This window comes from Mesorhizobium sp. M0166 (assembly GCF_040322255.1).
In the GTDB taxonomy this organism is placed as follows: Bacteria; Pseudomonadota; Alphaproteobacteria; order Rhizobiales; family Rhizobiaceae; genus Mesorhizobium.
Genome location: NZ_JAMYTD010000011.1, coordinates 110476 through 161310, shown reverse-complemented (window position 1 = coordinate 161310; position 50835 = coordinate 110476). Strand labels below are relative to the sequence as shown.

Sequence of the window (50835 nt, the reverse complement as noted above, 5' to 3'; positions counted from 1 at the left end):
AAGCGTCATCTTTTTTGGTAAGCGAAGCCTAACCAGCCTCAAGGCGGGATCTTGTCCTGTGCCGATGGCGGTGAGCGCGCGGTTGCAAAGAAGAACCATAGAGGGGGAACGAACGACGGCATCTCTAGCGCCAACCATCGCGTCCTATCCGGAGAGGATAATGGGGACGCCACGTTTCCGCAGAAGCGAAAAAGTAACCACGACTGCACAGCAACCGTTCATGCGCAGTCCAGGAGCCTCAGTGCGCTGGCTCATAGGCGAGAGCCCCCCGCATTGCGGACCGCATTGACGAGCACCCAAAATCGAGCCCCAATCGGATTACATCATTTGTTTGGGGATTCACATGAACCGATTTCTCTTTGTAATGGCTGACTTTCTGTCCCGGCCGCCCGGCTTTTATGTGATCATCGTGGCCATGATAGCCTGCACTGCGATGGTCCCTTTCGGCCTAACAAGCGTAATCACCTATGCGCTTTCCGTAGCTGCGATTGTGATTACCGGCGTTGTTCTGATCCAGGGTTATCGCGACACTGCTGCCATCCATGCCAAGCTCGATGAAATTATCGTTGCATTGAAGGAAACGAGGAACAATGTGGTCGGGCTGGAGCACGCCGAGCCTGAGGAAATTAAGGCCCATTTGGCGCGGCTCGAAATGGAAGCGGCGGCGGCGGATCGAGAAACCAAGCACGGGGGAGTCTCTGGCCCGTGAGCCCTACTCAAAAGCCATCATGGGCAAGCTGAGTCCGGCACGAGGCGGTCGCTTCCGAGGGAGTGCATCTTTCGCAGAGCTGGCGAAAGCACTTCCAAGTTATGGGCAGGTTTGCCAGCTTTGCCCGCGCTATGTGGAAGCACACCGCCGTCGAGCGCTGCCGCATTTTCCCGGGAACGTCGACGCCGCGGAAGCCGTCGGCATAGCGATGCCGGCGAAGCCTGCCTGCGGTCCAGATGGCGAGAGCAATATGAGCTCACACCACGTCTCTAATAACGGCATCTAATTTCGGAGGCCAACGCTCGGAGGCCTTTGCGTAAAAAGTCCCTGTTCGATTGCGGCCGCCTTGAAGGCATCGATCGCAGCTTGTTGGTTGCAATGACCGGCCAAGCATTCCTTGATCATTCGGACGGCTTCGACCCGCCGCGGCTTGGCCGCGTATGGCCATGGTTGTTCAAGCGCTTTCGCAGCGTCGGAAATTGATGCAACCACCATCGGCTTGCAATTCAGGTAAATTGTAATCGGAATGAACGCCTGCATTTTTCTCGCTCACCAGGATTGAAGGCGGCTAAACGCGAAGAGAGGGCGGAAGTTGCATGACGCGCATCTTCGCGATTTTAAGCCCCGCTACACGATGCAATTGAGACTGAACAGGCTGTGCTCGGGGCATGCTAAACTCAAATGAACGCCCGTTCGCGGGTCGGCGAACAAATTCGCCGACAAACTCCACCGCGCGGTTTACGAACCATGGGCAAGATGATCGCCGTAGGAAGGCCGGTAAATTCGAATCACGGCGGCTCTGAAAGGTTCCACCGTGGTGCTGCCGGACGGTCCAATTCGGTGTCTAGCGCGGCGACTGCGACTTCTCGGCCGGCCGCTGGCGGGCATTCAGCATGCGCGCTTCGCGTAGCAATGACGGGGGGTCCGTGCCGAACATGTTTATCAGATCCAGGACCTGGGCCGCCGTTATGCCGGTTTCCTTCGCAACAGACTTCGCTACGAGACTTTTGAGGTCGTCATGATCGCTCTTGTCGTCGTCCATAGTAAACTCCCAGCCACGCTTGCGTGTGTCGGTCGCCGTGATACTCGTTTCTCGAGTTAGTTGCATCGCAACGCTCGGTAACAGCTTTCGTTGCATTCGGCGCCGGGAAGAACAGTATATCATTTCGGTCTAAGAAGTTCGAGGAGCTCGCCCTCGTGCTTTTGCCCTCCAACAAAGGTCAAAACGCGAGATGCGAGACGTCGCCGTCCAAGGGCGAGGTTCGACGTTTCGTCGACGCAGTGCCGTTGAAGTACGCGGTGGCACAAACCTAGGTCGGCGGGGTCAAGGCTGGTTTGAACGGCGCAACGTCCCTGACCCATGCTTGGTGAATAGCATTCGATCGATCATCAGTCCCGCCGTGCTTCATATGCGGCGGGCTTTTTATTCCACTAGCGGGAACAACCGAGCCACCCCGAAGGTTCGGTGCTGGCAGCAAGTTTACTCCTGATGGCTGCAGGATCGGTCAAGCCGGTCGAGGCCCGCGTCTTTCATCCCTCCGAAGACGCGGGCCTTACTGCATAGATTCCGTCACAGACGCGAAACTGGAAAGAAGTTGCTGATCGCCGGGAGCTGACTGTATCGTGTGAGGGACTTCGAGGCCGCACCTTTGCCGCTCTGGTCAACCTGCGTCGAGCCTGCCCGCCGCCGGAACCGAAGCTCTATGCGTCCTACACGACGCCGATCGATGAGTAACGGATGATCACCTCGTCCTGACGAAAGCGTCGCTCAAGGTCAGCACGGCGTATCCGCCAGGCTGGCAGATCATTGTCCTCCGCCATCACCTCGAAGATGACGATTTCATCGTTGCTGCACTGGTCGCCTTGCCGCCACAGACCTTCGGCAGGTGCCTGCAAAAAAGCCGTAACGCCGGCGAACTGCTGGGCCAGTTCCTCTTTCAGCCGGTCGAATTCCTGTTTGGGGAACGGTCTGCCGGAATTGTCCGCGGGAGGTAGGAGGATTTGAAAAAGATACATGCTGAATCCCGATGATCATGAACGGTCGCCGTGTCTCTTCGTTCCTCATGCTTTGTTCTCGGCGTCGGCGCCGGGCGCCGTGTGCTTGATGTCACCGTGGGCCGTGTTCGGCCTGGGACCAATGTTCGCTCTCGCCATTTGCAAGATAGTTGTGCATGTCGGTTGCTGCGACCGCTGCGTGGCCGAATGCTACGGCAAGCTGATTGATCTCGTCGACCACATCTCCGGCTGCATAAAGTCCGCGGACCGCAGTGCGCTGGCGCGAATCCACGACGAGATTGCCCGCTTTGTCACAGCATGCACCAAGGTCGACCGCAAGCTGCGAGCGGATCGTTGAGCCCATCGCAGGGTAGATGGTCTGGAACGAGAGCGTTGCGCCGTCGATGAGTTCCACTACCGCCTCCCGGCCCGTGGCGCAAACGGCATTGGGTCTGCATATGCCGATCTTGATTCCGGCGCTTTTGAGTTTGTTACGCTTGTCCGGGGAGAGCTCGGATGGATCGGTAATCAGCAGGGTGAGATCCTGAGTGAAAGTGCGCATGAACAACGCCTTTTTCATTGCGTGTTCGGTCGGTCCGATGATGGCCACCCGCTTGTCGATTGCTTCATAGCCGTCGCAGATAGGGCACAATCGCAAGACGCCAGCTTGGATCATGTCGGTAGCGCTAGGAAGATCCGGGAGGACGTCAACAACGCCGGTTGCAATGAGCACCGAGCGGGCACGAATGGGAGACGAAGCGGCCGCCAAAAACCCAGCCTTCGTTTTGCGAATGGATACGATCCTGTCGCGGACCAAGCTTGCGCCGTATCGAGGAGCCTGCAGTTCGAGGCGCTCAAGCAGGTCAGGGCCGGTAATGCCATCTGGGAAGCCCGGGCAGTTGCGTGTCAAGGGAATCCACTTTGCACGGCTTTCATCTGCGTCGACAACAATTACTCGCCTTCGAAATCTTCCAAGGTAAGTCGCAGCCGTTAGGCCCGCTGGCCCGCCACCTACGATCAGGCAGTCGAAGCTTCCTTCATGCCGGTTCGTGTCACGGTTGGCCATTCAGAAATCCTGAATCAAAAGGCTGGATCGCGAGGGCACAGCCGAACGCCGTTGAAGGAACGCGGAGCTGGCGATTTGGTTACAAATGTGGAGCTCCCAATTGGTCGGACAGTTCAGCTATTGAGACAATGCTTTGATACCTGCGGAGGGGAAGCCATCTTCAGCGCGGTATCCGGATGGATACCGACAGAATAGGTCGACGACGGGCTGGCGGAGTAAGCGTCCGCGGCACAAGCAGGATGAAGTAGGCGGGCGTTTCCCTCACTTGGCCTGGGCCAACATGACCGGCCTTCAGAGACGGCGGCAGCTGCTGTAGCGATTTCTTCAATCAGCTCCAATATCCGCCAACAAGACTGCTGCGCAGCCAGTGTTCGTCCATCACCATTTTGCCGGACTTCCGCAGCCCGGACCAGAGCGGATTTACACCGTTGCGGTCGATTCGCCGGTGCTCGCCAAGCCTCGACAATTGTTCTATGCTCTCTTTGGCACGGCATGGTCGTGATTGCGACACAGAAGGCTGTTGTCCTGTGGGGGGTTCCATGTTCGAAGTCGTCGGAGACTGGTGGAAGACGGGCTCGAGAAGCTGCTTCGCCCTAAACACCACCCTTGGCTTGATCGTTGCGCTATCGGTGCTGTTGGTACCTGGGCTGGAAAGCGCCAATGCACAGACGAACTGGACGCTCGACCCGACGGCGTCCGTGCTCACCTACCAGTCGGTCAAGAAGAACACGATCGTCGAAACCAACAAGATCAGGAACATAGCCGGCACTCTTTCTTCGGCGGGTGAGGCCAAGATCACCTTTGACCTCAACTCCGTCGACACCGGTGTCGACCTTCGCAATGTCCGCATGCGGTTCCTCTTCTTTGAGACATTCAAATATCCGTCCGCCGAACTGACCGCAAAAGTGGACCCTGCCGCATTTGCAGACCTGGCGACCAAGCGAAGGGTGAAGGCAGTACTGCCATTTCGCCTCAACCTGCACGGGGTCGATAAGGATCTCGAGGCCAATGTTGTGGTGACCATGATCAGCGACAGCATGGTCTCCGTCGCTTCGGAGGCGCCTGTTGCCGTGCATGTCGAGGACTTCGGACTGCTGCCGAATGTCGACAAACTGCAGCAGGCCGCCAATGTGACCAACATTGTTCCGACCGCTTCGGTATCGTTCGATTTCGTGTTCAACGCTGACGGCAGCAAGCCCGCGGCCGTGCAGACAGTCGCGGCAAGTACTGCCGACGTCGGACCCGTCTCCACCGATGCCGCGAAGGCGAACTTCAGCGACGAGGAGTGCCTCAACCGGTTCGCGGTGCTCTCCCGCACTGGTGCCATCTACTTTCGGTCGGCGAGCGCGCGCCTCGACAACCTAAGCCGCCCGCTGCTGGCGGAGGTGGTTGGCGTGGTCGGCAAGTGTCCCAGCCTGAAGGTAGAGGTTTCCGGCCATACCGATTCCGACGGTTCGCCTGAGGCCAACAAGCTGCTGTCGGAGCGCAGGGCTCAGGCTGTTGCCGACGCCATCGTTGCCGCGGGTATTGCACGAACGCAGATCACGGCGACCGGGTATGGCGAGGAGCGGCCTGTTGCGGCCAACGATACGCCGAAGGACAAGGCGCTCAACCGGCGGATCGAGTTTTCCGCCACCAAGCTCGTCAACTGAGGAAGGACCTCTTGTTCCGGCGGGGCTTCCAGCTGATTGCCTGTTTTGGCAGCACCCCGCGCATGATCGGGCTGGTGACGCTCTCTCTATTGTTGGCATTGACGGCGGCCAATGCGGAACGCCGTGTTGCTCTGGTCCTTGGCAACTCCCAGTACCAGCATGCGCCGGCGCTGACCAACCCGGTCCGCGACGCGCAGGCTGTTGCCGACCGCCTTGCGACGTTGGACTTTGAAGTCGTCTCCGGTTTCGATCTGACCAAATTGCAGACCCAGACGACCATTGCGCAGTTCGCAAAGCAGGTTCGCGGCGCCGACATTGCCCTTTTCTTTTACGCCGGCCATGGTTTGCAGGTTTCAGGCAGCAACTACCTCCTTCCGGTCGATGCCGCATTGGAAGACGAGACCTCGCTTGATTTCGAGGCCGTGCCTGTCGAGTTCGTTTTGCGGCAAATGTCGCGCGAGACCAGCATAAGACTGATTTTCCTCGATGCCTGTCGCGACAATCCCCTGGCCGAAGTGTTGGCAAAGGCGGCCGGCAAGGGAGCGAGAAGCGGGCTTGCCGAAATCCCGATCGAGAATGGCGGCGCCGGCACGCTGGTCGCGTTCTCCACCAGTCCCAATCAGGTCGCCTATGACGGATCGAGCGAACATTCGCCGTTCACGTCTGCGTTGCTTGCCCATATCGGAGCTTCGAACGTCTCCATCACCGATGCGATGAACATGGTCACCGCCGATGTCTTCAAAGCAACCGCCGGCAAGCAGCGCCCGTGGATCAATGTCTCGCTGACCACCGAGGTCGTATTGCACAGAGTCGATCTCAACGCGCCGCTGATCGTCGGCGAAGCGACCGGTCCGCAACCAGCGGAAGGCGGCTCGGATGGGCGCAACGCCACCGGAAATTCGTCAGGCGAGGATGAGGCACAGCTTGCACTTAATGTCCTGCGGCAGAAAATCCCGAAACTGGCTTCGGACGATCCGATCTTTTTCGACCGACCTGTCGATTTTGGAGATCCAAAGATCGACGGCAAGAGTATCGCCGAGCTGATCACGGGCAAGCCGCTCTTTGCTCCCGTGGAAGGGCTCGACAAAGCGGTGTGGCAGGGCAAGCACTGCAATGGCTGTCATGAGTGGAATGAGGTTCGGCTGTGCGAACAGGCGAAGAATTTCGCCGCCAACGATGTCTCCGTGCTGCGCCTGCAGCATCCGCTCGGGACGCGCTTCAAGGTGGCGCTGGCCAAGTGGGCGCAAGGCGGCTGCAAGTAAGATCTGGACCTTCGGTTCGAAAATTCTCGGTCAAACAGGCTATGGGGCCAATCCCCGCATAGACATTCGTCGTGTGCGGAAATCAGAAAACGGCCCGATTGAGAGCCACGGATGAGCTCCACAACAGCGTGTCGGCCCGCGCCATCCTGATCGAGATGAAAAGCATTCCTTGCTGCACGAAGCCCTCTAAGGGGACCCTATTAGTGGCGGATGTTGAAGGGTCCGCAACGCTCGACAGTCTGCACCGAAAGTGCCCGCGCGATACCCGCTCGCGGAACTGGAACGATCTAAACGATCTAATCGTGCCTGGTGTGCCTTTAGAACGGCCGTAGCGGCCCTCCGTGACCTGGGCCCACACGCAGACGAGACGAACCTCGAACTGTGTGAAATTCTGATCGATCTGGCGACATATGATGGAAGGGCCGTCCTGCTCGACACCGAAGAATAGCCAGAATAGCTAAGGAACAAATCGGATCACGGGATGGTTCGGACCTATTCGCATGTAGGCCGGCCATGGTTGAGTTCGACGAAAGAAACAGAAGGTTATCGCCGATCTCATACGACGGTGGATCACGTCAGAAGCCATCCGCGACTACCTCCGCAAGGCGCTAAATCTTCCGGTAGATCAGGGGCTTCCGGATGAGCACAAGTCTTTGCTTGATGAAATTGATAGGGTCGACAAAGAGTGATCGCATGACTGGTTTGCTCCGGTCCCGTCAATCTACGTCTGCAACTCACAGGGCAACAGCAAGTAACTCATGAAGTGGACCAAGCGTGGCCGTCAGTGGAGCGTGGGTCTAGCTGATGCCGCCACCACGAAGCACGAACAGCCTACCGACGTTTGATCAGTTCGGAAGGCAATCGTCAGGTTTGCGCAAGCGGCTAGGGTTGGAAGTCGATGCAGAAATGCCGAAGCACTTTGCCGGGTTGCTAACCGCGCTTGACCAGCGTGAGCAGGAACTGGCTGACGAGCCTTCAGTACGCTTTCGTACCTCGAATTGATTCAAATATGGCCGTCATGGCAACGTTGCCCAGAGAACACCTAGATCGCGGCGAGCAGGGACAGCAGCACATTGCTAGAACTCATCTTCCGGGGCTGAGACTGGTGGCCCGCAAAATCCACCCGACGTCGCCCTCTAGACCGAGGAAAGCACCGAGGCGAAGAGGCGGACGACGGTAGCCAACCCGCGGATGAGAATCTGATCAACGTCATCTCTGAGCCCCCCCTCGGCCCTGCGCAGTTCCAGCCAATCCCGACTCCTTTGGACACCCGCGCCAAGCAGTTGTTCCCTCTCGCCTTCAGCCCTGACAGAAAACATGCGAGGCTAGTATGCGTCCGCTGATTGGCGCAGCGCCTCGGTCTCGGCCATCTGTAAGCCCATTTCAACAAAGGCAGATAGGACGGCAAAACGGTCCGCAAGTGCAACACGCGCGAGTCCTGCCAGAACTCCGGCATTGACGGCATGGGCGGCAGGCAACGGCTGTAAGGCCGGTGGCACTGCTGTGCGGCCGGTGGATCCGCCAGTACCAAAGCCATTGCTACGCCGTACCGCAGCCAACGCAATCCAGGCGCCCGGGGTTGTAGGTGGCACTGCCGCTGCCTGGCCCAGCGCGGCGCGATGGTGGGCGCTGCCCGGTTCGCTGACCCAGTTGCTGACGAGTGCGAGCAGTTTTTGATCAGTTTCATCGAGCAGCTCGCTCAAATGCCCAAGGCATTCATGAGCCCACCAGACCGCAGCCCGATCCGGCAGCAGGTAGGCGCAAAAGGTGATTGCCTCTTCGGGAACGCGCCCGGCGAGGAGGCCGCGGCAAAACTCGATCGAACGCTGTTCGGTTGGAAGGGTTCGCATGTCCAGGGCAGCCGCAGGACAAGCCATGAAAAGATCTCGTGCCGTTTTGAATCGGAGCCCGTTGGCCATGACGCCACGCTTTCATCGAGAGCCTGCCGGCACTCAAGCCCGCAGCGCGGCGCGGGTCAAGTCTCAACTTGCGGCGGGGTGATGACCGGTGACACAGCCGCGGCTCGGTATTTCCCGCAGACAATTGCTTCGGAATTTGGTATGTTCACGGTTGGTTAATATCGGATGCTCAACAGGAGTAACCGCTATGCGGTGGGCCAGTTCACCCTTGGTGTTGGCGGTCTTGGTTTTCTCGACCCATGTTTACGCCGACCCGGTCCAGAAATCAGAAGATATCGTGAAGTTTTTTGCCGGCGTGGCCGATCTTGGCAAGTCGCGTGGAATTTGTGTCGGCACCGATGAGCAGTGCAAGAGCAGGACCAAGGCAAAAGACGGACCCGCCGACAAATCCAGTCTCGACATGCTGATCAATTTCGGACTCGATTCGGCCGAACTCGACGCGACCGCGCGCGCCGAGCTTGCGGAGTTTGCCAAGGCCCTGAAGGACAACCGGCTAAGCACTTTCCACTTTGTCGTCGAAGGCTATACCGACGCCTCCGGTCCGGCAAACTACAATGAGCGGCTCTCACAGCGGCGGGCGCAATCTGTGACGTCCTTCCTGACAGCAAGCGGCATTGAGGCTGCCCGCATTAACCCGATTGGCCTGGGCGAAGCGCATCCGCGCAGCCCCAATCCGTACGATGCTGTCAATCGCCGTGTGGAAATGCGCATAAAGACCGAGTAGCGAACGCTGGCGCATGCCGCCGGAAACTGTGCGGCAGTTTCGAGCCACAACGGCATTGCGGCGGGCAGGGCAGTCGTTTGAACGCCTGCTGACAGTTCCTCCAGCTCGCCGCCCACCACCACCCTGGCGCTGAGGTGCAGCGGCTTGGTCGGGAAATCGCGGACCCGGGAACTAATCGGGCTGCGTCTGCGAAGCGGTTGCGACTTGCCGACGCCGGCCCTGGTTCAAAGCGCATTCTGAACGGAGCTCAGCATCGCCGTGATCACCTGTTTGTACTTTGCGAACTCGGGCGATGTCTGCCGGACCTCAGTCGTGGTCGTGGACTGCTGGCTTGCGGCGGTCGTGGCTGGGCTGAGCTTTCGACCCATCTTCCTTTCGGCCCAGTCCACGACATAGCTGGCGGTCTTGCCGGTGAGAAAGGGATTGGCCTGAATGACGGCTGATCCGAGCACGGCGCTCAGTTGCGCCGAACCCGACGCCGACAGCACCTGATGCGCCCCCTCCATGCCGAGGAAATGGCACAGATAGAGCCGGCCGGCTGTGATCTGGTGGCCACGCGCCCGAAGATAGGCTTCGCCCTCTCGCGCCAGATTGCGAACCATCTCGCGCGAGATCGTGGCGTCGTAACGCAGGGCAAGCAGGTCGGCGGTCGAGAGCGTGCGTGCCAGTTCAGGGCGGTATGTATTCATCATCCGGATCCAGGTTTTGGTAATGAACTGGCCGGCGCCGGTCGCTGAAGAATTCGGGTTCTTGGCACGGGCACTGCCGCCACTTTCGACGTGGACGATGCGGTCGGTGAGCGTTTCCACGGCGGAAAGATCCGACGCGACCGCGGTAACTGTGCCCAGCGGGTCGATCGCCGCGCCATTCTGGTAAAGTTCGAAATGCAGGTGCGGTCCGGTCGACAGTCCGGTGGTGCCGATGTAGCCGATGATGTCGCCTGCCTTCACCTTGGTGCCGACACCTCCGACGATTGCGAATTTCTGCATGTGCGCATAGCGCGTCTCGCGCCCGCTGCCGTGCGAAATCTTGACCAGATTGCCATAGCCGCCCCCATCGCCCTGGAAGCTGATTTCGCCATCGAAGGCGGCTGCGATCGGCGTGCCGACCGGCGCCGCCCAGTCGACGCCCTTGTGGATGCGAACGGTGCCCAGAATTGGATGCTTGCGCGGCCCGAAGGTCGAGGTCAAGACCCCGTTGACCGGCGTGACCATGCCGTTGGTGACCGTCAGCGAGCGGACCTGATCGTCGCCTGTCACGCATGCAAACTGGCCATCGCCCTGCTGGAAGACGAAACAGTCGAGACTTTTTGTCGTGCCCTGGACACCAACATACAGCACGCGCCCGGCGCCTTCGTCCTTGCCGCGCGGCGTCTGCGAATAGATCAGCACAAGACGCTGGTCCTCGCTTGCGAAGGCGTCCAGATCCTGTCCTCTCGACAGATACATGATGGCTTCGCCGATCACGCCGGTCGGAACGCTATTGCGTGCCGCGGTCGAATAGATCGCGTCGAGCAGACGATACTGCCTTTTGTGGGCGCCTTCGGCGGGCGCGCCCGAGTAGTTGAACAGATCTTCACGTACCCAAGGATCAACGCCCGATACGAACACGCCCGCGGCATTGCGCGTCAGCGTACCGACAAAGACGTTCTTGGCGTAGATCGACACCTGCATGAGGGACATCGTTGTCGTCTCGCGGTTGGGCCGGTATCCACGCATGGCCACGACATAGCCCGGTTCCAGGCCGTCCCGGCCGAAGAGGGCCTTCAGCGCCTCGCCTGCCTGCTTGGCGTCGTCGGCGGAGAAATGTGCATCGAGCGCAACGCTGTCCAGACTGCGATCGTTGAGGATCTTCACGAACGTGTCTTGCGTCGTTTCGAACCGCTGATATTCGTTCGTGACGGTTACGACGCTGGTGTTGTTTTCGATCTGGGTCTTGTGGAACGCGGGAAGAGCTGCATCGCCTGCATCGATTGTTTCACCCCAGCCGGCCTCCGGGTCGTCGGCTTCGGCCAGTTGATCGGCAGCAGGCGCGGGTTCATCCGGGGCAGGAAATGGCTGAAGGTTGTTCTGCAGATCGCTGGAAGCGGCGGGAGCCGTCTTTCGTTGCGCCTGGAAGAATGCAAAATCCTCCTGCGTCGACGGTATGGTCGTCATGAATTTCTCGCTGGCGCTGAGCATGACGTCGGACAAAATCTCGATCTGTGGCGAAACCCCGGCCAGGTCGAGTTCGGCCGGACGTGGAACAACACGGCCTTTCGTTGCGGCGCCGGAATCGGGTGCGAGCGTGATCCACATCGGGTCCCCCGGCAGGCCGATGATGGCAGGTACATAAACAGAGGCATCAGCCGGCACATCGTCGGCTCCTTCGACCGCATGCAGCTCCTCGTCTTCGTCGCCAAACGACCAATAGTCCGCGGTGAGATAGAAGCCGGCGGCAATCGAACAAAGGAAAACCGTGGCGAAGCCGGCAAGAAGCCTGCGCCAAAACGTGCGCCGGCGAAGGGCAGCGCGTGCTTGCTTCTTCTCCTTGAAGGTGGTGTCGATAGCGTGCGTCACGGACTGTTTCCGGTCAGGAAAAACGTCCAACGCACCTGTTCAAGCGTATCGACTTCAACAAATCGCGCGGCAATATGGCCGCGCTGCCAGCATTCGTCGATGCCGCGTATCGAGAAACGTCGCCGCTCAATGCACATTTCGGTCGATCCGGTCAGGATGGCATGGCCGAAAACGTCAGTGGCGTAGAGGTAGATGTAGCGGTTCGCCAGTTCCTCGCGGATGACATTCACGCACTGATTTGCGCCGATGGTCCACCAGCCATCGGTCTGGTCGGCATTGTCGACCTCCTGGCCGACGGCGAGGTTGACAACGTCGAGCGTCTGATTGCACACCGTGAATTCGGCGCGCGCTTCGTTGCATGAGAGCACGGCCAGCAACGCGGCGGCCGAAACGACCGCAAGCCTCGTGCGGCCCCTCGAGGCAAGCAAGGTTCGAAGCCGACCACGCTGCTTCAAAGGCAGGTCGGAAGACGAGCGGGGCAGAATCGAGCTATGGAGTTCCATCGGACGCCCATGCTACCCGCCGAGCCGGAAATACTTGGCACTGGCCGAGAACTTGGATCCCTTGGCCTCGATTTCCTCGAGAATTTTGGGCAACAGCCGTGAGGCTGGCATTGGCGTGGAGAATGCAGCCGACTGGATATCCTGGGGCCCGGTAATCACCATGATGATCTGCGGCACGGCCTTGCCTGCTGCCCTGTCGGCGGCGCCGAGACCGATCGGGATGCTGAAGGTAGCCTTGTCCGATTGCACGACCATGCGGTCGTCGAGGTTGAACATCATGCCTTTGTGGTCGATCAGCAGCACGCTGGAAATGAGCCCGCCACGCGTCACCAGCGTACCGCTGATCGGCGTACCGTTCGGCACCGATGTTCGATCGAGGACAAGCTGCGGCTTTTCGCCAGCAGTCTGCCCCAGAAAGCGCAGGAAGTTGGTGACTTCGCACTGGCTCGGCTCAATGAGGCGCACGTTGATGTCCGGCTCAACGTGGAACTTTGCCTGGAAATCAGCCAACATCTGCTCGAAGGGCTGGACCGCGGTTCCAAATCCTTCGATGGCAGCGGTCTTATCGGTTATCGAGGTCACGGCGGCGTAGAAACAGTCGCCACCGCTGAAGTCGCGAACCCACGAGACGCGTTGCGCTATATCGTCGATTACCGGGGCAACTTCTGGCTTAGGCAAGTTCAGGGCGACCACGGCCTGGTCTGGTTCTTTGGCCGGCGGCAGGTCGGCCTGCTGCTCCTTTGCCCTCGTCGCATCCGGCTGGCGTTCAGCCGGCTTGGGAACGGGCGCTGCGGGTATCGCCTTCGCCGGCCGGCTCGCCTGGTGTTTGGGCGGCGGCAGGTCGGCCTGCTGCTCCTTTGCGCTCGTCGCATCTGCCTGACCTGCAGCCGGTTCGGGAGCTGGCGTGGCCGGTTTCGCCTCCGCCTGTTGGCTTGCCTGCTGTTCAGGCTTTTGGCTCGCCGCGGCGTCTGGTTCGGGCGGCGTCGGAGCCTTTTCGACCGGCGGGAGGGCAGGAACAAGCTTGGCAGGTGGCGAGGGCGTTTCGGGCTGAATTGACGGCGTTGCGTTTTCGGCCGGCGGTTGCGCCGCACTTGCTGACGGCGTCGACGTTTCCTCGGATTTCGGGAGTATCTTGGGCGACGCTGCCGGCGGCGGCATTCGATCTGCGGCCCCTGCCTGATTTTCGGCTGGTGCTAACGCAGTCTCCGTTTGCGGCTTTGGGGCTGGAACTTCCTGTGGCGGTTCAAGGGTGTCCGCAACATTGTCCGTCGCCAGCGGCTTCGATGCCTCTGCCTCTGGCATTGATGCTTCGGGGACAGGTATCGTTGCTCGTGGGGCAGGCTGTGGGGGCTCTGGCGCGGAAAGCGAGGTCTTGCTGGCGCTCGGCGCGGAGGGCGTTGTAAAGCCGCTGAAATAAACGCCGGCAACTGAGGCGAGAGCCAATGTCGCGAAGGCAGAGATTGCGATGGTTCGCGTCTTTGTGGATCGTCCAGGAACAGCGCCCACGACCGCACGTGGCGGCGCGGCGACCGGTGAGGCTCGCGGTTCGGACAACAGCGCCGGCCGGACATGCGGGACAAACCGCTGCCCAGTCGAGCCTGTTGCCAAAGGCGCTTCGTGGCCCAAGACATTGGATGGCGGGGACGAGGCCTTCGGATTGGGCGCAAGCGTTTGCCCCGCTCGTGGCAGACCCGGCCTGTCGCGGTTTGGGATGGACGTCGGTGGCGATGTCCCTTCGTCCTCGTCACGCGTCATCCTGGCGATCTCCGCCATGCTTACCGGGCGGTCTCGCGGATCCGGCTGCAGCATGGCTTCAACGATGCCGCGAAAATCGTCGTCGATGTCGGACAGGTCAGGCACGGTCCGACGCTTTTCGATGATCTCGAATTGGGACCCGCTCATGTCGATCGGCTTGCCGCGCAGGGCGGCAACCAGCACTAGCCCCAGGCTGTAGATGTCGGACTGCTCGCTGACATCGCCGCTGTATAGCCCAAGCTGTTCGGGGGAAACGTAGTTGTACTTTCCCGCGAATTTTCCGCCGATCAGGGTCTCACCGCCGACGGTCGCCGATCGCGCGATACCGAAATCGATGATCTTGGCGCGGTCAACCCGCCCGCCTGGCAAGATGATGTTGTCCGGAGAGAGGTCGCGGTGAATTGCTCCCGCCTCATGCACGGCGCTCAGACCCGACGTGAGGCGATGGCAGAGCTTGCGTACCTCTTCAGTCGGCATCGGGCCACGCCGGATGATGTCGTAAAGCGACTCGCCGTCGACAAATTCCATCGCAAGGTAAGGACGACCGATTCCGGGGTCGATGGTGAAGACGTGATATCTCACGACGGCATCATGCGAGAGGTGATTGAGGATCGACGCTTCCTTGCGGAACAAGGACAAGATCGTCGGGTCGCGGGCAAATTCGGGCAGGACGATCTTGATCGCGACATGGTCGCCAGTCTGAATGTTGTGCCCGCGGTAGACCTCACCCATGCCGCCGAATGCGATCCGCTCGTCAAGTTCGTAGATGCCGCTAAGCTGCGTACCGACGGCGGTGTTGGCCAGCTGCGGCGATATTCGCGTCTTGTCGTCGGCGCTCATCGGCCTCAACCCTCCGCTCTGGACAGATCAGGGTAGGGGGGGTGCCCATTGCTTCTGTTTGCGAATTTTACCAGCACAATCGTGACATTGTCTGTCCCGCCTCGCTCCAGCACCGTTTTCAGCAGAGCCTCACAGGCCGCCTGAGGTGTCGCAGTCACAACCGTGGCGCCGATCTCGGCATCGGTCAGATGCGCCGTCAGCCCATCGGTGCACAACACAAAGATGTCTCCGGGCATGATTTCGCCTTGCTGGAAATCGATGACGATTTCGTCGCTGACGCCTACCGCATGCGTGATGACATTGCGGCGCGGCCAGGTGAGCGCCTCGGCTGCGCTGATCATGCCGCGGTCGAGAAGTTCCTGAACTTCGGTGTGGTCCTTCGAGATCTGTGAGATCGCGCCGTTGCGGATCAGATAGACCCGGCTGTCGCCCGCCCACAGGCAGGCAAATCGCCCATCCATCGCCAACAGGGCGGCAACGGTGGAGCCGATGGTTATGCCGCGGGACTCGGAGATCCTGCGGATCTCGGCGTTGGCACGGCTCAGCCTGTCCTCGAAGCGTGCACGAAGATCCGGGGCGGAACTGGCAATGCCGATCGTGGCCAGATGATCGACGATGCTGGCTGAAGCAACCTCTCCGGCTTCATGCCCACCCATTCCGTCGGCCACCACCCACAGGCCGGTTCGCGGCTCGACCAGATAGTTGTCTTCATTGTGCTCACGGACACAGCCATTGTGGCTCACGCCGAAGCTTTCAAAGGAAAGGGCGACATCGCTCAACTTGCCACCAAGCGCTTCTCGAAGCGTCCTCTGCAGCGCACTCTCAGGCGCTCGCTGGCGCCACTTTGCCACAGGCTCGAATATTAAAATATCGAAATCTAGCTTTGAGCGCCTGACCGTTTTGGCGGGTCACCACGAGAAAGAGCTCAAGAGATGATTTGAGGGAGCGGCAGCGCTCAGTTGCCTGCTCAACTGCGCATGCTGCGATCTTCCCATCTGGCACGGCTTGCCGGTCCCTAAGCGTTCCAGCTCATCTCACAACCAACCAAGCAGCGGTCAGTACCCCGGAATGTGCGGAAAGACGTCGTAGGATCTCGCCATTATCGGCTCCCCAGAAGACCACCTGGATGCCACTGCCAGGAGCCCGACTTCTTCCAGGATCCGAGTGAGCAGCGTGCCCACCCAGCGCGCATTGCCGACGCAGTTCAAACAGGAGGGTAGATAATAGCCAACTATCGATCCTCGCCGTGACATCCGGCTGGTTAACGCAGGCAACATCGTTTCTATATATTCCTGATGTCAACCAGTGAGATCAGCATGGCTCGAACAGCGCCAAACACTAATATTATCGGGTCTGATAGTCTGCAGGCAGTGTTTCTTCGACGCGCCACATCGGCGCTTGAGCGCATTGCAGCCACTGCCTCACCAAAGGTTCTGGACGCATTGTCGGCCCCGACCGATGCCGGTTCGCTCGCCCGGCTTCTCAGCCAGTCGGACGTCATCGGGTCAGCCGTCATAGAACTCGATCCACTCGTCCCCGCCCTGGCAAGAAACGTCGAACACCGCAAAATTCTAATTGAGCGTGCGGGCGGCACGCTGTCGGCCGAGAATGCCGGACGGCTGCTCGGCATCTCGCGTCAGGCAGTGGACAAGCGCCGGCGGGCCGGGTCGTTGCTTGCGGTTCGGCAGGGGAGCGACTGGCACTATCCTGCTTGCCAATTTGACGAAACGGATATGGTCGCCGGCATCGCGGACGTTGTGCGGGCCTACACTTCAGCCGGATCGTGGATGGCGCTGGACTTCTTGCTCGCCCCCGACTCGGTGCTCGGAGGGCGCACGCCACTTGAGGCGTTGAGGGCCGGCGAGGCGGATTCAGTTCTGCGCATTCTACGCAGTGAGGCTGTGGATGGGTTTGCATGATTTCCGTGGATCGGGCCCCGCGCCGCGGTCCACCCGGCCTGGCGCCTCCTCCTCCCGATTGGCTTGACGATATCTCGCTTTCTATTGACAAAATAGAAGCCGGTCAGGTGCTGCACCGTGTTCACCGATCTTGGCTCGACCCGATTTTTTTCGGACCGGGACGGGGCGTGCCACCGACGAACCGTTTTGACAGCGCGGGCGGACGGTTCGTGGTCCTTTATGCCGGTCTGACGCTTCGCCGGGCGTTGGCCGAACCACAGCTGCGCAATCCGCAACGCCTCATGGTCGGCATGGCGGATATAGTGGAGCGTTCGGCATCGGGGTTGGTCGCGGACCGGCCCTTGCGCGTTGCGCGTCTGTATGGGCCGGGCCTTCAAACCATGGGCACTGACAATGCGATTTCGACGGGCCCCTATGAACCTTGCGGCCTTTGGTCTGATGCGCTGTGGGCGCATCGAGATCAGCCGGATGGATTGGCCTACCAATCGCGACACCATTCCAGCGAGATGTGCCTCGCTCTCTTTAAGAGAGCTGACTTTCAACTTAAGAGAGCTGACTTTCAACTTCTGCCAAAGGAGACCCGATCCTTATCGAGCATGTTCGACGAAGGTTGCAGCAGTGCTCGAGACTTATCGGAAATCCGTTTTGCTGCCCGCCAAGTAGCACGCCGCCAGTGCTGCCGGCGACGGTTCTCGATACGGTCCTTCGGACGAACGCCGCTCGTGGGGCCCTGGCGAGGCGGGTTCTTGCCCGGATGGGGAAGGCACCGTTTGGCAGGCGATGGTTTGGATACGCACATCAACCAGGCGTTCGCTGATGCCGCTCATTGATGCAAGACAAACCTCAGATCGACTAGATTTCGCGATCCCACTTGCCCTCGGCGAGGCTCAAATCCTCTCAGAAAGCCTTCGGACAGCTGAATACAGAAAGTGCGGGAAGGAAGAAGGGGCTGGGTCCGGGACCGGTCTGGATCGTATAACTGACGTCGCGTCCACCAACCACGAAGCGCGCCTCAACAGTGCCGTCTTTGCTGGTGATCGTCGCCTTGTCCAGCAACCGCTTCAGCGACCACGGCCCGTCGAAGCTGATAACGGATTCGCGGCCCGGCATTTCCGGTGTAAGTCTCAGACTGGCGGACGCCGAGGCCGCGCCGCTCGGCCAGGACACCGTGCTTGGCGTGTTACCCGCCTGGTTGCTCTGCACGATCTGGCCATCGATGTCGAGCACCGCAGAATCTGCATCGCCGTTCAGCGAGAACGGAGTAAACGTCAGGTTGACCGAGGGCATTGATCCGCCCGAGGGGAAAAAGGCGTTGCGGATTTCCGCAGCCACCTGAAAGTTTTTCAGCGTCGACTTCGACAGATCGCGCCCAAAGCGCGCATTCTGTTTCCAGCTCCAGTCCTGGCCGCTCATGTCGATCAAGGAAGCAAGGTTTAGTGCGAAAAACCGATCCATCAGGCCGCCCGGAGAGAACAGCTTGGCAAAGTCCGCCATCGCAATATCCTCGGTACCATCGCCGGCAAACGGGTAGCGGCCGTTGACCGCCTCCTCGCAGGGCTGCGTGACGGCCTGGTCGAGCATCTCGTTCAGATTCGTCAACGAAATTTCAGCCGCGTTGCCCTCAAATTCGTCTGCAGTTGCGTTGACCATTCTGCCGAGTTGCTTGGGCAGACGCGATGCATTGGCGCGAAGGGTGGCTATCTGCAGCTGAAGGTTGGCGTTGACACGTTCCGTCTGCGAAGGGACCTCGGTTGCCAGTTGCAGGCTCTGTTGGATATCGCGAAAATTCTGGGTCAGCGCATCGATCGGTCGGTGTCCAAAAGGCCCGCTTACCAGAGCCTGGAAGGACCTGAACTGCGCTTCGATGTTTGCCCCGGGGCTCTGGGTTTGAAATTTCGCCGACCCCATACCGGCACGGCTTTGCGACTTTGCGGAGCTAATTTGAATGCCGATGCGAGCCAGGCCCTTGGCCATGTCCGCAGCGTCCTGGGACTGGCGCATGACGGTGCCGGCTTGCGTCCCATTGCCTGAGTCTTCACCGGAGACAGGGTCGCGCGCCAAGGCTGTTTCCTCGGCAATCGCGGCAAAAAGCTGTTCGATCGGCGAGCTTGGTGAGGCAACGGCGGAAAGCGCGACATAGTGCGGCTTGTCGTTCAGCATGGCTTTGAATTTCAAACCATTGAGAACGCTGTTCCACGCGGCTGCGAACTCCTTGCCGTAGCGATCGAGAAGTTCGGGGCCGAGCTTGAGCAACTCCTGATCGATCCCGCCTTGCTCGCCGCCACCGCCCAGGACCCACTGGTCGTCGACGAGTGTCTGCGCAATGCGCGAAAGCTGTCCGAGATAAAAGTTGTTGAATCCGGCATGGGTGTAAAGACCGGGAACACGGAGCTTCGACAGATCGCCGCCATCGACGCGCTCGAACACAAGCTGCGCTTCCGGCCCGCCTTTTTGCGAAACAGAAAAATCGTCCAGCGCAGCCGCGTACACCGCCGACTTGATCAATGCGGACGCACGATCGGTAAGGCTCATGCGCCCGAGTGAACGTTGGGCGGCTTCCACAAGCGGCTGGTTGAGTTCGAAAGCCGGATCATAGGCATCGTCCAACGCAAGCATGGCGCGCAGGTGCTTTTCGAGCTGCGCGCGTCCTTCGCGGTTGCTCTCGCCTGGATACCGGTTCTGTTCCCAATCCTGCTTCATCCAGGAGATGATCAATGCGTCATCGACCTTGGGTGCTTTGCCGCCAAGCATCAGGTAGATCTTGAGCGGTTCGTAGAGCGCGGCGGGCTCAGCCATCGTCGCCTGGACGGTCCGCTCGGCCTGAACAAGCAGACGCGACCGCAACATTCGTTCCAGTGCTTGCCGGTAGGCTGTTGTCGATGCCGAAAGAAGCCTTTCCCGCTGGCTAAGGCCGACCGTTTCCTCGATCGGTATCGGTAAGTCACTGGTTTCGAAACCGGCCGGCATCTTGCGCAACTGGTCGAGCGGGCCGATGACGTTTTCAAGGTCGACATCGGTGACCGTGGTGCTTTTGAGCAGGGCGTCGGCTGTCTCGCGATATTGGCTCGTCGCCTGCGTGGTGGAGGCGATCAGCGAGCGGTTGGCCATGAAGCTCATCCCGAGCGCGCCAAGGGCCGCTGCAGTGATCAAGGCTATGATGCCAAAGCCGCCATATCTGAGGGCCGCTGCCCGCCTCTCGGTCGCTCGGTCATAGGAAACCCACCCGGATTCGGCGAAAATGACATCAGTCAGGAGATCGTGCAAAAAGAAGCTTTTGCCGGTCCCGGACAGGTGGGGGCGGGAATTGTTGCCGAAACTGCGGCCGATTGCGCCCAGCACCTGATCGATAGGCGTTCCCTCTTGGGTCCCCGACGAGAAGTAGAGCCCACGCAAGCTGACGTTCACCTGGCTGCGGACCGGATCGAACAGGCTGGTCACGAAATTGGCAATTCGGCCCTTCAGCGCGTAAAACTGGGCCGGAAAGCCAAAAATCGATATGCGCGAGACCGGATCAGGCTCTTCCTGCAGGCGATCAGGCATCTCGTCCGCCAAGCGGTTCGCCAGTGCATCGAATTCGGCCGAAGCCTCACCGGCCATGTTCTTATTGCGGTCTGTGGTCTGGAATGTCGCGCCCCAGACCTTGCGCCTGCGCGGCTCCTCGAAACTGCCGAAATAATCCATGAAGCCGACAACAAGATCGGCCTTGGTGAAAAGCAGGTACACCGGAAACTGGATTTTCAGCGTCTCGTGGATCTCCCTCAGGCGACTGCGTATTTCCACGACATGGGCGTCAAGCTGCTGGTCATCGAGGCTGATGAGATCGGCAAGGCTGATGGCCAGGATAACCCCATTGATCGGTTGTCTGGTGCGGTGTTTCTTGAGCAGTGACAAAAACGCAAGCCAGCTCTTGCTGTCGCTTCCAGCATTGGAATCCTGCGTGGTGTAGCGTCCCGCCGTGTCGATCAGCACAGCATTTTCGGTAAACCACCAGTCGCAGGAGCGGGTGCCGCCAACTCCGGCCACCGGCTGGGCGTCTCCTGAACCGGCAAGCGGAAAATTCAGACCCGAATTGACCAGTGCCGTCGTCTTGCCGGCGCCCGCCGGGCCAATGACGATGTACCAGGGAATATCGTAAAGGAAATTGCGCTTGCCGCTCGAGCGCTTGAGTGTTGCGATGGCCTCACTCATGCGCGCCTCGAGCACCGGTGAATCGTCATTTCCCCCGTCGTTGCGGGCAACGGCGGTCTCGAGCGCTTTTTCCGCCTTTCTCACCTGCCAGACGCGCACTCCGTAAACGAGGGCCGCGGCCGCCACGATCGTGCCGATGATTGTCGCGCGCAACCAGACAGGTCCCAGCGGCCGCATATCGGCGAAGCGGATCAAAGGTCCAGCAAACCAGATCGCCGCCGCAAAACCGCCCAACGCGGCCGTGCTGAATATCCGCGGCAGCCAACGCATCATTGGCGTTTCCCACCGGCGGTGTTCACAGCGTTTCCTCCTTGGGGATCATAACGTCGACACGGCGGTTCTTGGCGCGGCCCTCGGACGTCGCATTGTCGGCAATTGGCTCATCTTCGCCCTTGCCCTCGGGGGTTACTCGCGAGGGATCGCTAAGCTTCGCCGCGATCATTGTCTCAACAGCCTTCGCGCGGGCGACCGAAAGGTCAAAATTCGATTTGAACGTGCTCGATTTCCGTGGTTTCACATTATCCGTGTGGCCAACGATCGTGATTGACCCTGGCTCGTGCTCAAGGGCTGCGGCAATCTGTGCGGCCAGTGGCAGAAACTCGGGCTTCACTTCGGTCTTGCCGGGCGGAAACAACAATTGATTGTTGATCTCCACTACAATGAAGTCGCCTTTTGTGCCGATGGTCATCCCGCCGCGCTCGACTTGCGTGGACAGTGCTGAGCGGATGCGGTCAATCTGGCCGGTCACGGCAGGCGAGGTGGCTGTCACCGGTTTGGCAAGTGGGGGTATCACACTGGCGCGCTCGATCGTCACAGGCGTCGAGGGATTGAGCGCCAGCAATTGTCTGGCTGCAGCATCGCCTTCATCGGTCATGAACGCCCGCAGCGTGAAGAACGCGGCCGTCAGCAGGGCTGACGCCGCTGCAGCAACACCCCAGAGCGGCAGGCGGGTCGAAGACGGCACCATCGTAGCGGCCATGCCTTGCCAGCGGGGGGAGATGTCCTCTCCGGCACGGGCCCTGAAGTAGCGAAGCGTCTCGTAGACGTCGCGCCGCACACGTTCGAGACTGGTATCGTCGCGCGCCAGGCCACGATACTGGCCCTCAAATCCCAGGGACAGGCACACATGCATCAGTTCGAGCAGGTCTAAGTGTGGCTCAGGATTGGCCAGCACCTTGTTCAGTGCTTCATAAAAGCCGGCGCCGGTGGGCTCGATGTGAAAGAACCGCGACAGCATACTGTGCTGTGCCAAGGTGTCCTCGCCGGCCCAAGGCAGGTTGCCCACAAGATCATCGGCGGTTTCGCAAAGGGCAAACTTCGCGATCCGCGCATCCTCTTCGGGAACCCCTGACTTCTCCAGCGTCCAGTCGAACCTCTCGATTGCATCGGCGATATGTTCGGCCAATGGCGCCGCCTGTCTTTCGACCGGCACGAGCCTGAGATGCCCGAACAGGACGAGCAACGGCGCTGACGCAGCGAGGATCGGATTTGCCGTCGAATATTTTACCGTGTCTGCGGCGCCAAGCAGCACCTCCTGCTGAATGGTCGGCCTTGACCCGGCCGCCTCGGCTCTGGCCGCTGTACCGGACGATGCTCCCTGATAAAGAATGGTTCCGGATGTCCAGTCCGGCGGCATATGCCGACCTATGTCAGGATCGAAAACTGTCGATTCCTTGACATGCGGGGCCGCGACGGTCTTCGCAATCGGTCCGTTTGCGGCTGGTTTCGCATTCTGCCCGCGTCGTGGATTGGTGCGGATGACGGTCTTGCCGACCGGGCCGAAAGGATCGTCCTTCGAGCTCATCGCCGATATGCCGCTGCCGTGCAGTGTCCGCGCTCGCGTGCGAGAGGCGCCAGATCTTTCCTGGCTGGATAGGGCAGGCAATGGTCCTTCCGGCAAGGCGGTCCGGAGCTACAAGAAAGTATGGCGCCGCAATCTGACATTTGCCGCAGACCCCAGGTCAATCAGGCTTACCCGCTTGGCGAACTGTCGCATGTGATCGTAGTCTCAGATGTTATCGATTGGAACATGATGCGGCGCGCCGATGCGTTTTTTCTTCGTGAGCTAAAGCGCCGCAGTTTGTTTAGTCCGTCTATTTTTGTTTATCGGCTTTTGCATACGCCTCGCTAAAATAGGCCAAGAATATATCCAGCATGCCGTTTTCGTGTGCTTCTTCCATGCTCCGCCACGTCCCGACAAAAGCGTCCCATGCTTGGGCCTTCTTCGAGCTGAACGATGTCGGCGGGAGCTTTTTGCCGATCGCTTCCGGCGACAGGTCGTCAAGCAGTCGCGACAGCGCAGCTTGCATGGCGGCATAGGTGGCAAATTCGTGCGCCTTGAGATCGCGGAACGCGTCCTCGACGCTGCGCCTGGCATCGAGATAGCCGGCCCTGCGCCGTGCGAACATGATTTCGAGTATGTCGTCGGTCCCTGGGACAAATTTGAGGGGATTGTTTTCAGCGGAGCTTATCATCGTTCGGTGTGGGCTCTTGGCCAATGTCTTTGCAGCCGCACGTGCCTTCAGCAGCATGGCCAGTTGCTCGACCATCGTGCGAAGCACTGCGCCGATTTCGGCAGCGACTTCATGCGCATCACGCAATTGGAACAATTCCGGCGAGATGCCTGCGCCGATTGCCATTTCCCGCAGCACCTCGTCTGTCGTCGAGGGGAGAGCCGTAGGCAGCGACGATGTCGATGGCGGTGCTTGCTCGAGCCATCGCTCTGCCGAACGGAAGAGAGGCTCGCCTCCGGAATCAAGCAGCCGATCGGCCGCGGCCGGCATGTGTCGTTGCGTCGAACCTCGGTCGGCCTCCGGATGACTTGGCATTGCATGCTCGTCGTCAATCGATACCAAGATGACGTAGCGGCCGACCAGGAGCCTGTCGCCGTGGTCTAGCCGGCGCGGACCGGTGATACGTTGGCTCGATCCGTTGATGAAAGTGCCATTTCGCGAAATGTCGTGCAGCCAAAACGCGCCTGCTTCATATCGGATTTGGCAATGCCGGCCGGAGATGAATTTCTCAGGGTCGGGCAAGATCCAGTCGCAATGTTCGCGCCCGATTTTGAAGCTGCGATTACGCGATCTGTAGCCGGGCGACACGCCGGCGGGCATGGCATCGACGTTGCTGATCTGCAGACTGATTAACATGCGAAATCGCCTGTGTGATCGCTGGCGGCCTTGCCGACACGATACTCCATGTTTTTAGAGTGGCTAATCCCAAATTCGCATCACTTTGGCGCAACGTAGCGAGCGAATTCTTGGTAGCGCAGGGCCGGGCGGCGCTTCATGGTCCTCTTTGGCCAGCACAACAACATGTGTTACGCTCGACATGGACTGGCATTCATCGAGGTTAGATGTGATTTCGAGTTCCTGAATAGGATCTTCAAATCCGCCGCGCTGGCTGCTGGCCCAGGAGGGGCACGACCCATGCCGAGTGAACAACGCGCCACGGTGGTGCAAACGCCAGTTGGCGCTGAGCTGCTGACCTTCACACATCTCATCGGTCGAGATGAGATCAGCCGTTGTCTGGCCTACACGGTCGGGTTCGTAAGCCCCAGCCCCGATATCGATCCGCTGAAGATGCTGGGTGGCCCCGTCTCCATCGAAGGTGAAGCCGACCCCCAGCGCTGGTTCAGCGGCATCGTGTCGGACTTTCGCCTCACCCGGATCGAGGATCGGCTGGCCTATTACGAAGCAGTCGTCCGGCCATGGCTCTGGTTTCTCGGCAATACGACCGACTGCCGCATTTTCCAGAACATGAGCGTCATCGAAATCGTTGAACAGGTATTTTCGAAATACAGCACGGCAAGATTCGAGAAGCGCCTGCAAGGGTCCTATCCGCCGCGCGAGTACTGCGTCCAGTACGACGAGACGGATCTCGACTTCGTGCAGCGGCTGCTCGAGCACGAAGGCATCCTGTATTTCTTCGAGCATGGCGAGGGCAAGCACACCCTTGTGCTGGCCGATGCGATGAGCAAGCTGAAGCCAGCGCCGGGCTATGAAAAAGTGCCGTACCACTTTGAGGGGCAGGGCTCCCGGCGTGATGTCGAATATATCACCGAATGGATCCCGGGCAGCTCGGTGCGGCCGGGCTCCTATGTCCATACCGATTATGATTTCAAGAAACCGGGCGCCGACCTGATGGCCAAGTCGGCCCAGCCGTTCAGTCACAAGTTGGCTGCGGGGGAGAACTACCGGCAACCCGGCGCGCATCTGGAAGTGGGCCGCGGCGACAGCCTGGCGGCGATCCGGCGCGAGGAAATCCAGGCGGTGCACCAGCGCATCGCGGCGGTCGGAACCGTGCGGGGCCTGTACTCAGGCTGCACGTTCAAGCTGGACGGCTTTCCGCGCGAGGATCAGAACCAGGAGTATCTGGTGGTCAGCGCCGAATACAGGCTTTTTGACCCTGGCTACAGACCCCATGCCGACGTCGACAGCGAGAACTTCAAGGTGATCCTTGGTGTGGCACCTACGGCCTTGCCCTATCGTCCGCCGCGGGTCACGACACGGCCGATCATGCGCGGTCCCCAGACGGCGACGGTGGTCGGTCCGTCCGGCGAGGAGATATTCACCGACAAGTATGCGCGGGTGAAGGTCCAGTTTCATTGGGACCGGTTGGGCAAGAAGGACCAGAACAGTTCCTGCTTCGTGCGAGTTTCGCAGACCTGGGCCGGGAGCGGCTGGGGTTTCATCCAGATACCGCGCATCGGGCAAGAGGTCATCGTCGACTTTATCGAAGGCGATCCTGACCTGCCGATCATCACCGGCAGGGTCTACAATGCCGCGCAGATGCCGCCTTACGGGCTGCCCGGCAACGCCACGCAATCCGGCTGGAAATCCGATTCATCGAAAGGCGGCGGCGGCTACAACGAGCTGATGTTCGAGGACAAGGCCGGCTCTGAGCTGGTCAACTTCCAGGCTCAGAAGGACCATCACCTTCTGATCAAGCACGACCGCAAAAAGTTGGTTCAGCACGATCAGTCCGACCGCATCGACCACGACGCTAAGCACTCCGTCGGCCACAATCTCGACGAGGACGTCGGCAACAACAAGACGGTCAAAGTAGGCGTCGACCAGACAACCAATATTGGCAACAACGACACCGAGACGGTAGGTGTGAACCGCTCGCTAACGGTCGGATCGAACGAGACGATCAATATTGGATCCAACTCTACCGAAACGATTGGCGCCAATCACACGCAAACCGTCGCGATCGTCCAGACGGTCAGCGTCGGCGCGGCGCGCGTCGATTCAGTCGGAGCATCCGAGACCCGAACCGTGGGCGGCCCGCAAGCCAATACAATCGGCGCGACCCGGTCCGTCACTGTAGGTGCGGCGCAGAGCCATCACATTGGTGCTGACGACAGTTGGCAGATTGCATCGAACCAATCCGTCCAGACAGGTGCCGACCAAAGTTTCAAGATCGGTGGCGCTCACTCCTCGCAGATCGGCAAGGGACGAGACGCCAAGATTGCCGAGGACGATGCGACTGACATCGGCGGTGCGCGCGCGCTGAAGATAGCCAAGGGAAGCCTAGTTCAGATTGGCGAGGATGGTGCCATCAAGGTTGGCAAGGATTTGTTGATCGAAGCGGGCGACTCCATCGTGATCAAATGCGGATCGGCGGCGATCTCGATGAAAAAGGACGGCACCATCAACATCGAAGGCAAGGATATTTCCGTCAAAGGCTCGGGCAAGATCAACGTGAAGGCTTCAAGTGACATCACGATGAAGGGTTCGGAGATCAAGCAGAACTGAGGGGTGTGCGATGAGGATTACAACAGAGCGCATTGAAGGAGTTGTTATTGGCATCTTTTTGGGCTTTGGAGAGAGTTCACCCCTCGTGGTCTTTCCAGGCAATCCCCAGGAAGCTGCCGTTCCAGCGAGAAGCCTTGCTGAGCTGACGTCGGATATGATTGGCGCCGAAGTGGCGCTGCTGTTTCAGGACGGCGATCCTGGTCGGCCGCTTATTGTGGGACGAATAGTCGAGCCGGCACCCCGGGCTTCGGCACCGCAAATCCTCCGCGACGGGGAGCGGGTGCGGATCACCGGCAACGAGAGAATCGAGCTTCGCTGCGGCAAGGCTTCCATCATCATGGAGAAGGACGGCCACATTACTATCCGCGGCACCTATGTGACGAGCCACGCCAGCGCCACCAATCGTATCCGCGGCGGCTCGGTCAACTTGAACTGATGGCCGCTCCCGTTCTGCCCGAGATCGTACGCCAGCACGCCGAGATGGCGGCTTTTTTGTGGACGATCTACGACTACAACCTGCTGCATCCTGGCGAAAACCCAGACATGGACGAGGAGCGCCTCGCACGGCTCGTGGAACGGTTGGAAGCCCATCTCGATGGGCTACGTGTGGCGGGAGACGCCGGGCGCAGGATGGCCGTTGAACGCTATGCTGAGTACCCGGAACCGGGTGAATTATTTGTTGTGCAGATTTTGAAGTCCACCCGAACGACCCTGCTCATCTCCGACCTCGACATCGAATCCGTTCGTCGGTTCATCCAGCAGAATGGAAAAGCGCTCAAGTAGTTCAAAAGAGATCGTCGAAGGCTATTTCGTGTTTTTGCCCTTGATGGAATACATGGACCACATTCGCGCCGCAGCACACGATCGATTCGCCGCGAGCATCGCAATGGTAGGCGTAGACATCAGTGTCGAAGGGCCTGACCTCTCCATGCTCAAGATAAAATAGGCCTTTTTCGCCGCCGGAAAGATAGACCTTTTCGCCTACCCGAAGAGCATGATGGAAAGTCGCGTCCGGAGTGTCGATGCTTACCCACTCTTCTGCGCGGCCTTTGAATAATACGTGATCACCGCATACCACAATGTCACCATCTGCGCAGACGGCCAGGGCAAAGAAGTCGGCGCTGGTGGGCAAGTCGATGAAGCTCCAGTGACCGTCCTGCCATCGGGCCAACGTGGCCTCCGCTCCGCACACAAAAAACGCGTTCGGCCCGTCCGCCACCACATGGAAAAGGTCCACGTTGCGCTTCATGTCCAGCGATCTCCAGGCGTCGGCCTCAAGCATTTGGACAAGTCCCTCGTAACATGTTGCGAATACCCGCCCGTCAGGCGCACCGATCATCCGTGTGATAGCCTCGCAGGGCCGCTTCACCGCATCTGTTGCGCTGCCACGCACCAAATAAATCGTGTTGTCCCAACGCGACACATAGCTGGTTTGGGAATCCGGGGAATAGAAGTTCGTCAGCCACTCTTTGCGGTGCAGCAATATGTCCGACGCCCTCCGGTTTGTGCGATCTATGCGACGAAGCTCGGAGACGTAGTTTTCGCGAATGTCATTACTGCAGACGAGGACGTGCAGAAGCTCGTCCGAAACGAAGTCGACCCTTATTACAGTCGTTGTCACGCTGCTGTTGGGCATCTCGTCCTCCTTAGCCCGGAACCGCACAATCGACGGCATTCAAATCGGCTTTGGTACTGACCCCGGCTGCGTACATGAAGTAAATATCCATGATTTCCTCGAGGCATTCCAGCGCTGTCGGATTGGCTTTCAGGCGACTGCAGGCGCTCTTCATAGCGTCCATGTTGTTCTTCTTAACGGTCGCATATTTGACGGTGGTCTTGCCACCGCTCTGCCATCGCGCCGCGTAGACCTTCTGCTTCTGCGACTTGCGGCCATGCTCCGTGGTCGGCGTAGTCCCATCATTCAAACAGACGCAGGGGGCGGAATATTCCGTGTAGTTAGGCCAGTTTGCCGATTTGCCAGTTCGGCCACTCGACACGAAGCACCTGTTTTGAAGAACGTGGTCAGACTGCTTGTTGTCCGAGTTGCAGTGATCGCCCTTGTGTCCGTGCTTGTGGATATTGAGCCCGATTGACTGCAGCAGTGCAACGCAGTTCTGGTTGTTTATCTCCAGCGCGCCGATTTTCGGCCAGGGAGGCGTGTTGGCGTTCGGCGACGCATGGTTGTTGGTGGACAGGTCGGTCATGCGACTTACTGGCTCGCCGTCCGCCTTCACGTTGCCCGACCATGCGACGGCGTATTCCTTACCGGTGTTTACCGACGTTACGACACCCTTCTTCGCCGCACAGCCCGCTTCGGTGCCGCTGGTTTTGGTGTAGTACGACTTATTCTTCTGGGTAATGGTCTGCCCACCGATCTTCACCGTTCCCGTGCCGCTGTCGGTGTCGGAATCAAAACCGAAAGATGGATAGGGCACCGGCACACCTGGCGGTGTTGCTGGATTCTCCGGTGGAGTGAAGCAAACATCCGGAAACGCGGCGATGACTTTGTTTGCTTGCGCTTTGCAGGCGATCTCGAGACCATTTGCGAACACGGTCATTACGCTGCCATTCCAGACAGTACTGCGGCGCCACATGCACCGACGTCGTTCGAAGCTTCCACCAACACGGGATTACCGGGGGCGTAGCCTTTGACTGCCGCCGTGAATGCCATGCCGACCATGAGCGGCACCACCGCGGCGCCGACGTTGCCGAGGGATTCTCCGGGCGACCAAATATCTTGGAATTCGTGCCTGCCGCGCAGCAGGCGCAGACTCGCCAGCGCGCTCTGCTTGAACCAGTATTGCTCGCCAATCAGGTCGGCAATGCGATAGCCGAGCCGGTTCATCTCAATGCCCGTCTCTTCGAAGGCTGCACGATATGCGGCCGTCATCCCGTCTCCGCGCAGCGGCAGATCATTGAGGTTGTAAATCGACGCATTTTCGCGCGAAAGGCCGAGTCCGAGACAACGCAGCTTGCCGTCCCCCGAACGCCCGCACAGCACTGCCGCTGCTGCTTCGCCGGGAAGGAACCCGTTCGGGTTTTGCTCTGTTAGCAGCCGTCCCTCGCCAAGATAGTGGGCGACCGCTGGCGCCGTCAGGTAGCTGTCCACGCCGGCGATCATGACATAAGGTGCCTCGCCTGAGACGATCAGCTTGCGCGCGTGGTCGAGCGCAACGTGCCCCGAGGGGCGACCGTGCTCGACGACGCGGGAGCGCGCGTGAGGTGTTATCTCGACAATCTCAGCGATGCGGCGCAAAAGACGCGAGCTGTCGGCGGTCGCCCGGCCGGGCCGGTCCTTTTCGGACAAGCACAGGACGAGTGCTGTCTGGCCGCGCGCCTCTGGGACGGTTTCGAAAGCTTCGCAAATGGCGCCCGCGGCAAGATGCGCGATGCGTTTTTCACCAACCCAGTTGCGCGGCAGAGGAACCGGTGCCCCGATCAGCCACGTCCCGGCTGGGCCTTGGAATCGCGTCTCACGAAAGCCGTCGAGCCGCGCACGCATCGCGGCGCAGGCCGACGGCGCGTCGAGACCGACAGCGGTGACCATACCTATCGAGACAATGTCGAACGCACCCTTCATGCGTCCTCCTCCTCCTCATCCTGAACGATACCGTTAGCCCGGATAAAGGAGCGACCACTGGCCCGAGCCCGCAGCATGGATTCAGTCGGCGGACCGACCCAGCATTCGGTGAAATCGAGAATCGTGCGAACAATCCGCTGCGACACGCGCCAGACCAGCGAGAAGCGTCTGTTCTCGGGATCAAAGAGCACAGTGTCTGGAAGGATACTTGCGTCGAAAGACTTTTCTCGACCTTTGAATAGCGTCATCGGCAGTGTAGTCTGCGGCAGGCGAAAGCTCACCCGTCCTTCCGGCGTCAGATTGATCAGCGCGACTTCCTCGCCGCCTTTCGGGTGGTCGATCTGCTGGTCCGGTGGCGCCATCTGGAAATAGCGCTCGTCAAAGTCCGGCGGCAAGAATGGAAAAATGTTCGTAGTCCAATTGTCGTCATACGTGCCGCCATATTCGATCCGTCCGGGCCAGCCGCGTCCCATCGGACCAAAACTCATCGGCTTGTAGTCGCCGAACGGCGAGCGGATTTCTTCGCCGACAGCTTGCGTATTGGGCAGCCGTAGGCCGGGAATGAGACGCTGATTTTTAGTCCGCGACCAGCCGGTTCCGACCGGATTGTACTTGTAGCTGGCCGGAAGTTGGTCCTGCGGGTCCAGCCTGTCGACGCCGCCCCAGGCGACGTCATATGATATCGGCAGTTTCAGGAATGGCTGCGGGGCGGTAGAGGTAAACACCGGTCCGATAGCGCGCCACTCGCGGTGGCCGACGACTTCGAACAATTTTGACCAATTGCCGACCTTGATGCCGACCGGTACACGTTCGGCTGGGCGCCCCCCCGGCGCGTATGCAAAGCCGTTGGCGATCACATCACAGCGCGTCTTGCGGAAGGCGAAATCCGTTTCCCATCGGATCGCCGAATAGCCTGGCGCACCGGTGTGCGTGTCGGCCATGACCAGCGGAACCTGTTCCGCCGATTTTTGGACCGGCCCGCCAGTCGTCGCGGGAAAGTCGAACGTGCCCTTCACCACCACGACGATCCACTCATGGCCGGCCTTGTCCATGCCCATGGTGAATTGGTGCGGATAGCCCATCTGGTTCCAGATCTGCATCAGCTGGTCTCCCAGCTTGCCGCGAAGATTTGCTCCAGAGTCGCTTGCGGTGAAAGCGGATCAATGTCGAAAATGTCCGAACACGCTGTCCACATCACCATATCGCTGATGAGATCGTCGCCCGGCTCGACAGGCGGCAGGGGCAGTCCGGCCAGCGCGGCATCTAGTTCGTCCGGCGTCAGCTGACCGTGCTGGGCGGCTATAGCTGCTTCTTCGATCCTGGAAAACCACGCGTCGGCGCGAGCCAACTCAACGGGAACTTCAGGAAGCTGCGCAACAACGCTCAAAGGGAATTGCCTGCCGACCCTGTCGGCGCTCTGCAAAATGATCCCTGCCGATGCGCCGAACGAAGCCGGGCCGGCCAGAAAGCGTAGCACGGTGGTGCGCGGCCAGGTTTCCGAGCTGATCAGCGGCACGAGATGCTGCGCCAGCCAGCGATCCCAGTTGCGGACAAACCCTCCCGGTAGTCGCCGCGCCACGAAATCGCCGGTGGCGGGCATTTTGCCGTAAAAGCCCGGCAGGATCATATCTGCGGCGGACATGAGAACTTCTTGAACATCTGAAGATTGTAGGGGTTCTCGACACTTGCGGCCTTGAGTTGGAAATCGGCGTACATGCCTTTGGTGCCCAGGCGCAGGCTGTAGACGTCCGACAACGAGGTGCCGGTGAAGCGACCGCTGCGCAACATTCTCAGCCACGCCCAGCTGCCGGTCTCGTTGAGCAAGATCTCGGGCGAGCCATCGATCGGCTGGAAGGCAAGCGAGATGACGCCCGTGCCGTCCTTGCCGGGCCAGGTCATCGGCTGCGGCCTCGTTGCGTTGTTATAGTAGACGAGGTTCTGGCCATCGAGATTAAGTGTCACGCGCGCGACATTGGGCGACAAATCCTTCGGCTCGAGTGTGAAGCTCATCAGCGGGCCTGTACCGCCCGGAAAGAGATCATCGCGGATCCGTCTTGCCTGTTCGAACGCGGCCAGTGCCGACGGGTCGAGGCCGAAATCGGCACGCCATTTCCATGGCTGCGCCGACGTGTCGACATAGCTGATCAGATGGTCGTTGATGAAGGTGTCGATCAGCCCTGCCGGTCCGAACAGACGGGCGAAGTCGCGGACATTGACGTCTACGGCGCTGTCAGGGCTGAAAGGATAGCGGTTGTTGAGTGCTGCCTGGCAGAACGGCAGGATGTCGGCGCGCCAGATGGCGTTGAGCTCCGAGGTGACCGCCTTCTGTGTCAGGCCGCTAGTATCGCCGGCAATACCGCCCAACCAATCATCGATCGGGTCGGGCAGGATCTGCGCCTGCCTGGCAACCGCTCCAGTCAGTTCGGCGAGGCCGCCCTGCTTCTTGATGGCGTCCTGAGGATCGGGATTGGCCGTCACCGTCTGCAGCACGTTGGACAGTGCGGTAAGCGCGACAATGGCGGCGTCGAGCGCCGGCGGCTGGCCGTCGACCTCGGCAATGGCACCCTTGAGCGGCTTGAAATGCTCGGCCACCAGACTACCGGTAAGATCCACCTCGTCAGCGGAGCCGGCACGTGGCAAAAGCTTTGCTCCGGTTTTTACGATCTTGCCAAGCTTGCCCAACTTGCCAAGCAGTTTCGAGCCTCCTGCCGCCGCTGCCTTGTCGTTTGCCGGCGCTTCATCGGACCGCGTAAGCTCGGTCTCCTGGACCACCGCGGTGACCAGGCGCTTCAGCGCGGAGTCGGCACTTGAAAGATCTTTGAGGTTCTCACTGGCGACGTTGAGATCGGTCAATGGCGCAAGCCTCATATCGCGCAGGAAGCTGTCCCATTGCGCGATGTAGTCGTCGTAATAAAGCTTAAGAATATCCTCTGATAGCGCTGACACCGAGGTTTCCGAATTTTCCGAGCAGCCGCCGGCGAACACCGCCCGGTCGAGTGCTGCCTGGGCGGCGACATCCTCGACCCGGTCGAGAATGGCGTCATGGAAGCCGGCATAGGTAAACGCTCCCGAAATGCCGACCCTAAGCGTCTTGTCGGAACGCCGCGCAAAGACCTTGGCGCCGTTGGGGCCGGCGAAGTTGGCAGGAATCCATTCCTTGAGCGCAGTCACCGCCGGGTCGGCCAGCAATTGCTTATAGGCACGCGCCGGCAAAGAAATCGTGCAGACGGTTTTCAGTGCCTCCGCAACCAGCGCCTGGTCCGGAGCGATATAACTGGCGTCAACCGCCATGCGACGGATCGCGGCAAGCTGGTGCTGTTCGGCGTCAGCTGTCGGAAAGGGGGCAGCCGCGGCGAATTCGGGCAGACTCTTGACCCACCAGCTCTGGGCGAAGTCCGGATCCATCTGAGAAAGGCCAGTCATCATGCGATAGGTCTTCAGCGCGCCAAGCATGAAGTCTGGGTCGCGGATCTGCCGCCACATCGTCGCCTCGAGCAGCGACACCATGTGCGGCTCGAGAACGTTGCGCAAAGCATGGTCGTAAGTGTCGGTCTGTGCCCGGACCAGTTCCGCCGAGGCTGATGGCCCCAGCAAATCCTGTGCCGCGGCAGGCGGCGGGGTGCGGGCATTTGCGACTTCATCCATCGCACTGAGGGCGCCATCGATCGCAGGCTGTTCTACGGATGCCGGGTTCGCCGCGGCCGAGGTCAGTGGCGTCTGCAGCGCCTCGAACTGGCTTGCCTGGGCCGTGATCGCGTTGCGGTTGTCGTAATAGGACCAGGTGAACAGTCCGCTGACTAGCAGGGCGGCTGCGGCACATGCGGCGGCCGCGCCACGCCAGATCCAGGCACGGCGGCGTTGCGCCAGCGGATCGAAGGTGCCTAGGCCGGCTTCCTTGAAGATGACTTCTGTAAGCAGGTTCTTCAGGAAGAAGCTGCGTTTTTCGACACGCGGCGCGGCCAACGCCCGGCGCGGCGGAAGGCCAAAGGAGGCAGACAGCGCCGCGGTCAGCCGATCGATCGGCGCCCCTTCCTGGGTCGCCGACGTCAGATAAAGGCCACGCAGCCAGGCGGCCTCCTCATACCGGCTTTCCCCGAACATCGCCTCGATCAGTACCTGGATCGGCTCGGACAGGCTGGCGAGTTGGGCGGGAAACCTGAAGATTTCTGCGCGGGCAGCAAGCTTATCTTCATCCTCCAGCCGGGGCACCAGCCGCCGCTCGAGCTCGGTTGCTAATGTCGCGATTTCCCGCTCGATGGTCTTTGCATCGATATGCGCGTCGAGTGCGAACGTAGTCCCCCAGACCTGCTCGCGCGCAGCGGTCGACAAACCGCCGAAGAAAGCCTCGAATCCCTTGATCAGGTCGGCTTTGGTCAGCATCAAATAGACCGGAAGTCGGATTTCAAGGCGGTCGTTGAGCTCGGCCAGCCGACGGCGGATCTTGCGGCCATGCGCCTTGATGGCGTCGTCGCCCTCCGAAAGCACATCGATCGAAAGCGCGACGATCACACCGTTGAGCGCGCGACGGCCCCGGTGCTTCTTCAAAAGGTCGAGGAAGCCCAGCCACTCCACCGCGTCGACGTCGGGTTGGCTCTCCTGTTGGACATAGCGGCCTGCAGTGTCGATCAGAACGGCGCTCTCCGAAAAGAACCAGTCGCAATTGCGCGTGCCGCCGACCCCTTGCAGGTCGTCGGTCAGGTCGATCGGAAAATTCAACCCCGACTGCCGCAAGGCTGTGGTCTTGCCGGTGACCGGCGGTCCGACGATCACGTACCAGGGCATCTCGCGCAGGAACTTGCGACCGCCCAGTTTGCGGCGCTTCAACTCGGCCATGACCTCGCCGAACTTGGCTCCGACGGCAGCGATATTCTCTTCGCCGGGGCTGAGTGGCTTCTCTACCGCCGGCGCGGCGATTTCGGCGACGAACATACGGTTGGCACGGATCGCCCGACGCTGGGCAGCGATCAGCCAGATCAGCCAGAAGATGACCAGCAGCGCGATGATGACGATACGCACATTGTCGGAGGCGAAAGGGTCGTAGGGGCCGACCCTGACGATCGGCCCGAATACCCAGATCACAAAGGAAAGCAGCGTGATGCCAATCAGTGTCCACAGCCAGCGTGATGTCAGGACCGCCCAGAGGAAGCGCAGGATGAACATCTCACAGCCTCTTTTCGACCAGCACCTCAACGCGCCGGTTCAGGGCCCGGCCCTCGCGCGTGCCGTCATCGGCCACTGGATCCGTGGCTGCCCGGCCCTCGGCATGGACGCGTTCCTGCGGCACTCCGTTTTGCACCAGCATGTCGGCAATGGTCTGGGCGCGAGCCTCTGACAGTCGCTGGTTGGTCGACAGCGGATTGGTTCTTTGCAGAGGAACGCCGTCCGTATGTCCGACCACGGTGATGTTGCCGATCAGGTCCCGATTGGCCAAGATCACCTTGGCGATCGAGCCGATCAGCGGCTCGAATCCTTCCGTCAGTGTTGGCCGCGAGGACTGGAACAGTTCGGGATTGGAGGCCTGGATGACCAGCTTGGCCAGCGAAACGCTCTCTGTGCCGCTCAGAGCCGATCTGAGATTGCCCGGCGCGCCGGCCTCAAATTCGGGCAGCAGCGCGAAATCCACAGTCTCCGGCGGCGGGACATCGACGGTTGGCGATACGCGGCTTATGTCGCCACGGGTCGGCGGCGGCAATGCGCGGACCAGCGCTGAAAGCTCCACCGCCTGGGTGCTTAGTCCCATCGAGAGCCCGACATAGGTCGCGGTGGCGATGACCGCCGCCGCCAAGGCCATCACCCAGATCGGAACGATGAAGCGCTGCGGCTCGTCGGATGCGATGACCCCTTTCCAGTTCGGCGACAGCGGTCCATTTTCGGCGTCGGCATCGCGCAGGAAACGTGCCGCGGCTACACGAACGGCATTGAGGGAGCGATCGCCCGACCGGCCGGGCACGCGATACTTGCCGCGAAAACCGAGTGCCAGGCAGTCATACTGAAGTTCCAGCAATTCGCGGTCTCGGTTCGGATGGCGTTCCAGTTCGTCGAGCCGTGTGAAGAACTGCGTGCCGGCGTCGACATCGCCGCGCAACATGACCACAAGCGGCTGACGCGGCCATGCGCTGGCCCCGCCCCAGGGCGTGTTCAGGGCCAGATCGTCGAGCAAGGCCGCCACCACCCAGGCTGCCTGATCGGCCCGCTCCATCGACGACCCCGCCGCCATTGCGGTGTCGCGTGCCCGAACCAGTTCTTCGAGCAGCCGGGTACGCAACACTTCCGGATTCTCCGGTGGCAGCGCGCTTTCAAGCTCAGGCGCAAACTCGAGCAGGGGCGCGAAGGCGTTGACAAGGCCGTTCGGGTGGGTGCGCGAGCGTTTAACCGGCCCGCCCGGCAAGGATGCCGCCATCGGTCGCGGCATCGGCGTGCCGGTCAGCCTGATGCGAGTGCGTTCGCGATCCTCCGAAAGTCCGAAAGGATCATCCCGGCTCATGGTTTCACCTGTTCACCGAATAGCAGTCCACCTGCGGTTCACTCGGCAGTACACCCGAAACGCCAATAACGAAGCCTGGGGCACCGAGCAGCGATGCCCAGTGCTCGCTTTTCTGGTCGAGCTCAAGGCACAGCCGATCGCCGTCGTAAGGAATCTCGCGCGGCTGCGAATGAAGCGGTTTCAGCGGGATGCCGGGCAGGCGGGACTTCCACAGGCCCTCGAACTCATCCGCCGAGCCTACGGTCGCCTGGTTGACGAATATCTTGCGTAGCGCGTCCTCCGACAGTTCCGAACCGACCCGGATGACGATCCGGCTGGCCACCAGCAGCTTCGGATTGTCGATGCGGATTTTCCAAACATTGGTCGAATGGCGCATGACGGGTAGTGCGCGCGATTTCGGCTCGATGTAGCGCAGGCTCAGGATCAGTGAGCGCAATGCATCCGCCAGCGCCGAAAACGGCGGGCCGGGCGCCATGTGATCGTAAGCCGGCAGCTCGCCCAGTCGCCGCGCGCTCGAGCCGTAGGTCGCCATCGAGCCGGCAAGCCCGGCCAGTTCCAGGTAAAGTTCGGCCGGATGGAAAACATCCTGCGCCAGCATATGGGCCAGTCGCGGACGCGCCGCGTTGGCGAGGTTGAGCATCAACAGGTCTTCGACGCTGCGCCCTGGCCCGCCCATGACCATCTTGCCATGCGCCTCGGCGATCTGGTCGAGGCCTGTGACAACTTCCAGAAGCAGTTGCCGATACCAGGCCACTGCACCAGTCACTAGGGCCGGTGGCAGGAACGTCTCGTCCAGCGAAACGCCGCCATCGGCACGAACCCCCTTGACGTCAGCTATCGGCAGGGCGGTATAGCCGCCGACCGATTTGCCGGGTGCAAGCAACAGCGATTGCGGCCGAGCGATTTCGATTTCTTCGGGGTCTGAACCGCCCTGGACGGCATCGCGCACCGAAACGATCCGTCCATGATAGCGCGCACCGCTGGGCGGCGCATGCGCCGGATCGAAGCCAACCCCGCCGGCCGGCTCGAGCGGCAAGGCGACCAGCACCGGGCCGGCGCCCGTATCCGGGGTGACCGGCAGCGGACGCGGCGCGTCCATCAGATCCGGAATGGAGAAGGGGGTTCCGTCCGGGAAAATGCCTCGTGCAGACAGGATCGAGATCTGGCCGGCATCGAGCAATGCCTTATCCAGGGTCAATTGCTGAAAGCCGAACGTATGCAGCTGGCCGGCCTGCAACGCGCCGCGCACAGTCGCCTCAAAGAAACGATCCTGCTGCTGGAAATGCTGGGTCCGCAGAAAAAGGCCCTCGGACCACAGCACCCTGTTTGCATCGCTCATCCGGCTACTCTCTGCATCGAGCTCCCCTTGCCTTGGCCGTCAGGCGGAAATGCCGCCGCTGCCGAGTGTGACATTGACCGTAAAGTTTGATCCGGGCGAAACCGATTTGGTGGTCCGCCAGTTTCGCCCGCCAGGCTCACGGATAAGTGCAACGAAGCCCAGGGCCGTCGCATCCGGTTCAACTGTAATGGTCTTGGTCGCGGTTTTTCCAGGCCCGACAGCAATCTGGTCGGATCCGATGAGATCGCCTGCCAGTGCCGAGCCGGCATCCCCCTGCAAGGCAAAGTAGTCGGCGGAGTTGAACTTACCGGTGCTGCGCAGCCGCATGACCAGCACTGTCACTGGCCGGTCGCCGCCGCCTGGTCCAGGGTTCATGCCGGCCGCTCCTGTCAGCTTCACGGTGATGACCGACGGTTTTGGCGGCCCGGCGCTTTGACAGGCCGTAAGCAGCCCGGTCGCACCCAAGGCAACGATAAATTCGCGTCGATCGATCATGTCTTACTCCTCCTCATATGCATCCCGAAAATCGGCGCCGATTTCGCCGAGAAAGCTCTTTTCTGCGCTCTCGGCGATTTCACGATGGCGTTTCTGGTAAAGCTCCCACAGCTTGGCGCCGCGCCCGCCCGACAACAGGGTGCCGATCGCGGAACTCGATTTCAGCTCTTCTTCAATGGCAGCCGGCTCAAAACGGTCGACCATCCGCCGCAAGGCGGCCTGCACGCCGCGCCAGGCCCGCACGTGATGTTGTGCAAGGTCGCGAACCGCATCCGCGATTGCCGCTTCGCCGGCGAGAAACCCGGGGCTGCGTTCGGCAATAAGCGTCACGATTGCGTCGTCGACCGTCGGCAGAAACTTGAGTGGATTGACTTCGGAGGCTCCGACCATTGTCTGGGCAACGCGGGCATTTCCTTTTTCTTCGGCGCGCTTGCGCAGCAGCTGCATCAATCCTTCCATCATAAGCCGATATTCGCGGCCGAACTTCTCCATCTCGGCGACGGCGTCGCGCCCGGGAAAATCGGCTTCCGCGACACCCATACCGCGCAGGAATGCGGTGCGAAGCGCCATGTCGGCGTGCTGCCTCGCAGGCGGCTGGCTGGCGGGGCTGGCGGCTGCGCCTGCCCGCATTGGGGGAGGGGCATCTGCCGCTCGCACGGGCAGGTCCCAGGAATTGGCCGCTTGCAGTGGCTGGGCGTCGCGCTCGCGCTGCCCGGTTGAGCCGGCGCCGCTTCCCGGGTTGGGCGCCGCGGCTGGACCAAAACCGAAGTCGTCATTGAATTCCGGCAGCTTTGCCGTCGCGGGCTCCGTTGAGCCGTTGGGGAACGCTCCCGACTCGAGGCCAAATGGGTCTGTCTGCTTGGGTGCGCTGGCTGGTTCTGGATAGTCTGCGGTGCCTTTGGACACCGGTGTTGCGACCGGATCGAGGCTGAACGGGTCGTCGAAAGCAGGCGAGCTGCGCTGTCTGGAATTGGCGCGCTCGAACGCTCCCGGGATCGGCTGCTCGAACGGGTTCGGCAGCTCGGCTGGACGTGGCCGCTGCGGCTCCTCTTCCACGGCGGCTGAAAAGAAATCGTCACGGCCGATGCTGACCGGCGCCCGAGACGCCGGCGGTGAGCGCTCCGGAACTGGCGCGGCGGCTGCTGCTGTGGCTTGGGCACTCGACGTCTGCAGATCGACATGCACGATGTAATCGCCCAGTTTCAGCCGCATGCCATTGCGAAGACGCGTCGACTTGCCTGCGCCGAGCGGGCTGTCGGAGTCGTCTATGAACAATCCGCTGCTCGACGTATCGGTGACGAAATATCCGTCGCGCCCACCAGTGATCCTGCAATGGGCGCGTGAAACGAACATATCGGGATCGTCGATCTGCCAGCCGGCGTCCACGCTGCGGCCGATCACCAGTTCCCCCTCGTCAAGCCGGGTCTGCCGTACCGCTTGGGTGCGTGGCCCTTGCTCCAGCGTCAGCAGCAGACTCATGCCGCGACCTCCGCCCCTTCCTGCCGCCAGCCGACTAATGTCCGCAGCCGCATGTCGTCAGCATCGCCCCTTTCAGCGGGCCGCGCAAGCCACGCGGTCCGGGCGAGTTGTACGGTTCCAATACGCGGCGGCGGAACGGCATCGCGCGCCAGCACGATGCGCAGATCGACGTCGAGCGATTCGCCGACCATGTCGCTAACGGCTTGCTTGAACAATTTGAGGCGTTGACCGCCCGGCAGGAACGCCTTGAACTCCTCATAGCCCAGCGGGCCGATGCGGAGCTCGATCCTGCTTTGACGGTTGAAGACGCGCGGACCGATCGTAGCTCCCCGACCGAGCCCTGCGTAGGCTTTGCCAAGTCGGGTCTGGAGCGCGGCTGGTATGGTCATCCAGGCAGCGATGAACTCCCTGATCTGGACCGGCACCTTGAACGCCTCAGCCAGGAACAGCGTCAGTCGCTCGGGGCCGTCAACCTGATTGGCAAGCGAAGCGGCCTGGCGCAGCTTCACTGCGTCCAGTTCGGGGTTGTGGGTGCCGGGAAGCCCCATTCCCGCCATGGCTTCAAGCATGGCGCGAACGCGCCCACCTACCGGGCGCTCGACCTGAACCGCCGGATGCGCATCCGCCCACGCCCTGTAATACAGCGCAATCATGCGGTTCTGAAGAATGTTGACGAAGTCCATGAACGTCGTGTCGCTGGTCTGCTGCGCATCGGCGCCGGTGAACCAGCGTTGCGACAGGCGATCGAGCACCCAGCGCGTCAAATGCAGGGGCATCGGACCTTCAGGTCCCATTAGACCAATGTTTGCGACCGTGACCCGAGCGGGCGCTTTGTCAGTCGCTTCGCGGAATTCTGCCAAGTCCTTGGCGGAAAACCTGAGACGGACATGCTGCCCGAGCCGCGAGGGCTCGCGCTCCGGCGGGCCGGAATAGCCGAACAGCCCGCCTCTTCGTTCGAGTCGCCGCAACAACTCGAAGAAGTCGAATGCATCCGACAGCTCTTCTGACGGGCCAGGCTTGTCTAGATCAGGTAGCGATTGCCGGGCGTCATCGGCCATGGCACATCCTCCTGCTTTTGCAGCAGCCATGTGCGGGTTCGCACAAAGCCGTTTATTCCGGCATGACGGGCAAACAGCCGTGCCAGCAAGGCCGAAAGCAGCAAGGTGCTCTGCCCCGCCAGAACTGATTGATCGACATGCAATGTCACCTCGGTGCCTCGTCCGAAGCACATCGGCCCATCGATCTGCAGCCGTTCGATGACCGACCGGGAGTCGATGCGCACGATCGAGTGCACATTGCGGGCGAGGCTCGGGTCTCCCCTGTCGGCGTAAAGCTCAAGCAGCGCATGCAGCGGATCGACGCCGCGACCTTCCTTTGCAAGGCTTAGAAAGTTGAGCGCGAGCTGCGCTACAAGCCGCCAGGCGAGATTGTCGGCTCGCGATTCACCCGCCGCGCCCGCCGGCAGCGCTGCGGGGATGGCTGGGCGAGGCGGGCGCAATGCGCCGAGAAGCCGGATCGTTTCGACCGGATCGCCGGCTTCCAGAGTCAAGGTAGGGTTGTCGTCAAGAATCGGCAGATCGCGGTTGGTGCAGAGCGCCACGATGTCGACGCGCTTCAGCGGCCGGTTCGCTGGACTTTCCGCCGGACGTGAAATCGCCAGGAAAACGTCATCGCCGGTGTATGAAGTGCGGGTGAGGCCGTCGCGCCGTTCCTCCTCCGTCGGGCGGCGTGGGCGCCGTTCGGTGGAATAAACCCAACCGCTGCCGCGGTTCTGTCCCAGGCTGAAGAGCTCCGGGATTGCGGCGTCGCTCCCCTCGCTGTCGGCGTCCTCGACGCGGACAACCCGATAGATTTCGAAGTCCCGCGCTCGCGTGCGGTCGGCATGCAGCACCTGCCGCGTCTTGCGCGGATCGAGCTCGACGACGTTGCACTCACGTTCGAACAGATTGATGATCGGCGTTGCGAAAAGTTCAAAATCGGCCGCCGTCACATCAGCAAGTTCAGGGACCGGACGTCTGAAGATGAAGATGATCTCGAGTTCGGCTGTGCACGTGCGCACGATGGGCTGCAATCCCGAAACCCGAGCGTAATGAAAACGCTCCGGCATCATGAAATATTCGCGCAGAAGACGGTACCCTTCGAAGGTCGGACGTGTACGAGGCATCAGCGCCTCGTCATCGTTGATGCCGACCATTTCAGGTACCGGCAACGGCGAGATCGGGTTGGCTTTGCCTTCCGGCCGTGCACCAAGGGCCGAGCAGGCGCCGAAAATCGCGTCGAAAAGCAGTGGTGCCTTGGTGCGCGCGGAAAAGTAGAGATCAAGCCGGTCCAGCGACAGTTCGTCGAGCTTGCCTTTTCCGGTACGAGCCAGTGTGATGCGAAGCGCCGCCTCGCCATTCACACCGCCGATCCGAGCGATGCCGGCGGCAGCCAAGGCGCTGCGATCCTGAAAATAGCCGACCGAGGTGATGGCAATCGGCCACAGCGTGATGTCCTGGGCGGTGGTGAACGTGCAACGCGTCGACAGGCCTGGCAGGAGGCTGGAAACCAGACGCGTTTTGCGCTTGACGACATGGCCCCCAATCATTGTCTGGACCTGCTGGCCGGGTTTGAACACCACCATGGCCGTTGCCGGCGCCGGCGTGACAAGATCGGGATAGAGAACATCAAGGACGGCGCGCGAGAAACGCGAGCGTTCCGCATCGACCTTGAGCCGGGTCCGCGCGGCCAAGAAAGCAACGCCGTCAAGCAGCCGCTCGACGTAAGGGTCCGGACAGGGGACCGTATCGAGTGAAAGGTTGCGCGCCACCGCCGGATGCATGTCGGCAAATTCTGCCGCGAGCGCGCGGATATGGGTCAGTTCCTCCTCGTAATATTCTACGAAGACCCGGTCCATCTCAGGTTTCCCTAAATTCGGTCCGAGCCAAGCCGTTATCGAGATTGATCGTGGTGCGCAGGCGCATGCGTTCGGGCGTCGGCGTCATGATCAACACCGCATCTATCTCGATCTTCAGGCCCACGGTCTTGTCGCCAAGGGTTACCGTAACCTTTGTTGCACTGTCCTTGAGACGCGGCTCGAAGGTGGCAAGCACCGAGCGGATCTCGCGCGCAAGGGCCTCGCGATCAAAGTCGCGGGAAGAACGGCCCGAGAAGGAAGGCACTCCGTAATTGACGACGCTGCGACGCACCTCCGGAAAATCGGCCAGCGACGGCGGGTTGTCCGCGGCCTGTTCGCTTTCAAGGTCGGTAAGAAGCGGAACGGCCTCGAAGCGCTCGGTGTTGAACAAAGCCTCGACGTCGCGCCGCACGGCTTCCTTGAGCACACGAGCCGACACCACTACGCCGCGGCTTTCGATTTCAGCGCGGTGCTGGCTCTGAAAGGCCAGGCGGTGCAGACGCCGCTTCTGGTCGGCCGTCAACTCCGCGTCGGCATCGATGAGCCGCGCACTGGCCGCAACCAGATTGTCCAGCCGCTCCGCGCCAAGCTCGTCCTGCAGTGCCTGGCGCAAACCGTCTATCTCGGAGGTCATACCCGGCAGATCGTTTACCAAGCGGTCCCACAGAGAGGGCTGGACCGCTTCGCGCTTTGCTCGCGAGCTGCCGCTACCCAGCGACTTGTCCGCGCCGGGCCGCCGGGCCTCACTTGCCGACATAGACATCCATTTCGATTTCGTCGTTGTCGTCGTAGACGAACTTTATTTTCTTGTAGGCAAAGCTGACCTCTTCCTCGATCAGGTCCTCCTCATCCTCGGCCTGCGACATGTCGTATTCCATGATCGAGGCGTCGGTGAGTGTGACGACTAGGTAATCCTTGGTCTCGCCATCAATGGTCCGCCGTGCCGAAAACACGACTTCGTCCAGGGCCTTGTTTTCGAACAGCGCCTTTTTCAGGTAGGGCGAGGACTTGTCATAATGCTTGGTGAACTTGATCATACCCAAGGACACACGACCGCGGCGCGAGAGCGAATTTGGATCATAGGGTGCGATCATCTTGTAATCGACGCCATGGATTTCGATTTCGTCCTCATGGCCATCACGGGTGCTTGGACCCTTGATATCCGGAACCTTTAGAAAGCCATCAATCTTCGTATTTGTGGGCATTGTCTTTCTCCACCGCTTTCAAAAACCAAGATGTTGTTGCTACAAATCAAGTCTTTACGGACGGAAGTTCCGAAACCAGCCGGAGCGAGGCATTGATACCTTCCAGCTGATAATGCGGGCGCAGATAGAAGCGGGCATTGTAGTAGCCGGGGCGTCCCTCCACGCTGTCCACCTGAACCTCGGCGGCGGCGAGCGGGCGCTTGGCGCGCGCCTTGTCGTCGGCAAAGGCCGGGTTGGCCAGCACATACCGGTTGATCCATTCGGTCAGCCAGATCTGCATGTCGGAGCGCTCCTTGAACGAACCGACCTTGTCGCGCGCGATCGCCTTGAGGTAGTGGGCAAAGCGCGAGACCGGGAAAAGGTAGGGCAGGTTGGCGCTCAGCCGCTCGTTGGCCTGCGCATCGGGGTCAACCAGCCGTCCCGCCCTTGTCTCGTCGTCCTGGAGCGAATGGGCGCCAATAAAGGCGGCGAGATCGGTGTTCTTTCGGTGCAGGATGGGCATCAGGCCGAGCTTGGCCAGCTCCGCCTCGCGCCGATCGTCGATGGCGACCTCCGTCGGACATTTCATCGCTATCGAGCCATCATCGGTCGGGAAGCTGTGCACTGGCAGGTTGAGGACCGTGCCGCCATTTTCGACGCCGCGGATCTGCGTACCCCAGCCATAGAGCTTGTGGCTGCGGTTTATGTTCACGCCCATCGGGAAGGCGGCGTTCATCCAGACATATTTGTTGTGGTCGCCATGCACCTCCTCCTCGAAGGTGAAGCCCTTCACCGGAACCGTATCGGTGCCATACGGCAGCCGCGCCAGAACGCGAGGCATGGTCAGGCCGATGTAGCGTGCATCCTCGCTCTCGCGCAGCGACTGCCAGGAGGCATAGGCGGGGTTGGAGACGATCTGCTGCAGGTCCTGCGGGTTCGGCAATTCCTGCCAGCTATCCATGCGGAACAGGCGAGGCGAGGCAGCTGCGATAAAGGGCGTGTGCGCTGAGGCGCAGATGCCGGAGATGTTGCGCAGCAGACCGACGTCGCGCGGGTGGTTGGAGAATTCGTAGGCACCGATCACACAGCCGATCGGCTCGCCGCCAAGCATCGAATATTCGTCCGTGTAGACTTTCTTGAAGATAGGGCTCTGATCCCACATCTGGCCCTCATAATCCTCAAGCGTGTCGGCCAGCTGCTCCTTGGAGATGTTCATCACCCGGATCTTCAGCTTCTGATCCGTCTCGGTATTGTTGACGAGATACCACAGGCCACGCCATGTGCCCTCCATTTCGCGCACTTCCGGCGCGTGCAGGATCTCGTTGACCTGTTCGGAAAGCATCTTGTCGATTCCGGCAATCAGCGACTTGATCGACTTGATCGCATTCGACGAGATGGTCGTGGTGTCGGAACGCGATTGCGCTGCAAGTGCGAGATTGCGCACCAATTGCTGCAGCTTTTCGCTGTCGTCCTTCTTGACCTTGAAATCCTTCTCGAGTAGCCCGCTGAATTCTCCAAGATCGATGGTTTCCGCCTCGGCGACGGCGGCGGTTTTTTGCTGTTCGGCCATGGTCATTCCCCTGCCTTGTCGTCCGCCAGCGCCTGGCTGGCGATCTTGCCAAGCAGCGGTTCATTGTTCAGCAGTTGCGCGATGCGCTTTTCGGCGTCGACGCGCCCGTCCATGAAGCCGAGAAGTTCCTCGAGCTGGCGGCGCATCTTGAGGATTTCGGCCAATTGGGGCACCTGCTCGGCAATCTTGTCCGGCGCGAAATCGCCCATCTTGGTAAAGGTAAGGTCGAGCGCCAGCTCCTCGTCCCGCTCGGCGCCTTCGGCCTGAGGCAGCGTATTCTTCACGCGGGCTTTCACGCGTGGTCCAAGTGCCTCCATGAAACGCGGAAACCGGTTCGCATCGGTCTCGACAAAGGAGCGGTCCAGCACTGACTTCGCCGCTTCCTTCGTCTGCGAAGCCCCCGAAAGATCGGCCATGACAGCCATGACAAACGGCAGCTCGATTGTCGTTGGACTGCCATAGGTTTCCACGTCGTAGGCGATCTGCACCCGCGGCGCGCGATTTCGTTCGATGACCTTGGCTTTGCTTTCGGCTGGCATTGCTTGCTACCTTTCATCCTTCTGAGCCGTCTTCTTGACATCGGGAACGCCGGCAAGAAGCCGGAACTCCTTCAGTCCCGACGGGGCGAGGTCTTCCATCAGTTCAACAAAATCCATATGCACCATCCGGCGCACACGGCGGGCGAGGTGGGGAATCGGGCTCGACGGTTCGGTGCGGTCATAGAAGGCGACGACGAGGTCCAGGCATTTCACCACGTCGTCGCGGGAAGTGATCCGGTCGGGGAGTCCAGCGCTCGAGTCCGCGTAACTAGCCACACTTGCCATAGTATCGGCTCCATGACCGTTTCGAGCAGGCATTGCCGGTTCTGCAGGCGAAGGGGGCGGCTTTGCCGAGCCATTCGCCATCGCGCCGGCAGCCGAGTTGCGCTCGAGGGTTGTCAGCAAACGCTGCAGGAACCGTTTTAATTCCGGAATGGTGGTCCCGCCGCTGCCTTCAAGGCGAGCGTTGAGGGCTGTCTCGACGGCTTCGAGTGCCGCGACCGCCGCGCGCGCATCGGCGATGAGCGACTGCATTTCCTCATTAGCTTGATCCGCCTGTGCCGCGCACCCGGCACGAACCCGGTTCAACAGTTGTCCGTGCGCACTGACAAGCGCTGCCTTTTCGGCCGCATTCAATCCTGACGCTGCTTCTTGCAGCATGACGCGGTCGTCGAGTGCAGCGTGTTCCAGGTCGCGTCCGCTGATCGGCCCGATTGAGCGTGGCGCAAAGAAAGTCATTTGCCGCAGGTTGGCCAGCATGCCGTCCTGACCATTTTGAAGGTCGAGCAGCGCGTTGATGCGGCGCAACGCGGCCTCGCGAGGCGACGTGTTGGGCCGCAGCGCCGGGTGCATGGTTTCCCAATGCTGGTCGAATGTCCGCCCAATAAGCGCCAGACCCTGCGCCAAGCCGGCCAGTCCCTGCTCGTTGGCCAGTGCGCGTGTGACAATGACAATCAGGCGCAGGTCGCGACCACGCGCGCGCAATTCCTCGGCCTTGGTGAGCACTGCTGGCCAGTCGACTGGAATGGTGCTTTGCGAGACCGGCCTGTTGTTGCCGTCATGGACAACCTTGACCTGGGGCTCCGTCAGGCGCTCGAGTTCGTGAAACGCCGGATCGTTACGCAAATCCTCTCCGGACGGATTTTCACCGTCGAGCGGAGCAAGCCAGAGTGCGACGTCGATCACACCGATCCCCCAGTCACCGGCCCTGAGGCCGACCTGCCCCTACGTTATCACACGGTTGCGCTTTTCCACAATTCAGCGAGTGCGGAAAAAATTAACAAAAGCTAATGCAGCCTTGTCTTGATTGTGAAATCCGGTGGCGTGATCGCCGAGCCCTGAATCGGGAATGCGTCGTGGCGGGATGTCGGGTCCCTCGTTGTTTGCGGCCACGATGCGGGATCTTCCACCAATGGTGGGAGCCCGCATAATCGGTGCATCGAAACCTTTGTTCATCACGCACTTTGTCAAGCGGCTGCTTATGTGGCAGGTTATCAACTTGCAGAGTGCAGGAGCACGTTCGATGGAACAGCGCCGGTCATCGCAGAGTTTCAAGCGCAAGGAACTGGTCGGCAAGCTCAATACTGTAGGCTTGCGCGCCTTCAAGGCAGCGGCCGACAGTGCAAAGCTGCGCGGCAATCCTTACGTCGAACTCGTCCACTTCATCGAGCAACTGGTGCTCTCCGACCGCTCGGATGTGCAAATTATGATCGCCGATGCGGGACTGGATGCGAGCCGACTTACGGCCGATATGACGCGCGCGGTGGACAAGCTGCCTTATGGCGCAACCTCGATCGAAGAGTTTTCCGACCATATCTTCCACGCCATCCAGGAGGCCTGGAATCTGGCAACACTGGAATTCGGGGTGGAGGAGGTCCGCAGCGCACATGTTCTGCTTGCTTGCCTGAAGACACCGGTGCTGGAAGGCCTGCTGTCGAAGATCAGCGGCGAGTTCGACAAGATCGACGCCGACGCCGTCGTGGCGCGCTTCGCCGATGTCACGGAGGGGTCACTCGAAGCCGGCGCTGCGCCAACGGTCAGCGCGGCAGAGGCCCCACGGCGGCATCCCGGCGGGGATTCGGCACTGGCCAAATATGCCACCGACCTGACCCAGCGCGCCCGCGACGGAAAGATCGACCCGGTCGTCGGCCGCGATCCGGAGATCAGGCAGATTGTCGACATATTGATGCGACGGCGGCAGAACAATCCGATCCTGACCGGGGAGGCGGGCGTCGGCAAGACCGCAGTCGTGGAGGGTTTTGCGCTGCGCATCGCCAAAGGCGATGTGCCGCCCCCACTGCAGGGAGTGAGCGTGCGCATGCTCGATGTCGGGTTGATGCAGGCGGGCGCTAGCGTAAAGGGTGAATTCGAAAAGCGGCTGAAGGCCGTAACCGACGAAGTTCAATCCTCTGAAGCGCCGGTCATCCTCTTTATCGACGAAGCCCATACCCTGATAGGCGCCGGTGGTGCTGCCGGAACCGGCGACGCTGCCAATCTGCTCAAACCGGCGTTGGCGCGCGGCGAGCTTCGCACCATAGCGGCAACGACCTGGGCGGAATACAAACAGCACATCGAGAAAGACCCGGCTTTGACCCGCCGCTTCCAGGTGGTAAAGATCGACGAGCCGTCCGAAGCGGTGGCCATTCTCATGTTGCGCGGGGTGGCCGGCGTTCTCGAACAGCACCACAAGGTGCAGATATTGGACGAGGCGATCGACGCGGCGGTCGGCCTGTCGCATCGCTACATCCCGGCGCGGCAGTTGCCGGACAAGGCGGTCAGCCTTCTCGACACCGCCTGCGCGCGTGTCGCCGTATCGCAGCACGCCACGCCGGCCGAGGTCGAGGACATTATGCGCCGTCGCCAGGCGATGGAGGTCGAGCGCGGCATCATTGGCCGCGAGGCTGCAATCGGCATCGAGGTGGCCGAGCGGCAGGCACGGGTCGAGGCCGGACTTGCCGATACCGAACGCACGCTCGCAGCCGCGCAGCAGCGCTGGGAGCGCGAAAAGGCGCTGGTGGCCGAGATACTCGAACTGCGCGCCAGGCTGCGCGGCGACGGCGTGCCTCTCGATGCCGTGGAAGGGCAGGAGGCCGCCACTGAGACAGAGAGCGTGGACCTGCCGGAAGCCGAACGGTCCAACGCCGGCACGAAGGTTCCGGCGGCAGGCGGTACTTCTCCTCCCGATCCGGCTGCCGATCTCGCTCGGCTGCGCGAACTGATGAGCGAACTGGCCGAGGCGCAAGGCGAAACACCACTTATCCTGCCATCGGTCGACCGCAACGCCGTGGCGGCCGTGGTTCAGGACTGGACGGGCATCCCGACGGGGCGGATGCTGTCGAGTCAGACCGAGAAGGCGCTGCGGCTCGCGGCCACTCTGTCCGAGCGCGTTGTCGGACAGGATCACGCCATGGAGATGATCGCCAAGCGCGTGCAGACCAGTCGCGCCGGTCTCGGCGCTCCGGAAAAGCCGGTGGGTGTATTCCTGCTTTGCGGCCCCTCGGGCGTCGGCAAGACGGAGACCGCCTTGGCACTGGCCGAAACGCTCTACGGCGGAGAGCAGAACCTGATCTCGATCAACATGTCCGAATTCCAGGAGGCGCATACGGTCTCCACCTTGAAGGGCGCGCCGCCCGGCTATGTCGGCTACGGCAAGGGCGGAATTCTCACCGAGGCGGTGCGACGCAAGCCCTATTCGGTGATCCTGCTCGACGAGGTCGAGAAGGCGCATCCGGACGTGCACGAAATCTTCTTCCAGGTCTTTGACAAAGGGATGATGGACGACAGTGAAGGTCGACGGATCGATTTCAAGAACACGCTGATCCTGCTCACGTCTAATGTCGGCTCCGAAGTGATCATGGCCCGGACAAGGAACGGGGCGGAACGGGCAGGGCTCGACGAATTGGACACCGCGTTGCGCAGCCCGCTGCTGAAGGTCTTTCCTGCGGCCTTTCTGGGCCGGGTGGTGACCATCCCTTACTTTCCGCTTTCGGATTCGATGATTGAAGCCATCACTCGTCACCAGTTCGCCAAGATTGCTCGCCGGCTGCGCGCAACCAACGATGCTGAATTGGTCATCGGCGATGGTGTCATGGATCTGGTCAAGGCCCGCTGCACGGAAATCGAATCGGGCGGCAGGATGATTGACGCAATTCTGACCAACACGCTCCTCCCCGAGTTGAGCCGCGGCGTGCTGAACCGGTCGCTCGCTGGTGAAAAGATGACGAAGGTGACGGTTGGCGCGTCAGCCCAAGGGTTTACCTATTCCTTCGAATAAGAGCGCGAAATTATGGGCGGCTCCTTTCGTCAGCTGTGGCGTAAATCGCTCATGCGGCAGCAAGCCAACACCACCCATCTTTGCTAGTATGCGAAGTGGGTCTAGGTAATGCCGCGAAGGAATCCGATATGGCCGATCCACAGCTCT

Annotated in this window: 41 protein-coding genes (1 of these 41 only partly in view); 11 read left to right on the top strand and 30 right to left on the bottom strand. The window is 60.8% G+C overall.

The annotated features are described in order from the left end of the window. Positions 1 to 343: 343 nt before the first annotated feature. The gene (locus NKJ46_RS15280; RefSeq protein WP_352665800.1) at positions 344 to 709 is read left to right on the top strand and encodes a low affinity iron permease family protein; all 366 of its coding nucleotides are present in this window, start codon (positions 344 to 346) and stop codon (positions 707 to 709) included. Between the two features lie 282 nt (positions 710 to 991). Here the strand turns inward: NKJ46_RS15280 and NKJ46_RS15275 are convergent, their stop codons facing one another. The 4 genes from NKJ46_RS15275 to NKJ46_RS15260 all read right to left on the bottom strand — a co-directional run bounded on the left by NKJ46_RS15275 (position 992) and on the right by NKJ46_RS15260 (position 3770). Further along, positions 992 to 1249 (bottom strand): DUF982 domain-containing protein, encoded by a 258-nt coding sequence (locus NKJ46_RS15275; RefSeq protein ID WP_352665799.1) that lies wholly within the window; start codon positions 1247 to 1249, stop codon positions 992 to 994. 304 nt (positions 1250 to 1553) lie between these two features. Next, positions 1554 to 1751, bottom strand: coding sequence for a hypothetical protein (locus NKJ46_RS15270; protein WP_352665798.1), 198 nt, complete (start codon positions 1749 to 1751; stop codon positions 1554 to 1556). A 668-nt stretch (positions 1752 to 2419) separates the two neighbouring features. Continuing rightward, a complete protein-coding gene (locus NKJ46_RS15265; protein ID WP_352665797.1) occupies positions 2420 to 2725 on the bottom strand; it encodes a hypothetical protein in 306 nt (101 codons plus the stop codon). Between the two features lie 91 nt (positions 2726 to 2816). Next, positions 2817 to 3770 carry an NAD(P)/FAD-dependent oxidoreductase gene (locus NKJ46_RS15260; RefSeq protein ID WP_352665796.1) on the bottom strand — a complete coding sequence of 318 codons (954 nt, stop codon included), beginning with the start codon at positions 3768 to 3770 and terminating at the stop codon, positions 2817 to 2819. A 539-nt stretch (positions 3771 to 4309) separates the two neighbouring features. On the opposite strand from NKJ46_RS15260, the gene NKJ46_RS15255 reads away from it, so the two are divergent. Together NKJ46_RS15255 and NKJ46_RS15250 are read left to right on the top strand one after the other, a co-directional pair. Next, positions 4310 to 5422 carry an OmpA family protein gene (locus tag NKJ46_RS15255; protein WP_352665795.1) on the top strand — a complete coding sequence of 371 codons (1113 nt, stop codon included), beginning with the start codon at positions 4310 to 4312 and terminating at the stop codon, positions 5420 to 5422. 11 nt (positions 5423 to 5433) lie between these two features. Further along, a complete protein-coding gene (locus NKJ46_RS15250) occupies positions 5434 to 6684 on the top strand; it encodes a caspase family protein (protein WP_352665794.1) in 1251 nt (416 codons plus the stop codon). A gap of 1325 nt (positions 6685 to 8009) precedes the next feature. Here the strand turns inward: NKJ46_RS15250 and NKJ46_RS15245 are convergent. After that, complete coding sequence (locus NKJ46_RS15245; RefSeq protein WP_352665793.1) at positions 8010 to 8603, bottom strand: DUF6931 family protein; 594 nt, start codon at positions 8601 to 8603, stop codon at positions 8010 to 8012. Positions 8604 to 8790: 187 nt separating this feature from the next. On the opposite strand from NKJ46_RS15245, the gene NKJ46_RS15240 reads away from it, so the two are divergent. Next, positions 8791 to 9327 carry an OmpA family protein gene (locus NKJ46_RS15240; RefSeq protein WP_352665792.1) on the top strand — a complete coding sequence of 179 codons (537 nt, stop codon included), beginning with the start codon at positions 8791 to 8793 and terminating at the stop codon, positions 9325 to 9327. Positions 9328 to 9551: 224 nt separating this feature from the next. On the opposite strand, the gene NKJ46_RS15235 is transcribed toward NKJ46_RS15240, so the two are convergent. The 4 genes from NKJ46_RS15235 to NKJ46_RS15220 are packed head-to-tail and all read right to left on the bottom strand — an operon-like array spanning position 9552 to position 15762. Beyond that, complete coding sequence (locus tag NKJ46_RS15235; RefSeq protein ID WP_352665791.1) at positions 9552 to 11885, bottom strand: M23 family metallopeptidase; 2334 nt, start codon at positions 11883 to 11885, stop codon at positions 9552 to 9554. Continuing rightward, entirely contained in the window at positions 11882 to 12388 is a 507-nt protein-coding gene (locus NKJ46_RS15230) for a DUF1036 domain-containing protein (RefSeq protein ID WP_352665790.1), read from the bottom strand. Before NKJ46_RS15230 ends, NKJ46_RS15235 begins: the two co-directional genes overlap by 4 nt. A 12-nt stretch (positions 12389 to 12400) precedes the next feature. After that, complete coding sequence (locus NKJ46_RS15225; protein WP_352665789.1) at positions 12401 to 14983, bottom strand: serine/threonine-protein kinase; 2583 nt, start codon at positions 14981 to 14983, stop codon at positions 12401 to 12403. 5 nt (positions 14984 to 14988) lie between these two features. Then, positions 14989 to 15762 (bottom strand): PP2C family protein-serine/threonine phosphatase, encoded by a 774-nt coding sequence (locus tag NKJ46_RS15220; protein WP_352665788.1) that lies wholly within the window; start codon positions 15760 to 15762, stop codon positions 14989 to 14991. Between the two features lie 537 nt (positions 15763 to 16299). On the opposite strand from NKJ46_RS15220, the gene NKJ46_RS15215 reads away from it, so the two are divergent. Together NKJ46_RS15215 and NKJ46_RS15210 are read left to right on the top strand one after the other, a co-directional pair. Further along, positions 16300 to 16902 (top strand): DNA-binding protein, encoded by a 603-nt coding sequence (locus NKJ46_RS15215; RefSeq protein WP_352665787.1) that lies wholly within the window; start codon positions 16300 to 16302, stop codon positions 16900 to 16902. Next, positions 16899 to 17732 carry an RES family NAD+ phosphorylase gene (locus tag NKJ46_RS15210; RefSeq protein ID WP_352665786.1) on the top strand — a complete coding sequence of 278 codons (834 nt, stop codon included), beginning with the start codon at positions 16899 to 16901 and terminating at the stop codon, positions 17730 to 17732. The genes NKJ46_RS15215 and NKJ46_RS15210 overlap by 4 nt, the downstream gene beginning before the upstream one ends. A 67-nt stretch (positions 17733 to 17799) precedes the next feature. Here the strand turns inward: NKJ46_RS15210 and tssM (NKJ46_RS15205) are convergent, their stop codons facing one another. From tssM (NKJ46_RS15205) to tagH (NKJ46_RS15195), 3 genes are all read right to left on the bottom strand, one after another. Next, positions 17800 to 21363, bottom strand: a complete 3564-nt coding sequence (gene tssM / locus NKJ46_RS15205; RefSeq protein ID WP_352665785.1) for a type VI secretion system membrane subunit TssM — start codon at positions 21361 to 21363, stop codon at positions 17800 to 17802. A 22-nt stretch (positions 21364 to 21385) separates the two neighbouring features. Beyond that, complete coding sequence (gene tssL / locus NKJ46_RS15200) at positions 21386 to 22726, bottom strand: type VI secretion system protein TssL, long form (RefSeq protein WP_352665810.1); 1341 nt, start codon at positions 22724 to 22726, stop codon at positions 21386 to 21388. A gap of 457 nt (positions 22727 to 23183) precedes the next feature. Beyond that, positions 23184 to 24239 carry a type VI secretion system-associated FHA domain protein TagH gene (tagH, locus tag NKJ46_RS15195; protein WP_502903404.1) on the bottom strand — a complete coding sequence of 352 codons (1056 nt, stop codon included), beginning with the start codon at positions 24237 to 24239 and terminating at the stop codon, positions 23184 to 23186. 279 nt (positions 24240 to 24518) lie between these two features. On the opposite strand from tagH (NKJ46_RS15195), the gene NKJ46_RS15190 reads away from it, so the two are divergent. Genes NKJ46_RS15190 through NKJ46_RS15180 form a run of 3 tightly spaced genes read left to right on the top strand, consistent with a single transcriptional unit; the run spans position 24519 to position 27632 of the window. After that, positions 24519 to 26849, top strand: a complete 2331-nt coding sequence (locus tag NKJ46_RS15190) for a type VI secretion system Vgr family protein (RefSeq protein WP_352665783.1) — start codon at positions 24519 to 24521, stop codon at positions 26847 to 26849. Positions 26850 to 26859: 10 nt separating this feature from the next. Then, a complete protein-coding gene (locus NKJ46_RS15185; protein WP_352665782.1) occupies positions 26860 to 27285 on the top strand; it encodes a DUF6484 domain-containing protein in 426 nt (141 codons plus the stop codon). Then, the gene (locus NKJ46_RS15180; RefSeq protein ID WP_502903403.1) at positions 27285 to 27632 is read left to right on the top strand and encodes a hypothetical protein; all 348 of its coding nucleotides are present in this window, start codon (positions 27285 to 27287) and stop codon (positions 27630 to 27632) included. Before NKJ46_RS15185 ends, NKJ46_RS15180 begins: the two co-directional genes overlap by 1 nt. Position 27633: 1 nt before the next feature. On the opposite strand, the gene NKJ46_RS15175 is transcribed toward NKJ46_RS15180, so the two are convergent. The 18 genes from NKJ46_RS15175 to NKJ46_RS15090 all read right to left on the bottom strand — a co-directional run bounded on the left by NKJ46_RS15175 (position 27634) and on the right by NKJ46_RS15090 (position 47870). Continuing rightward, the gene (locus NKJ46_RS15175) at positions 27634 to 28485 is read right to left on the bottom strand and encodes a Kelch repeat-containing protein (RefSeq protein WP_352665781.1); all 852 of its coding nucleotides are present in this window, start codon (positions 28483 to 28485) and stop codon (positions 27634 to 27636) included. A 10-nt stretch (positions 28486 to 28495) separates the two neighbouring features. Further along, positions 28496 to 29407, bottom strand: a complete 912-nt coding sequence (locus tag NKJ46_RS15170) for a PAAR-like domain-containing protein (RefSeq protein ID WP_352665780.1) — start codon at positions 29405 to 29407, stop codon at positions 28496 to 28498. Beyond that, positions 29407 to 30429: a 3-oxoacyl-ACP synthase gene (locus tag NKJ46_RS15165; protein WP_352665779.1), complete on the bottom strand. Its 1023-nt coding sequence runs from the start codon at positions 30427 to 30429 to the stop codon at positions 29407 to 29409. The genes NKJ46_RS15170 and NKJ46_RS15165 overlap by 1 nt, the downstream gene beginning before the upstream one ends. Continuing rightward, positions 30426 to 31529 carry a DUF2169 family type VI secretion system accessory protein gene (locus NKJ46_RS15160; RefSeq protein WP_352665778.1) on the bottom strand — a complete coding sequence of 368 codons (1104 nt, stop codon included), beginning with the start codon at positions 31527 to 31529 and terminating at the stop codon, positions 30426 to 30428. Before NKJ46_RS15160 ends, NKJ46_RS15165 begins: the two co-directional genes overlap by 4 nt. Beyond that, entirely contained in the window at positions 31529 to 32056 is a 528-nt protein-coding gene (gene tagF, locus NKJ46_RS15155) for a type VI secretion system-associated protein TagF (RefSeq protein ID WP_352665777.1), read from the bottom strand. Before tagF ends, NKJ46_RS15160 begins: the two co-directional genes overlap by 1 nt. Next, positions 32053 to 35589 carry a type VI secretion system membrane subunit TssM gene (gene tssM, locus NKJ46_RS15150; RefSeq protein ID WP_352665776.1) on the bottom strand — a complete coding sequence of 1179 codons (3537 nt, stop codon included), beginning with the start codon at positions 35587 to 35589 and terminating at the stop codon, positions 32053 to 32055. The genes tagF and tssM (NKJ46_RS15150) overlap by 4 nt, the downstream gene beginning before the upstream one ends. A 1-nt stretch (position 35590) precedes the next feature. Then, positions 35591 to 36913, bottom strand: a complete 1323-nt coding sequence (icmH, locus tag NKJ46_RS15145; RefSeq protein WP_352665775.1) for a type IVB secretion system protein IcmH/DotU — start codon at positions 36911 to 36913, stop codon at positions 35591 to 35593. Positions 36914 to 36917: 4 nt separating this feature from the next. Then, positions 36918 to 38252 carry a type VI secretion system baseplate subunit TssK gene (gene tssK, locus NKJ46_RS15140; RefSeq protein WP_352665774.1) on the bottom strand — a complete coding sequence of 445 codons (1335 nt, stop codon included), beginning with the start codon at positions 38250 to 38252 and terminating at the stop codon, positions 36918 to 36920. 39 nt (positions 38253 to 38291) lie between these two features. After that, positions 38292 to 38747, bottom strand: a complete 456-nt coding sequence (gene tssJ / locus NKJ46_RS15135) for a type VI secretion system lipoprotein TssJ (RefSeq protein WP_352665773.1) — start codon at positions 38745 to 38747, stop codon at positions 38292 to 38294. Positions 38748 to 38750: 3 nt separating this feature from the next. Beyond that, positions 38751 to 40226: a type VI secretion system-associated FHA domain protein TagH gene (gene tagH, locus NKJ46_RS15130; protein WP_352665772.1), complete on the bottom strand. Its 1476-nt coding sequence runs from the start codon at positions 40224 to 40226 to the stop codon at positions 38751 to 38753. Beyond that, entirely contained in the window at positions 40223 to 41284 is a 1062-nt protein-coding gene (gene tssG / locus NKJ46_RS15125; RefSeq protein ID WP_352665771.1) for a type VI secretion system baseplate subunit TssG, read from the bottom strand. The genes tagH (NKJ46_RS15130) and tssG overlap by 4 nt, the downstream gene beginning before the upstream one ends. Further along, a complete protein-coding gene (gene tssF, locus NKJ46_RS15120) occupies positions 41248 to 43122 on the bottom strand; it encodes a type VI secretion system baseplate subunit TssF (protein WP_352665770.1) in 1875 nt (624 codons plus the stop codon). The genes tssG and tssF overlap by 37 nt, the downstream gene beginning before the upstream one ends. 1 nt (position 43123) lies before the next feature. Further along, positions 43124 to 43879, bottom strand: a complete 756-nt coding sequence (gene tssE, locus NKJ46_RS15115) for a type VI secretion system baseplate subunit TssE (protein ID WP_352665769.1) — start codon at positions 43877 to 43879, stop codon at positions 43124 to 43126. Beyond that, on the bottom strand, positions 43866 to 44327 hold the full coding sequence (locus NKJ46_RS15110) for an Hcp family type VI secretion system effector (protein ID WP_023678576.1): 462 nt from the start codon (positions 44325 to 44327) through the stop codon (positions 43866 to 43868). The genes tssE and NKJ46_RS15110 overlap by 14 nt, the downstream gene beginning before the upstream one ends. 46 nt (positions 44328 to 44373) lie before the next feature. Further along, positions 44374 to 45876 carry a type VI secretion system contractile sheath large subunit gene (gene tssC, locus NKJ46_RS15105; RefSeq protein ID WP_352665768.1) on the bottom strand — a complete coding sequence of 501 codons (1503 nt, stop codon included), beginning with the start codon at positions 45874 to 45876 and terminating at the stop codon, positions 44374 to 44376. Between the two features lie 2 nt (positions 45877 to 45878). Then, complete coding sequence (gene tssB, locus NKJ46_RS15100) at positions 45879 to 46415, bottom strand: type VI secretion system contractile sheath small subunit (protein ID WP_352665767.1); 537 nt, start codon at positions 46413 to 46415, stop codon at positions 45879 to 45881. 6 nt (positions 46416 to 46421) lie between these two features. Continuing rightward, a complete protein-coding gene (gene tssA / locus NKJ46_RS15095; RefSeq protein ID WP_352665766.1) occupies positions 46422 to 47600 on the bottom strand; it encodes a type VI secretion system protein TssA in 1179 nt (392 codons plus the stop codon). A gap of 72 nt (positions 47601 to 47672) precedes the next feature. Beyond that, the gene (locus tag NKJ46_RS15090) at positions 47673 to 47870 is read right to left on the bottom strand and encodes a hypothetical protein (protein WP_352665765.1); all 198 of its coding nucleotides are present in this window, start codon (positions 47868 to 47870) and stop codon (positions 47673 to 47675) included. 67 nt (positions 47871 to 47937) lie between these two features. Here NKJ46_RS15090 and tssH point away from each other — a divergent pair, with 67 nt between their 5' ends. Continuing rightward, positions 47938 to 50688, top strand: a complete 2751-nt coding sequence (gene tssH, locus NKJ46_RS15085; RefSeq protein WP_352665764.1) for a type VI secretion system ATPase TssH — start codon at positions 47938 to 47940, stop codon at positions 50686 to 50688. A gap of 128 nt (positions 50689 to 50816) precedes the next feature. Next, positions 50817 to 50835, top strand: the 5' portion of a protein-coding gene (locus NKJ46_RS15080) for a type II toxin-antitoxin system VapB family antitoxin (RefSeq protein ID WP_352665763.1). 215 nt of this gene lie beyond the right edge of the window; 19 of the gene's 234 nt are visible here — the first part of the coding sequence; it begins with the start codon at positions 50817 to 50819; its stop codon lies off the right edge, out of view.

Bases quoted from the DNA above. Each gene is read 5' to 3' on its own strand.
- NKJ46_RS15280 (WP_352665800.1), top strand. From the start codon at position 344: ATGAACCGATTTCTCTTTGTAATGGCTGACTTTCTGTCCCGGCCGCCC.
- NKJ46_RS15275 (WP_352665799.1), bottom strand. From the start codon at position 1,249: ATGCAGGCGTTCATTCCGATTACAATTTACCTGAATTGCAAGCCGATG.
- NKJ46_RS15270 (WP_352665798.1), bottom strand. From the start codon at position 1,751: ATGGACGACGACAAGAGCGATCATGACGACCTCAAAAGTCTCGTAGCG.
- NKJ46_RS15265 (WP_352665797.1), bottom strand. From the start codon at position 2,725: ATGTATCTTTTTCAAATCCTCCTACCTCCCGCGGACAATTCCGGCAGA.
- NKJ46_RS15260 (WP_352665796.1), bottom strand. From the start codon at position 3,770: ATGGCCAACCGTGACACGAACCGGCATGAAGGAAGCTTCGACTGCCTG.
- NKJ46_RS15255 (WP_352665795.1), top strand. From the start codon at position 4,310: ATGTTCGAAGTCGTCGGAGACTGGTGGAAGACGGGCTCGAGAAGCTGC.
- NKJ46_RS15245 (WP_352665793.1), bottom strand. From the start codon at position 8,603: ATGGCCAACGGGCTCCGATTCAAAACGGCACGAGATCTTTTCATGGCT.
- NKJ46_RS15240 (WP_352665792.1), top strand. From the start codon at position 8,791: ATGCGGTGGGCCAGTTCACCCTTGGTGTTGGCGGTCTTGGTTTTCTCG.
- NKJ46_RS15230 (WP_352665790.1), bottom strand. From the start codon at position 12,388: ATGGAACTCCATAGCTCGATTCTGCCCCGCTCGTCTTCCGACCTGCCT.
- NKJ46_RS15225 (WP_352665789.1), bottom strand. From the start codon at position 14,983: ATGAGCGCCGACGACAAGACGCGAATATCGCCGCAGCTGGCCAACACC.
- NKJ46_RS15215 (WP_352665787.1), top strand. From the start codon at position 16,300: ATGGCTCGAACAGCGCCAAACACTAATATTATCGGGTCTGATAGTCTG.
- NKJ46_RS15210 (WP_352665786.1), top strand. From the start codon at position 16,899: ATGATTTCCGTGGATCGGGCCCCGCGCCGCGGTCCACCCGGCCTGGCG.
- tssM (WP_352665785.1), bottom strand. From the start codon at position 21,363: ATGATGCGTTGGCTGCCGCGGATATTCAGCACGGCCGCGTTGGGCGGT.
- tssL (WP_352665810.1), bottom strand. From the start codon at position 22,726: ATGCCGCCGGACTGGACATCCGGAACCATTCTTTATCAGGGAGCATCG.
- tagH (WP_502903404.1), bottom strand. From the start codon at position 24,239: ATGTTAATCAGTCTGCAGATCAGCAACGTCGATGCCATGCCCGCCGGC.
- NKJ46_RS15190 (WP_352665783.1), top strand. From the start codon at position 24,519: ATGCCGAGTGAACAACGCGCCACGGTGGTGCAAACGCCAGTTGGCGCT.
- NKJ46_RS15185 (WP_352665782.1), top strand. From the start codon at position 26,860: ATGAGGATTACAACAGAGCGCATTGAAGGAGTTGTTATTGGCATCTTT.
- NKJ46_RS15180 (WP_502903403.1), top strand. From the start codon at position 27,285: ATGGCCGCTCCCGTTCTGCCCGAGATCGTACGCCAGCACGCCGAGATG.
- NKJ46_RS15175 (WP_352665781.1), bottom strand. From the start codon at position 28,485: ATGCCCAACAGCAGCGTGACAACGACTGTAATAAGGGTCGACTTCGTT.
- NKJ46_RS15170 (WP_352665780.1), bottom strand. From the start codon at position 29,407: ATGACCGTGTTCGCAAATGGTCTCGAGATCGCCTGCAAAGCGCAAGCA.
- NKJ46_RS15165 (WP_352665779.1), bottom strand. From the start codon at position 30,429: ATGAAGGGTGCGTTCGACATTGTCTCGATAGGTATGGTCACCGCTGTC.
- NKJ46_RS15160 (WP_352665778.1), bottom strand. From the start codon at position 31,529: ATGCAGATCTGGAACCAGATGGGCTATCCGCACCAATTCACCATGGGC.
- tagF (WP_352665777.1), bottom strand. From the start codon at position 32,056: ATGATCCTGCCGGGCTTTTACGGCAAAATGCCCGCCACCGGCGATTTC.
- tssM (WP_352665776.1), bottom strand. From the start codon at position 35,589: ATGTTCATCCTGCGCTTCCTCTGGGCGGTCCTGACATCACGCTGGCTG.
- icmH (WP_352665775.1), bottom strand. From the start codon at position 36,913: ATGAGCCGGGATGATCCTTTCGGACTTTCGGAGGATCGCGAACGCACT.
- tssK (WP_352665774.1), bottom strand. From the start codon at position 38,252: ATGAGCGATGCAAACAGGGTGCTGTGGTCCGAGGGCCTTTTTCTGCGG.
- tssJ (WP_352665773.1), bottom strand. From the start codon at position 38,747: ATGATCGATCGACGCGAATTTATCGTTGCCTTGGGTGCGACCGGGCTG.
- tagH (WP_352665772.1), bottom strand. From the start codon at position 40,226: ATGAGTCTGCTGCTGACGCTGGAGCAAGGGCCACGCACCCAAGCGGTA.
- tssG (WP_352665771.1), bottom strand. From the start codon at position 41,284: ATGGCCGATGACGCCCGGCAATCGCTACCTGATCTAGACAAGCCTGGC.
- tssF (WP_352665770.1), bottom strand. From the start codon at position 43,122: ATGGACCGGGTCTTCGTAGAATATTACGAGGAGGAACTGACCCATATC.
- tssE (WP_352665769.1), bottom strand. From the start codon at position 43,879: ATGTCGGCAAGTGAGGCCCGGCGGCCCGGCGCGGACAAGTCGCTGGGT.
- NKJ46_RS15110 (WP_023678576.1), bottom strand. From the start codon at position 44,327: ATGCCCACAAATACGAAGATTGATGGCTTTCTAAAGGTTCCGGATATC.
- tssC (WP_352665768.1), bottom strand. From the start codon at position 45,876: ATGGCCGAACAGCAAAAAACCGCCGCCGTCGCCGAGGCGGAAACCATC.
- tssB (WP_352665767.1), bottom strand. From the start codon at position 46,415: ATGCCAGCCGAAAGCAAAGCCAAGGTCATCGAACGAAATCGCGCGCCG.
- NKJ46_RS15090 (WP_352665765.1), bottom strand. From the start codon at position 47,870: ATGAACAAAGGTTTCGATGCACCGATTATGCGGGCTCCCACCATTGGT.
- tssH (WP_352665764.1), top strand. From the start codon at position 47,938: ATGGAACAGCGCCGGTCATCGCAGAGTTTCAAGCGCAAGGAACTGGTC.